The organism is Methylocella tundrae (genome assembly GCF_901905185.1).
Classification (GTDB): Bacteria; Pseudomonadota; Alphaproteobacteria; order Rhizobiales; family Beijerinckiaceae; genus Methylocapsa; species Methylocapsa tundrae.
This window is the reverse complement of the sequence record NZ_CABFMQ020000013.1, coordinates 1-54,632: the sequence shown is the minus strand read 5'-3', so window position 1 is coordinate 54,632 and position 54,632 is coordinate 1. Positions and strand designations below refer to the sequence as shown.

Here is a 54,632-nt window from a genome sequence, read left to right as displayed (position 1 = left end):
CGTAAACTGGGAACGGACCGTCCGGAACAATGTAGGGGCGTCAAGGACAGGCGAAGTCGCGCTCTTCGCGCTCGACATACTGACCAGTGCGCCCAGCCCTGAAAGAAGTGCGCGACGAGAGGGAAAGTTCACCGAAATCGCTTTCAAGGCCCCCGGAGCATTGGACCCGCGGCGCCATCGTCGGCGCCGATGAGGTATTCCCGGACAAGGACGCGGGCGCGATGAAGGCGGCTCTTGACGACGCTGGCCGGCGCGCCAAGCCGCTCGCTGATCTCGGAGATCGACAGTTCCTCGAAATCCCTCAGAAGCACGATCTCGAGATAATGGGGCGGCAGCGACTCAAGCGCCGACGCCAGTTCGAGGCGCAATGCGTCGTCCGAGCGGCTCGCCAGTTGCGCCTCGATCCTCTCGTCGGTCCAATCCTCATGGTGAAACATGCTTCGCGTGAGGCGCCGGCACTCGCGCCGCACAACCGTAAACAGCCACCCCGCGAAGGATGTCGCCGCCTTCAGCGAGCGGATGCGTCGCGCAACGATGAGGAGCGTTTCCTGAACCGCATCGTCGACCTCGCTCATCTCGCAATGCCGCTGGGCGTAGCGCCGGATATCGGCCCGGCATTCCCGCAACAGCCGGTTGAGCGAGCTTTCATCGCCGCTCCGGGCGGCGATGATCAGGCTGGTCCGGTCGGTCAGCGCGGTCATGTTCAGGCTCGTTTGTCCAGCTTCCGCCCAACCAGAGCGCATGCCGGACAGAATCCGACGAGTCCGGTGACTGCCGCCATCATGCCCATCGCGCCGACCCCCCATCCGATCGGCGTCGAGCCGAAGTAGGCGACTGCGGCGGCGAGAGCCGCAACTCCCATGAGAACGCGAAGCACCCGTTCCGTCGCCGGAACATTTTTAACGTAAAACATGTTGTATCTCCAACCGTGAGATGAGGGTCTCTCACAAGAAAGAGAGGCCCGGATTTGGCGAAAGGGTTCGCGAGTCCGATTCTTTTTTGTTATCCATTGCGAATTCCGCTTCGTTTCACGAGTCGTCATCGGGAGTTTTGAGCGCGATGCCGCTTTCCGGTCGTTAGGCGGCGTTTGAACTGACGAGTAACCAGCGGCATTTCCAGCCGTCGGAGTTTCTGACTCGTGATCCACGTGCAAGTCGGTCGTCGTTGAGGCCGTCACCTTCCTGGCGACGGCGGGGATCGCCGCGGAGCCGGCGTCGCGGCCGCGGGACCGGGTCGCGGGCCGCCGTCCGGGGCACTGGCGCGGCGCCCGGCCAGATGGTCCTTGGCGAGTTGCGCGGCCTGCCTCAGGGCCTCGGCGGCGCGCTGAAGCAGAGTCTCGAGGTCCTCGCGGCGGCGGGCGAACGCATCGCGGGCGGCGCCGGCGTCGAACGCCGCGCGGATTTTGCGGCCGATGTCTGTCGTTGATAGCCCGGCCGTGTCGATCTTGTGATGAGAACCGAGGCCCGCGCTGACACCGTCCTCCTGTCGTCCCCGCGCCTTGGCGGCCAGATCGATGCCGAGAGCCTTGTAGGGTTTTTCTGAGGTATCCCTGGCCACCCTGTCCCAGAGGTCCTCGTCGGTGATGGGCGTCGCGTCGCCGAGCGCCATGGTCCTACGGACGGCGCCAAGCACGGCCGCCCTGGCGATCATCGTATGGGTCTGGCCGGTCGCGCGGCTTTCGGCGGTGTACATCTTGAAGGCGTTTGCGTTCCCCGTGCCATGCGGCAGCGCGTTGATGTGCTCGCCCCTCGTGCTCATGCCCTGGGCGGCGTCGACCGTGAAGGCGCGGCCGAAGCCAAGCAGGAGTCGCCCGGTATCCTTGTCAGTAAGCCGCTTCCAGTCGACTTCGGCGGCCTGCCCGCGCTCGTTGCGCAGGATCAGTCCCGTGTCTGTCTTGCCCGTGACTTCGACGATGTCGCCATTGTTGCCGATCGAGCGACGAACGCCGTCGATGTCCGCCATCGTCTTCCGATAGAGGCGGAGCTTGTCGCCCGTCGCGATCGGCAAATTGCAAAACTCGGGCTTGTCGCCGCGATAATAGACCGCCCTATGGACTGTCTGGTCCGAGCCGATCTGGCCGCGTGCGATCAGCCGCTCGCGGATGGCCTGGCTGATGTCGCCCGCCTCTGCGTTGGTGAGCGTCGTTATGGTGACGCCGGCACGCTTGTCGGCGGCGCGGAGAGCGTCGGTGCGATCGATGTAAAGGTCGGCGATTTTCTTGACCACCTGGTCGTAATCGCCCTCGATGAGATGCGCGGTTCCATCCTCGCGCTTCATCTCGAAGGCGGTCTCGGCGTCGCCGTCGCGGAAAAGGGAGGCTATTTTCTGGTCGCGCGCGCTTGTCTGGCGCATGGCGGTCAGAACTTCGGGCAGCGCCGATTTCGGCAGGACCCGGCGCAGCAGCTCGATCGTGTCGCCGGCCTCTATGGACTGGACCTGCTCGCGGTCGCCCAGCATTTTGATCGTCATCCCGGTCTCGGCCTGCAGTTTCAGAAGCCGCAGCATTGGCCGGGGCGCGATCTGGCTGACTTCGTCGATGATGAGGACGGTGCTGGCGTTCGGCTGGAATTCCCCTTTGTCGATTGCGTCCAGGAGGGGTTGCAGGGCCCAGGTGTCCTCGATCTCGGCGTCTTTCAGCGCGTCAGCCTGCCGCCAGGCGGTGGCCATTCCGGTCAACGCATTGCCCGCGTCCTTCCAGGCGCGGGCGAGGGGCCGCAGCAGCGTGGTTTTGCCGGCGCCGGCGACGCCGGTGAGCAGGGAGAGCTTGCCGCCGCGCCCAAGCGCGTAAATCGCCGCCGTCTGCTCTTCGCTGAAGCGGACGCCGGGGTCGGCCACTTCAATGGAGGCGATGCCGCGCCGGATCTCTTGCTCCGAAAGGGTTCTGGACCGGTCGAGGGACGCCCGGCGGGCCGCTTCGGAGAGGCTCTGTTCGATGCGGATCTGTTCGGTATGGGTGACGCGCATCTTGTCGTCGAGGAGGCCCTTGATGAGGGAGACCGGGACGCCGTTATGCCTAATGCCACTCTCCTCGATGATGTCGACGACGCGGTCGACGTCGTCGCGGCCGCCGCTGACGCCTGCGGCGATGAGCCCGCGCGTGGCGTGAACGCGGAGCTTTTCGTAGTCGATGACGGCCGCCGTCTGGAATTCCCGCGAGATAGATGCCGCCGCGTATCGATAGGCGATGTCGTGGCGCTGTTCGTCCGTCCAGACCGGATGCTGGGTTTCGTTCAGGACCGTGTCGTGGGTCCAGCCGAGATCGGCCGCCTGCTGGCGCCAAACCTCGTGCGCGTCCTCCTTGGTCTTGCCGAGGCGGCCGTCGGCGCTGGCCTCGTGCAGCAGCTGCCGTTTCCGCTCGACGCTGAGTTCGTCCCATTCGATGCCGTTCTCGCGGGCGAACTTTCTTGCATCGCCGATGACCTGCCGGTCCCGCTTGCTGAACAGGGAGACCGCCGCGTCGGGTATGGCGGCGACGACGACGGCCTGTTCCTCGGCGTCGTAGCCGGTGCGGATGCCGAGCTCGCGCAACCGGTCGGCGAGCTTCGCCTGGAAGTAAGCGCCATATTCGTGGACCTTGGCCGGCGTCAGGGCGCGCGCGTCGATGGAGCCGATCCGGCCGTCTTTGGTGACGACGAGGTTCGGCACAAAATTATGCAGGTGGTAATGCGGATCGCCGGCGATCGGCGCCTCGATCAGATAGGTGGCCCCATCCGGGCCGTTCTGGACGGCGAGGGTCGGCCGCGCGGCGTCATGGGCGAAGGTGACCCAGCCGATTTCGCCATGCTCGGAGCCTTTTTCGCCGGCGTGGCCTTTGCGCGCCCAGGCGAGGTCGTCGGCGAGATAGCGCAGGGCGTCGTCATTGGCGGACATGACGGCCTGACGGATCGCCGCGGCCTCCGATGGGGTCGATGCGAACTCGGCCGCGAGCGACACGGATTTATGCGGCGAAAACACAAAATCGAAGCCGCTGTTTTTGCGCTGGTGCTCCGACCAGGCCTCGCCATTGTCGGCGCGCCTGGCCTCGAACAGAGGATCGAGCTCGGCGTCTCGCGCGGCCTGTCGATGGTCTTTGATCCCGAGCGCTGCGGCTACGGCGGCCGGCATGTCGGGCCGCCAGCTCGCGCGTTCGTCGCGACCTGTGTAATATTCGGTGAGGCGTTCGCCGGACTCAAGCTGCCGGCCGGCGCGGTCGATCGCCCTGACCGGGTCCTGCTGCGGCGCGCCCTGGGTCAGGTAGCGGCGGATTTCGGCGCCGTCCGAATCGGCCGCGACTTTCCTGAAATTCATCATTGCGCGCTGCCCGGCGTCGCCTCAGGCCGGCGCTGCTCGAGCCGCATGATGGCGTCGAGGGTATGTCTCTGGAGGTCGTACAGCGCGCCCTGCTGCGCGATCATCCGCGCGAGGAGGTCGGACAGGGTGGGTCCTTCCTGTTCGGCCTCCTGCGGCGTGACCAATTCGACGAGGCGGGTCAGGAGCCCCATCAGCGTTTGCTGCTGATCCTGCAGCGAGTGGCCGTTGACGAGCAGGGCGTCCTGGGCGCGATCCATGACTTCGAGTTTTTGGGCAATCCTGTCGAGGGCATCGGCGATTGCCGCGAGGGCGCGGGCGTCGGCTTGCATCTTGTTCTCCATATCCGTGGACGTTTGCATCCATCGGATCGGAGCGTGCGGGCGCGCCGCGCGAACGGGAAATCAGTTTGGCGGGGGGAGGAGCGCCTTGCCGAGTCGGGCTGGCGCTCCCTTGTGCGGCTCGGCGCTCATATCGTGCGGGTTGGCGGATCGAAGCCCAGTTCAGCATATTGCGCGGCGAGAGTCGCCGCGGCTTGCAGCGTCGACTCAAAGTCCCGCAGCAGGGGGCCGGCATCGTCGAGCGCTGGATGCCGGGGTCGAAAATAGGCCCAGTGAAAGTCGAGTTTTGTGGTCAGCACGGACAAAAGGCGAAGGTTCAAACCGTCGATGTGATCGTCGCCGTCGAACGGTCTCTGGATGCCGGCGCCATGGCCGTCGCGGGCGCAATCGATGACGTCAGGACGGTTTCTTGGCGTGAAGGCGAGGTAGTACATCGCGGCTTCTGTGATGGCGGGCAATTGTTCCGGGCCATGCGACGTGTAAATGGTGACGGTTCCCTGTTCTGAGTCGGGGATGCGGTCAAGGGCGGCGGCGGGGTCGCGTAGACCGAGGCCCGCGCAAGCGGGCCCTGCGAGAAAGCGGAATTTCTCGTGGCCCGAGAAAGGAATCCTCGCCCCGAACAGAATCTGAAGCAGAGCGTCGGGGTCTACGAAGTCGCCGGAATAGATGTCCTGGAAACGGCGTTGTGCGTGCTCGATGGCGGCCTGGTGGCCGGTTTCGTATCGCCCGGTCTCGCGGATTGAGGGAAGAACCTCGTTCGTCACCCATTTCCGAAATTTTTTCGACTCAGGCTTGCGACTGGTGAAGATCAAGCTGTAGAGACCCGATTCGTTGACAACGCCGAGTTCCTGTGCGCCACGAAGGGTCTCCACAGTGTGGACCCCCTTCTCATCATTATCGAGGCGCGAGATGACTTGGCTCGTATTCTTGAGTTCGAGCACCTCGCAGACGTCTGCGGCGACGAACCATATTTCGTCGCGCTTTGAAATCATTCTCACGGTGTGATTTTCGAATTTGAATGCGACCGGCAGAGTTTCGACTCTAGAAGCGTCTGGTTGCGTATTCTGGTCATCCATAGTTCTGGTTCCTGACATTAGTAACAGTGAGTTAACCAGCATGCCTCAGACCTTAAATGAATGCGGCGCAATCGCCCAAGCCGGGCGCTTGCCGCTCTTTTCGGATGCTAGCGGGGAAGGCTGGCGCCCGCCGGCGCGAATGCGAAATCAGGCCGGCCTTGTCGCACAGGCCCTTCCGGCGCGCGGCGCCTCGTCCGTGGGACGTTTGAGGCCGCTTGTCGCCCGCCGGGCGGGCGACGGGCAAAAGTTCCCCGGGACGTTCAAGTTGTGTCCCATTTCCTGAGATCAGCCGTGCCAAGAAAGTGGTCTGCGGTTTCCGCGCCGAGCAAGATCGTTGAGTTGAGCGTGTTCAGGGCGAATCCGTTGGAGGGTTCAATTCGCAAGGAATGCAAGTGCTGAAGCTTTTGCCATAAGGCTTCGATGCTTTTCAGCGTGTGGCAGAGAAGAGCGAAGTCAACCTCATTCGATTCCTTCTGCAACGATGCGAATTCATTTCTGTAAATATGCGCCTGCCCGTCCAGTAATACAGTGACGGTATATCTGCCTGGGTACGGCAGGTGTACGTCGACGCCGTCCCGGAACGCGTCTATTTGTGGCGCCGCGTCGGCTTTTTCTGTCTCATATAGGCCGGTCTTGCGGATCGTCGGCAGGACCTCGTTCGTGACCCATTTGCGAAACTTGCGCGCCTCAGGCTTGCGGCTCGTGAAAATGAGGTTGTAGAGACCCGACTCATTGACGGTCAGAAGGTTTTGGGGGCCACCAAGGGTACGAATAGTATTCGTACCCTTTTCATCGTCGTCGAGTCGCTCGACGGTCTTCCCCGTGTCCGTGAGCTCGAGCACCTCGCAGACATCGGCAGCCACAAACCAGGTCTCATCGTCTTTCGAGACCGTCCGCACGACGTGGCCCTCGAACTTGAATTCGACCGGCAGGCCCTCCGTTTGAGAGGGGGTCGCCTGGGTATTCTGGTCGTCCATCTGAATTGTCCCTTTGTTGTAAGTTCAATCGGTTAGTCAGCGATCACGGCGCGATGCACGGGTGTTGGCCGAAGCCTCGCCGGGCCGCTGCCGCGCCCTACCGGCCGCTGATTTGACGAGGCTGGCGCACGCTGGCGCGAACGCAAAACAGCTATGCCGCCCGCCGCGGCCGGCGCCGATGCGCGCTATCCGGGGAGGGGGCAAAGCGCGCGCCGCCGTTGCCGCACCGGACGCCCTGCGAGGCCCATGGAGTGGCGGGAAGCCACGCGTTGGTTTCCCAGCTGCAAAACCCGCGGTTCGCCTCTGGCGCCTTCCTAGGGCCACCTGCACCGCAATCTGGAGAGAAGAACGCGCGCCGGGCGCGGAGGCGCGCCGGTCTTTGCCCCGGCGGCGGCTTTCCTGTTGCGCGTGTTGTTGTTTTTTTCGCGCGAAGCGCGCGCGCCGGAGGCGCAGGGGGCAGCAAGCGCAGCGAGCGGCCCCGCACTAATGGTGCATTGGTCCATGTAGCTTGTTTTCTTCGTTTTTTGCTGTCCGCCGGCCGTCCGGGCGCTGTCAGTGGAGCGTCCGGGGTCTGTCTGGGAGGCGTCCGGGATTTTCCCGCCACGAGGCGGCGGGCGCGCGCCGGAAGGCGGAAAATGCCTGCGAAAATATTCTCGCGTTGGTGCGACATTTTTCGAGGCGTTCGCGCGGCGGGGTGTTGGGATGGCTCTCGTTCGAAGCGGGAGGGATCCTGACATGAATGCTTATACTAGCGATTTAGCTCAAGTCGCGGCGGAGGGCGAGAGCGGCTGGGCGCGGCGCGACGCACGCCCGAAGCTGATTATGACCTTCGGGCGCGGCGCGAGCGGCAAGAGCCTTTGGGCGAGGTGGCTGGTTGATGAGGCGCGTTCGCGCGGTCAGGTGATGATCGTCGCTGATGCGGATCTGATTAATCCGTCGCTGGCCCCGTTTTACCCGGACGCAATATCACTGGCTGGCGGCTATGAAGATGACATCATCGACTGGATCGGAAGAATAGTTGGTTTGCAGAGAGAGAAAAAGGCGAACGCCGTCGTTGATTTTGGCGCGGCGGCCTTTCCGCTGAAGGAACTCACGGACACTTTGCCTCTTACGGATTTTTTGGAGCATCAGGGGATAGAGCCTGTAGCGGTTCATTTGCTCGGCCGGGATCACGGAGACTTCGCCTATTTGCAGCACGTCGAGCGCTTGATTGCGCCGGCGGCGACAATTCTTGTGCGGAACGCGGGGGTCGTTTCACGGGGCCAATCGGTTGAACGGGGCTTGCGGGAAATGATGGAGCATCCTGCGTGGGAGGCGGCGCTGCGGCGTGGGGCCAAACAGGTCGTTATGCCGATGCTTGATGGCGTACAGGCGATAAGCGCCCTCCGAGTCGGGATAATCGACGCTATGCGCGGGCGGCCAGATAGGCGGCCGCCCCTCGGGCCTGTGGCGCGTCAGTTAATCGCGCTGTGGCTTCGGGAAATGAAAGAGTCTTTCGCGCCAGTGATGGAGACGCTGGGGTGCGGGCAGGAGGCGACGGATCCCGTTCGCGTCGGGCGCCATTAGGATTGGATCATGAGTTCTGATCGGAAAGGCAAAGACAGAATTCTGGAGATGGTCGCGCGGCCGAAAGTGCGTTCGTCGTTGTTCTGGTGGCTTCTTGAAAACCATGACGAACTTGTTGAGGCGGAGGGCGAGACCGGGTTGGGTCTTCGGTGGGGCGAGCTTTGCGGCCAATTCGCCGCACTGGGACTGGCGGATGTCAATGGCAAGCCGGCCACGGAGCAAACTGCGCAGAAAACATGGTGGCGCGTTCGCAAGGCGAGAGCGCGCCTTGCGGAGCGGCGCGCGGCGGCGGAGGCGGCGCGGGCCGCGAACAGAGCGTCCAATCCGCGCGGAAACATGCCGTCGCAATGGCGAGGAACCTATGGGCCGGCGCTGGTGGAGAAATCTTCGGCGCGAAGCGCTGTAATGGCGTCGGCGTCGAGGGCGCTAGTTCCGGCGGGGGAGCCAGGCGGCAAGATAGAACCATGGGAAGAGGAAGGTTTAACGGATGAAGAGCGCAACAATCTCAAAACGCAATTGCTGGGCGTGAGGGCGGAGTTCGCGCGAACCGACAAACATAATACCCCGAAACCAAACAAGAGGTTTTAACGCAATGGAACGGAAATATTCGAGTGCTGAACGCCTGCCGATCTTGATGATCGTTGTTGGGCGTCAGCGCGTGGGGAAGACGTCGTTTCTGAATACGACGGCGCAATTTCTGCGCGCACACGGCGCAGAATTTCAAATCTGGGACGCGGATAAGCTGAATACGACATATAACATGTCGATTTTTCACGGAGATGCGCGACAGCCGAAGTCGTTGGATCCGGAAGACATCAAGGCGTGGCTCGAGGAGCGATTTATCGAGCTCGTGACGGAACGGTTTGACGCGATGCTTGACATCGGAGGAGGAGACACGCCTTTGGCGCGTCTCGTTCAGGATGTGCCGGTCGTCGCGACGCTCGAGGGCGAAGGCGTGCGCGTCGTTTTGGTGCATGTGATCGGGCCGGAACTGGCTGATCTCGATTATCTCGAGCGATTCGCCGAGGACGAGTTATTGGCGCCGGAGGCGACGTTGATCGTCATGAATTCCGGGCTGGTTTTGTCGGGCAGGTCCAACGAAGTCGCTTTTTCACAAATCCTGGACCAGCCGGCGATTGCGAGAGCCGTCCGAAAGGGAGCGCGGATCGTGACAATGCCGAGGTTGAATTGCATGTCGCAGGTGACGGATCGCGGAATGATGTTTGAAGACGCGATGAATGGTCTTGCAAAACCGGGGGGAAAGCCGTTGTCGCTTTTCGACAAAGTGAGGGTTCGCCAGTGGTGGGAGGACGAACTGCCAGGGCTGTTTTTCGAGAGGATTCCGCCGCTCTGGTTGCCCGAGATGCATGAGCGGCAGGAGAGCGCAACGATGTTGGCCGGAACGGAGCCGAAGAGACGCGAAAAGGGCAGCAGGTCGTCGGCGGAGCTTTCCGGAGCGCCTGGGCAGGATACGCAAGCCGCGCCGTAGATGATGCGGACCGGCATTCTGGTGGAACGGAGGAGTGGATGGAAAGCGGCGGATCGAAAACATTGGCGCCGACCGCGCCGGCGCTGGATCTGGAGGCGCATGTGCAGGCGGTCGAGAAAGCGGCCAGGGATTGGGGCGTTAGCGTCGACCAGCTGGAGGGCAAGTTTGTTTCGGCGCTGCTGGCGGCGATCAGCGCCGTAGGCCGCTCGAACATTGCGACGATCGCCGATTTGGGAAGGCTTCTGGAGGGAACGCGAGAAGCGGGCGAAGTCGAGTTGCGCAGATTGAAAGCGCTGCTTGACGGTGGTCAGCAGGTGCTCGAACTCGCGCGGGAAGCGGCCAAGACGGCGGCGCGCGCGCAGAAGCAGACGCGGGACGAATACGACCAGGCGATTGTCCGCGTGGCGAAGACGATGGCGGATAAGCTGCTGGACAGCAGCCAGCGATGGCTGGTGTTGAAACAGACGGACTACAACCGCAGGTCGGCGTGGCGGCATGCGGCCGTTGTGAGCGCGGCGGTCATCGCGCTTGTTGCGCTGGGGTACGGATACCGCGGGTGGCAGGACGGCCCGGCGGCCGAGGCGCTGGAGCGCTGCGCGGCGGCGCCGATCATGTTGAAAATCGGGGATCAGGCGCAGCTGGTGCCGGCTTGCCGGCTGGATCATCTCGCGAAGCGAGACGTCAAGGATTTTCCGGAAGCTCTGAGAGAGTGGTTCGCAGAATGGCTCCCGTAGGAGGGTGCCGGTCCCAGCGGGCAAGACCTTCGATGGCGGCGGGTCGACCGGCTCCGGAGGAAAGCGAAGGCGCGGGAGCCTCCGCCTTTCTTGAAGTCAGAGTGTGGCGAAGAGGGCGTCATTAAGGGTCTGTTCCAGGATGGCGACTTTATCGCAAGCGTCTTTGTAGAGGATTTCGAGGGAGGCGAGGGGAGCGCCGTTAAAATCAAGCGGTTGCAGGAGCTGCATGCAGACTGCCCGTCTGGACGCGCGTGCGTTCGAGAGGGCTTCTTCGATCTTTCCGATTCGGGCGGCCGGCGATGTCACTCGGATCTAATCTTCAGGGTGGGACGAGGCCATGCCCGCTGCCGCGATAGCGGCCTCCAATCTCGCGGCAGCCCGGCTCGCTTCAATCAGCGCCTCCGCGATTGAGGGAAGTTCGTTTTGGAGGCGAGAAACAATTTCCGCGTTCAGGCTGCGGCCGTTCGCCTTCGCCGCGGCTTTTAACCGGTCCCTCATGCCGGCCGGCATCCGAACAACAAACTGGTCGAGAAGACGACTCGCACTGTTTTGTATCACGACGGATGCCTTTCGTTTTTGGCGAGATTGTTCAAGGCGGCCTGAATCTGAACGCTGAATGAGGTTGGCGAAGCGTTCAGGCCGCGGCCCGAATAGAAATAAACATGTGTCGGCGCGAACGCGATGCGGGTTGGCCCGGCTAAGGCGCACCAAACCGAGGGGACGCGCGGCCATGCCGCGGACGCACGTCCGCGATCGAAGCGGGCGGCGCTTTATCGTGGATGACATACTCGCCAAGTTCGGGATCGAAGACTCCGCCCAATCGGGTTGGATGCTCGCAGGGAAGCGCGATCGTCTTGCCGGTCTCGAGGATAATTCCGTGCGAGACGATCTGTTCGCGCTTGTGGGTGCGTTCATTCATTTCGGTGATGACGATCAAGAGGATCATGGTGTTTCCTTGCGCGGCCTGGCGCTTTGAGCGACTGGAAAAAAGAAAGGGGAGGCTTGCGCCTCCCCACGCTTGATCAGAAGGGAATGTCGCCTTCGCGATCGGCGTTCGCCGCCGCGCCGGCCGGTCGCTCCTGCGCCGCCGTCTGCTTGCCGTCGGCCCTCGCGAGGCAGGCGAATTGGGTGCAGACGAGGTTCACCGTGTAGACCTGCTCGCCGTCTTTCTCGTAGCTCGCCTGCCGGATGCGGCCGCGGGCGTGAACGAGATCGCCTTTGTCGAGATATTTGTCGATGTAGGTTTTCGTGCCGTCATCGAAGATGGTGATTTCATTCCAGTGCGCATCGTCGACCCACTCGCCGGTCTTGTTCTTCCGCGAATAGTTGGAGGCGATGGTGACGCGCATCGTGGAGCCAACCTGCTTGATCGATCCAATGCGGCCGATGAGTGCGAATTCTGCGATGTTTCTCATGGGACTTAACCTCTGTCTCTAGCGCCGCGGGCTTCCGGCTCATCCGGTGTGTTCCCTCGGTGCGGCCAAAAAAGCCGGGCCGATAAACCGGGACCGCACCCTCGACTGCCGCCGTTTGGCGGCAGCGTGGGCCGGAGCGCAGCGGAGGACGGCGAGAGGGCGGCCATTTTGGTTCGCGAGGAATTCGGCCGCAGGCCGAAGGGGAAAATGGTTGCCCGCAGCCGTTGCGGGTCCGGTTGGCCCGGCTAGGCCGCGCAGAAACGAGGGGACGCGCCGGCATGGGCCGGAAGCTGCCGGTGTTTAATGCGAGACAGAAAAAGAGGCCCATGAAACGAAGGAAATGCGCCTCACGGCGCGCCGGCGTCGCATGGAGCGTCCGCGCCAGGCGCGACTTGACCATCCCGCCTTACCTGTTCGCGGAACGTCCGGGCGCGTGAAGCGCGCCGGGGGTGATCCATCGTCTCGACGATTCCGGGGCGCGAAACCGTCGAGAATCGAGGCAGACGATCGCCGGCGCGCCTCCGCCCGCGGGCTGGCGCTGAGATCGCGGCGCAGGGCATTCACGCGAACAGCGCTCGCCTTCGCCTTCTGCAGGCAAGGGGCATCGGCTTAGCGGCGAGACGCGGGGATTTGCGACCGCTCGCGGGGGGAGAACGATGCAAGGGACAATTTCCCCCAGAGCCTGAGGGGAGGCGCAGGCGCGCACCTTGCCTGTTGAAAAAGAGAGAGAGGGCGGAGAGGACGGTCAACCACCGCCTTTGCGTTCGCGCCGCGGTCGATTGCAATGATCGCGGGCGCCGAATGCGGCGCTGGGGAACAAGAGGATCGAAGCACATGCGACGAGTCATTATGGGCGTATTGGCGCTCGAAATCGCCGCCGGAACCTGGCTGGTGGCGAAGGCGCAAGATGCGAACTTGCCGGATCCCACGCTGACGCCGGGGGTGGTTGTCGCAGTGGATCAGGCGACGCTGTGTCAAGTGGATTATGCAGCCAGCGTCCGTCATTACGATCGCGACGTGCGCAACCGGGTGTTTGAATCCTATGGCCTGGTTGACGTCGATCGGCGCGATTACGAGCTCGACCACCTGGTGCCGATCTCCCTTGGCGGCGCCCCGGATGATCCGAGGAATCTGTGGCCCGAGAGCCGCAGGACGGAACCGTATAATGCCGAGGTCAAAGATACGCTCGAGGATGTTCTGCATCGCGAGGTCTGCGCTGGGGATTTGCCGCTGAAGGAGGCGCAGGACGCGATTCGAAAGGATTGGATCGCGGCGTACAGAAAATATGTCGGGCCGGAGCCGCGGCGCTTTGTGGCGCGCAGCCAGGAGAGGGAATAGGCCCGTCGCCACGGAGGCGTGGTCTGGATCTGTCGGGTCGGCGGGAGCGGGATCAAATCGAGTGTGGAAAATTGCGGCGAGGCTGCTGCATCGAAAGAGCGGCGCGAAGCGAAGGACGGAGAGTTGAGGTGAGCGGCAATACGCAGTTTACGCGCCTGTCACGCGGGGTGGAGGTAGTCCGTGACAGGGCCGTTGCGAGCGTTGTCTGGAAGGCTGAAAAGCTGGATCGGATCGTGATGGTCCGTCGCAGCGACGGCTTTATGTCGACGGTCGAGATTCCGGTGGAGATTCGGGCAGACCTGCGATCATTTGATCGGGAGGCTGTGGCGCGCCATGCGCGGGCTTTGAGCCTCGCGGTTCTTTGGGCGTTGCCTGACATGGAGTTTGCGTGCGTCGAGAGGTTGGGCCGGGCGCCGTTGCGGGACGGAGCGTCGCCAGCCGAGTTTGGCGCGATCCGGCATTTTGCGCCGAGGATGATTGGCATCGACATCGGCGAGTTTGAATTGGTGGATCGACGGCGGTTCAACTGACAGTTTCGCCCGGTGGGCGATCGTCGGCGTCGTCGCGCGGTTCGAAGACGAGACCCTCGTAGAGTTCGGCGAGAGCAAACTCGACGCCGATTTCCGGCATGGCCAGAATGGCGCCGTCGGGGAGAATATCGAAGGTCCAGCGATCGCCGGCTCTGGCGTAGACGGTGGCGCCGACGCGGTCCTGCTCAAGCATGACATAGCGCTGGACGGAATCTTTCGCCTGATATTCACGGGCCTTAACGATCCGGTCCGTGCTTGCGGTGCTCGGGCTCAGGACTTCGAAGATGACGACTGGATCATGAACGATCGTGGCCGTCCTCTCGACGGGCGTGCAGACGACGATCCCGTCAGGATAGCGGATATGATCGCCCGCCACCTGGATCTTGAGATCGCTGCCGTAAAACCTGCACGGCTTGCCGCGCAGTCGAGTGCGGAGCGCGGCTGCGAGGTTCGCCTGGATGTCGGCGTGGCCGGCCGTTCCGCCGGTCATCGCCTGGGGCGCGACGCCGTCGAACTCATAGCGGATCGGCTGCCGCTTTTCCCATTCGAGGAATTCGGCGAGCGACATGGGTTTGCGCAGGGCGACGTTCATAGCTGGTATTCTAGCACGAATCTTCATGGGTTTCTCGGCTTAAGTGGGGCATGGCGCGGAAGAACGGGGCGGCGCGCGCCTCTCGGCCGCCGGGAAGCGGGCGATCAGGGCGTTCTGGGGCCGCCCTCGACTGTGATGAACTGGGCGGCGAATTCGCGCGCGCCTCAATATCCGTCGAGGCGCACCGTTGCGCCTTGGACGAGCTGGTCGAGCAGGGCGTTGACGGCGCCCGCCTCGAAATGATCCGGCGAATACCAGCGCGCCGAGGTCGGCCGGCCGCGGTCGTCGTCGCCTCGCAGACGGAGGATGCGGTCGCCGGACATCGTGTGCCGGATCTCGGCGTCGGACGTTAGCGTGAGGATGGCCTTCCTGCGGCTCCATTCGCTGCGCCGTTTCAGATCCTCTTCGATCTGGCGTGCGATGCGTTCCTGTTCGTCGCGCGCGCGTTCGGCGGCGCTCGTTGGGCGGGAGAGTTTGCTGAAATCGATCATTGCGGGTGTCCTCCGGTCTCGCGGCCATTCAGCCGGCGAATGTCATTCGAATGGCGGGGACCCGAAGGTCCCCGCCGGACGCGTCAACCCTCGAAAGCGCTCAATTCGGCGGCGGCGGAGCGCCGTTCGACCGTCGCGGGTCCTTGCGCCTGAGACTCGTAGGCCTTCCAGTCCTCTCCGGTGATTTCCTTGTAGGCGTTGATCGCGCCCTCGGCGGCGGCGAGCAGCGCGTAGGCCTGCATCGCCATATCCGCGGCGAACTCGCGAATGCGTTGGGCCTTGCTGTCGAAACCGACCGGCGCGTCGCGGTCCTCGTCGCGGAAGTCGTTGGCGAGTTTGGCCGTAGCGTCCTTGGCCTCCGTTACTTTGTCGGTGTAGAAGCGGCCGGCGCCGAGGGCGGAAGAGACCAGGGAGCCGGTGATGCGCTGAAAGTGCATCTGGGCCGCCTTTTCGTTGAGGGCCTCGTCGAATGTGAGCCACATCTGGCGGAGCGCTTTTTCATGGTCCTCGCGGATGCTTTCGAAATCGGGCATATCGCGAGCGAACGTTCTTGCGACCGATTCGGCGACAGCAGAGTTCGGGCAGAGCAGGCGCGCGGCCTCGATCGTGATGGCGGGACGGGACTTTTTGGCGTCCTTGGCGGAAGCGGTCTTGGAGGTGCGTTTGAAAGCCATGATCTTGATCCTTTTTCGGAGCGCCGGGGGCCGCCGGCTCGATGCCGGCGCGTTCCCCTCGGTGCGGCCAAAAAAGCCGGGTCGATAAACCGGGGCCGCACCCTCGACTGCCGCCATTGGGCGGCAGCGTGGGCCGGAGCGCAGCGGAGGACGGCGGAGGGCGGCCATTTTGTTGCGCGAGGAATTCGGCCGCAGGCCGAAGGGGAAAATGGTTGCCCGTAGCCGTTGCGGGGCCCGGTTGGCCCGGCTAAGCCGCACCAAACCGAGGGGAACGCGCGGACATCGAGCTCAACACGCGGTCCCATCCCGCTCCGACGACAAAGGATCGGGAAGATCATGGACGCGCGCCGCCAGGCCGCCCGCCGGCGCCAATGAGCAACCGTTCCTTGCATCCGAGGGCTGGGCGCTCTCTCTCTGGACCGAAGCCAAAACCGCCAGGGGCGCATCCGTTCCTGCTCGTGCATGATTTCGGGCGGCCACGGGGTTCCTGAATTGGTTTTGCCCGCAGCTCTCTTCGATGGCTCGACGGAGAGGCGGCGGCACGCCCGCGCGCAAGGCGATTGATCGCGACGCCCGGCCGCCGGCTGCCGACCGGGAAAGCGGAGACCGGGATGCGCGCCGGCCGCCGCCAGCGACGATTACGACGGGGAGCGCAAGGGCGCGCCTTTGACGGCAAGGGAGAACGCGCGCCTCTCGCCGTGATGGCCCGCGGGCTCGCCTGCCTGCCACAGACCGAGGCGCCTGCCGGGAAACTAATCGCCGAGGACGGCGGAGGCCGGCTCTGGCGGCGAGGCGCGCGGTCGAAGGCTCCGGCCTCCTGCCGATTTCGAGCTTCGCAGGCGCGCCGGCGGGACCAGACGTCGCCGCTGCAACGAGGCGCATTCGCCTCCATGCTGCGACAGGCGAAAGACGCCGATCGGCGATAGCAACGATTCGCCTTGCCCGACTGGCCTCAAAGGGTGTGAACGGGAAAAAGCGCCGCGATTTTTTAGCGAATGCCGGGTCGGACTGGAAGGGTGTTTATAATCAATGCGTTATGCTTGCATTGCGCCGCCGCTTCTGTTATCTGTTCATTGTTTGTTCGAAGGAGGCTCGCATGCGTATCGCACTAATGCCCGGGACGACGAATGTCGTGAGGTTTCCGGTCGAGCAGAGGGCGAAGCCGTCGCTTGATCTGCTTTACGACATTGCGCCGGATTCACGCGAGGTGAGCCTGGTTGCCGAGGCCTTTGGCCTTGAGGAGGCGCCGCTCGACATTCGCCATGACGCCGATTGTGAAATGGCGGAACGCATCCGCATTTGTCAGTGGCCGGAGACGGTCGCGGAACGGAACGCGGCGCTGGGCGAACTCCTGAAGCCGCTGGTCGAACGGGCCGTGGCGGCGTGCCGTGAAGCGGCGAGCGCCGCCGTTCGCTCCGATGATGCGGCGGAGCGTTTCGTCAACGCGCAGTCGCGGGGCGGGTACTGGCTGCTGCCGCTTGAAGATGAGTCGACGCTGCGGGCGAACGAGGCGGCGCGGCTTCTGATCGAGGCCCATGCCGCATCTGACGCAGCCTTCGGCGCTGCGCGCGCGATCCGGCTGGCGAAGGCGGGGGAGGCATGGCGTCCATTCAATCTTGAAGAAGAGGCCAATTCTCTTTTCTTCGGCAGTGGGGATCGGCGGCTTGGGTCCGTCGGCGAAAAGTAAGAGCTGCAGCCGGCAATAAACGCCTTGGCTATTTTTTGGGCCAAGGCGTTTTGCGTTTGCGCGGGAGCTCGCAACGATGGAGACCTTCGAGCGAAGGAGGTCAACATTGCGAGAGCCTCATGCGGCCCTGCGCGCACTTGTCAGGGCCTGCCCGGTCTCGCCTGGAGAGGCGAATCGGCTGCCGCGACCCAAGGGCATATTCAGGCGGGGCGGTGCGACGAGCGGCCGCACCTTCCGCTCGCCGCGTCCCGCGCGCCCAAATGGCGCCGAAGGCCCTGGCGCCCATCTGTCGGCATCTCCCGAGCCCTGCCCGGAGAGGTGCATTGCCGACAGGCCCTCGCAGCTGAGACGAACTCTGAGACCGGGCGCTAAGGGGCGCGCGGGTCGGGCGGTGCGCGCGCCAAAGCGTGAGTTGAAAGGGCCGATCCGGTGGAAATTGGATTTCGCATTCGCGCCGCGGCTCGCGACGCTGAGGACCTCTCTTATTGGAGGAGGTCTTATGTCGCGAGAATTGATAGGGGTCTTTCTGGCCGGGAGCGGTGGGAGGACGAAGAACGGGGATCAAGTGGGGGCCTTGTTAAGGCCTTCTGGCGAGCGTTTCCGTTTGGGTGCGATCGCATTGGCGCTGACGGGGTTGTGCTGTTCGGCTCACGCGCAAACGCAGGTTGTTATTCCGTCAGGTTTGCCCGTGCAGGTGGTTCCGAAATATCCCGAGGTCGGGGCTCCGAATTTTTCCTTTCCGTCGGGGTCTTCGACGGATGTTGGGGGGACGGGGACGACGGGAGATACGGGTGGGAGCGGTTCCACCGGTAGCGGCGGAACGACATTGCCAGCAAATGCGACCCTGACGCAGGTCGCGCAGCAGGATTTTATTCAGGCTGCGGCGGCTGCGACGGGAATAACGCCGGAAGCACTAGCGGCGACCTGCATGGCGGAAAGCAATTGTCAGAACGTCGGGGCGGCATCAGGGAGTTCGGCGTCGGGCGAATTTCAGATGATCAATTCGACCTATCAGGCGATGATCGATCAGTTCGCTGCGAACAATCCGGGCATATCGGTGGATACAAGTCTTGCCGGAAAGATGGATCCGACCAACGAGGCTTATGCCGCCGCGCAATATCTCGCGGACGGCGTGCAGGCGTTGCAAGCCGCGGGCGACGCCAGCCCAACGAATGTAGACCTTCGCGGGTATTATCAGTTTGGCGCGGGGCTAGGGGCGCAAATAGCAAACGCGCAGCCTAATCAGAGCCTTGAAAGCATCGTACAATTAACGCCATCGCAAATGGCGGCAAACGGCATCACCGCATCAACTACGGTGAGCCAATGGCGTCAAACATACGCAAATAAGATCGGAGCGGCAGCCTATCAGACGGCTGGGGCGTGACCTGTAATAACGGAGAAAGAAAATGAATTGGAATAAACGATTCTTGGGCGTTGTTGGATGCTTTCTGTGTATTTGGTCTGGGGGAGCGTCCGCAGGTGCATCGGGAAAGCCGCTGGACGGTTATGTTTGCATGAGTCTGAAGCATGAGCAAACGTATAGCGAGTGGGTCGCTTCTGGAAGGTTGCCGAAGTCGCCTGGGGGGCCGGATGAGCCTCCTGTTTATCGTGCGCCAACGGAAGGGTCGGAGCGGATAGGGTATCAGATGAATCTTGTGATTGCAGAATGGCCATTAAATAAGGTCAATGGATTTGTTCGGGTTTTGTGGGGGCAAAAAGGTGTTCCTGGATGGATCGCGCAGGATTTGATTGTCCCTTACCACAATTCGGCAAAGCCAAACGCCAAATGTACGCCGCTTCAACTGGAGAGTGGCAACATCAGTTTTTGGATAGAATAATCGCACATGGTACGATAGCAATGTTGTTGGACGGCGGCCAGTGGGCCGCCGTTTTCGTTTTGGCTAGAGAAATGCTTGCTGGAATGTCTTTGGATAAGGTCGGAAGCGCGCGTTCGTAAAGGGACTTTCAGTTCGCCGAAAGTTGGAGAATGGGAATAACTATTGGCAAAGTCGTGTGTCTGGGGTCGATCGAGATCAGTTCCTTTTGGGGGCGCAGCTGGTGGCCTAAGAGGCAATCCGTTGAGCGACTTTCGTGAACGGGGAGGAAAGGAGATTTCGCATTCGCGTGACGGTCTATCAGGCTCTGGGTGAGCGAGGATGTCCTCGTATCATCTGGAGGTTTCGATGCTGAAAAGAGGTGCGTGGTCGAGGACTGCGCGTGGGTTCGTCTGGGCCATCCGCATTGGCGCGAGATTAACGGGCTCTGTCGCAAGGATGTGCTTGAGTGCGGCAGCGTTGGGCGGTGCGATCGCAGCCGTTAGTATTGCGGGTGCGGGCGTAACCGAACAAGGAGGCGGAAGGTTGCCTGTGCTGAAGGCTGCGATGGCGCCCGAGCCGGCGCCGGGAGGTGCGCTTTATGAAGCGCGGTCGGCATGGGTCGGGAGCCTGAAGGGGAAGGGAAGCGTGAGGCTTCGCTGCGTGGAATCGCAGGAGGCTGATGAAGGGTCTGAAAAGGCCGAGTGAAGTTTATAAGGTCGCGGTCAGCGGTAGTGCGGGCTGAGGACTACGTGTTCGAGTCGGCGGTTCTGACGTGATGGCCTTTGGGCGGCACCGGGGTGTTGGCAAGCTGGGGTAGGTCGTTGGCTCGCTGTACAGATCATGATCATCGTGAAGAATCAGGATGCGGACCGCAATAGTCTTCCGGCGGCCTTCGCGGAGCGAACGGACGATCGCCATGTCGGAACGACCGCTGATGAAGCGGCTTTCCCATTTTCCGGTCGTCGAGTTTCTACGGGCGGCCCCCATTATGCCGTTCAAGAATGCTTCGACGATCCAGGGATTTCGAAGCAGGGGGCGGCCTCGGAAACGGTCGCGCCAATAATGGTCTTCCTGGAGGTAATAGGTCGAGCCGACTGAAATCACGCCGACGCCATAAGGGTTGTCTCCACCTTGGCGGCGGGAGGGTGCGCGATATTGGCGATTCATCGATGTCTCCTTTAACGAGAGGAAGGAATGTTCACCTCAGATTTACCGATAGATTAATTCATTTGTCGGTGAATATTTCGGCGTGGGGTTTGATGGATTTGTCGCGAATGAGCTTTTCTATCGCGAAGGCGTGTCTTGGGGCGGTTGGGCTTCGGCATGGAACCCCGCCTTGGGCGGCGGGGCAGATGCGCAAGCATCGTGTCCCAGTCGGCATAAGCGGTCTCTTCGGTCCAGCCGAAAGCCGCCAGAATGCGCATTGCGACGGGGTTGTCTGTTACTCTTGCCTCGCTTGTTGGTCTTGAACAAAGCGCACAAAGATATCTGGATACCAATGGCGGGCGCATTCGAGCGCGAATTCATAGGCGGTTTTTGAGGGCTGGCGCGGGTCGACGCCGGTCTGGGCCTGGAACGGCGCTGGATATTTCAGCGCGACAAGCGACCATTTGCAGTCTTCTTCGTACCAGCCGTTCGCCGAGCGCATGTCGTCCGGCATATCGGCGTTGAGCGTTGGCGAAAGATGAATGCCGCCATGACTTGGCGTTGAGACGGTGTAGATGCCCGGCGCGATGAAGCGCAGCGTCTCGATCGGTCCCCAAGGCGAAAACGCCGGGACGGCGTATTCGGGATTGGGAGATTTTCCCCAGGCGAGAGCGAGGGCCGTCTGGGCTTCGCTTCTGGAGCGAAACCAATCGACCTGAGTTTCGTCAGGAAGGCCGTCCTCGTCGAAGGCGATGGGGAGGCGCGCGGCGTAGATGGGCGGGCCGTCGACGAGGCTCGCGAATTCGCGAAGTTCGCCGAGGGATAAGTCGGCCGCTTGGGTCAGCAGCCACCTGTCGCGCCACGAATAGGCGCCTCCCCAATCTGTTGGATCGTAGAGCCATCGTGGATGCTCGTCGTTTTTAGTGGAGACGAGGGCGGAAGATGGTTGCGGCGCCCTCTTGGCGCGAAGCGCTGGATCGTCCGGTTCTATCGTTCCGATTTGATCGCCGTTTTCGTCGAGGTGAACGCAGAAGAGGCGGGTTGCGACGATGTTTTGCGGCGTAATCTGCGCGCGCTGGCCATCGGGAAGATGGACGGTGTCGGTGTCCTCGTCGAGGCCCGCCTGGCGGGCCTTGATCAGGGCAGTGGCGGCGCCGCCCGGCGTGTCGGAATCGATGAAGAATTCGGCGCTGTCGCTGAGGACGTGTTCTTCGACGAGGAGGATGCGAAATCTTGGCATGGGAGATCCTTTGCTATCGCGTGTGAATTGTGGGGAGGCGTTCGGCGTTGCCTGGCGAGCCGTTCGAGGGCGTCGATGTCCGCGTAGATTCGACTGAGGGAGCCGTCGAACCGGCTTGAGGCCTGCGCGGCGAGGAGGTAGCGCCGCCAGGCGGCGTCATTCCAGTCTGAGGGCCGGTTGCGTTTGTGGCGGCTGCCGCAGGCGGCGCGCTCGCAGGCGATGATGATTTCGGTCTCGATGCGCTGGGCGTTGGCCCGGCGCGCGGCGATGAGGCGTCTCAGTGCGTCGTCGTCCATGGCTCGGCATCCTTCGGCTCCCGCAACTGTTTCGAAGAGGAGCGAAAAGCGTTGCGGGGGCGGACTGAAAGGCCGAGATGAAGCCCTCGGCGAAACGCGTCCTCGATGAGGCTTTTGGCGTCGGTTGGGCTTTCGGAGGCGTGGAGAAGATTGTCGGCGAGTCCGGAAGCCAATCGTTCGATGTCGATCATGTTGATTCCTTTCTGTCGCTGGAGATGCGGCGCGCCCGGGCTGGAGCGGACGCGCCGTTGGTTCGGATGACGGCGGGTCAGGCGTCGCTGAGCTGGCGATCAGCGCCGGCGCGCGTCTTGCGGGGACGCCTGGAGGGGGCGCGGGCGGCCGACGTCTCGAGATGCGCGTTTTCGTCGGGGTCTTCTTCCGTGGCGTCGAAGCCGGCGGCGTCTTCCTCGAAGGCATGCGGCGACGAGGGGTTGTCGATTGCATCCTGATCGTCCTCGTCATCGTCGCGAACGTTGCAGGCGTCGTCTTCGTCTTCGGAAGCGTCCGGGCCGAGGTCGCCGTCGTCGCCCTGGGCGCTTTCAGGCGCGTCTTCGTCGCCGTCGTGCGTCGGCGCCACGCCGTCCGTTTCATCGGTTTCGTCGTCGGCCCATTGGTGCGAGCGCAGCGAGTCCTGATGGCTCGCGAGCTCCGCCTCGGTCGGCTTGAAGAGGGCGGCCGGGTGGATGAAGTCCCCTTCGCCGACCTGCGCGATGAGCGCCGCGCGCGTCTCCTTGGCGCGGGGGCGCGGCAGGACGCCGATGCTCGCGGCGGCCTTTTCGATTGCGGATTTGGAGAGGCAACTGAGGAATTCCTCGGTGGCCATATTGGGAAGATGCTGGTCGGCGCCGATCGCGTCGCCGGCGAAGCGCGCGACGATGCCGCTGTCGGACATTCCGCCAGGGTTCAAGGCGAGGAAGCTGGCGAGCGTTTCGCGCGCGGCGCGGCGAAGGACGTCGAGATCCTGAGTGAGACGGCCGCCTTCGGTGAGGCGCTGCACGATTTTCTTGCGGTCGTCGGATGAATAGCCGTCGCCGGTTCTGAGGCTGACATTCGTTGCGCTGAAGCCGAGGACGAGAAGGCCGATGAGCGTGACGTCGTCGATCGGGTTGTCGAGAAGCGCCTTTCCGAGCGCGGCGGTGCGCAGTTCGCCGACGATCGCGCTGCCTTTCTGGGTGAGGTCGGGCCGCGTTTTGGGGGCGGGGGCGATGTCGTCGTTTTCGGCGTCGGCCGCGGCGGATGACCCTTTCTTTGGCTCGGGTTTCGGCTGGCGGAATGCGATCTCGACAATCGATCCGTCGCGCAAGTTGACGCTGCAGCCGACAAGGTCGCTCTTCCGTGGTTTGGTCCAGATGCGTTCCGCCTTGGGCGGAAGCTTCGGTTGGCCGTAGTCATCGGAGGGCAGCAGGACTCCGTTTTTCGGAAGATGGGCCTCCAGCCAGGCCTGCTGGGCGGCGAGGAAGGCGTCGACCTGCGTCGTGTAGCGGGAATCCTCGTTGCCCTGGGTAAAGAGGTCCTCTTCCCAGACGACGCCGAAGGCCTGCTCTTCGTCGGGGCCGAATTTCGCCACGCGGGCGTAGATGCGGCGCTTTTCGAGCGCGCGCGCGATCTCCCACCAACTTGCTGTCTGGCCTTTTTTGGGCTTGAGCTTTTTCCAGACGGATGTCTGCTCTTCGCCGGTCGCGGCGGCGATCGTGCGCAGATGATCTTCTTTCGGCATGTCGCCGGCGGCAATCTGATCGAGGATGGCGGGGTGGATATTGGCGAGAAGCCGGAGTTTTCTGATCTGTTTGATCGGCGTGGCGAGCGCGAGAGCGATGGCGTCCTCGGTCCAGTGCTGCGCGGTCAGCGCTTCGATGGCGCGCCAGAGGTCGACGGTGTTCATTGGGGCGCGAACGATGTTTTCGGACAAGGACCGGAGCCGGTCCGCGGCGTCTTCGCCGGGCGCGGAGTCGTCCAGGCGGTCGTTTTCACCAAGGACGAGAACATTGATCTCCGCGATGTCGAGCCGGATGACGGCGCGGGTTCTGCGGTCGCCATAGATGATTTCGAGATCGGCGCCCTTTTGGCGGACGACGGGGGGCTGAAGGAGTCCGACAGCCCTGATGCTCGCCATCAGGGCGTCGTCGGCGCCGTCAGGGGCGGCCACCTTGCGGGGATTGTTCGGGTTGGGCTTGAGGCTCCGTGGATCGACCGTTCGCAATTCCATTGGGTTTGGTCCTTGTGCTGATTTCTTCGTCTTCTTCCTGAAGACCGGATCGCGGGAGCGCGGGCGTCCGATCGGGGCAAAGGCGGCGCTTGCGCCGGGATCCGGCCGGTCCAGCGCAGCGGCCGGGCGGACCCGCCCTTTGCGGCGGGCGGACGCCTGTGCTGCGTGCCTTTTGTTTGGCAGCCCCATGCCGGCGCTGGCGGCGCAAGGCTCTCGCGAACGGGGACGCGCTTAAGGGTTTCGTCGGAGCCAGCCGACCTCCGCAACTCCGTGGTAGCCTGGCTCAAAAATGAACCAGTCGAAGTCCTGTTTTCCGCCTTCGGCTTTATGGCCCGCCTCGATGACCCGCCCGGGCGGCATCGACGGACGAGGCGTCATCACGAGAACCTGGCGCAGGGGCTTGTATTCAAGCCATCTCGAATGTTCGTCGCCGGTCAGCCAGGCATGCGGCAGAAGCATCGCGACCTTGTGGCGGCAGCGCTCGAGCGCGAGATCGACGAAAAGTTCGGCGATCGTGAAAGGCGGGTTGCAAACGATGTTTTGTGGCCTGGGGCGGCCGCGGGGCCATGGGTCGCGAAAGTCGAAGATCTCGTGGCAGAGGGGGGATCGCCTTATGATGTCCGAACCATAGGCCTTGTAGCCGGCGACGCGTGCGCTGTGCACGATCCGTCCCGACCCGCAGGCGGGATCGTAGATCGAGCCCTCGAACAGTACGTCTTCGAAGAGACGCGATGAACACCAGCGCTCTTCGGTGTAGTAGTCGTGCGGGTCGCGTTCCCAGATCCGCGCGTTGAGCGGTCGCGTCGCGGCGACCGGGGAGGGACGGCGGACGATTTGCAGCATGGCGGTTCCTTTTGCCTGAGGATTGACGAAGCGCTCCCGGGAAGCGTGCGCGGCGCCCGCGCGAATGCGATGCGTTAAATCGGCCGCGGCGGGGCGGGCTGGCGATCGGCGCGCCTATCGCGCGCAGGGATCGAAGAGATCGGCCTGTCTCAGAGGCCGGGCTGGCGCGCCGGCCTCCGTCGGCGCCGACGAGGGTTCGTATTTGGCTTTCAGGCGATCGAGCGTGGCGCATTCGGTTCGCCGGATCGGCGAAGGCGGGTCTGGACGACGCGCTCGACATCGCAATAGGTGTACTCAGGGTCGCCCCAGCAGGGCCATTGCAAGGTCTGTTGAAGAAAATCGATCTTGCCGGCTGTATCCTCGAAGAAGGTCGAGAAGAATCCTGTCAGGTCGTAATTGGCTATGTGGCCGAATGTATTCGAGAGGCGCTGATAGAGGCGTTTTGTAAAAGCGTTTCTCGGGAAGTCGTTGGCGAGGAACTTCAGCAATGAGTTTCCGAACATGGCCTTGTCTTCGGCTGAGTTCCATTTGGTCGGCGTGAAGGCGCCGGCTTCGAGCCTCGGACTTGTGAGCGAACGGACGATCGCGGCGGGAATCATCGTTGTGATCCTTTCGGTCGAGCGGGATAGGGCTGGGGGAGAGACGCGGGAGATCTTCGACTTGCGTGCAGGTCGATCCGGGCGTGATCAGTCGAGGGTGAGGTCGAGATCGAGGAGATCTTCTTCGTCGCCTGAATCGGCGGCGGTCGCGGCGAGCGAGGCCTCGAGAGCGTCGATTTCCGCGCGCTTGTCGGTCAACTCGTCCTCGAAAGCGAACTTCTCGCCGAGGCGTTCGCGGTAGGCGGGAATCCAGTTCGCGTTGTCGGCGGCGGCGCGCTTATATTGCGCCAGCTCGGCCTCGAAGCGGGTGAGCATGTATTCAAGCCGGGCGATGAGGCCGAGGGCGGTGAGTTCGTCGTCGAATTCGATCTCCGCGGCTGGGCCGTTGCGCCGCATCGTCATCTCCAGGCGCGTTTGCCGATTATGAGAGGCGGAGAGGGCGAGGTCGATTTCGAAACCGCCGATAGCAGCGAGGGTCCACGCGCCGGCGATGCCCTGGAACTGATGTTGGCGGACCGCTGCGAGGAGTGCGGCGCCGGTCTGTTTGCGTTCGGAGAATGTCTTGCCTTCGACCTGCATCGCGAAGGCGTCGCCGGCGGTCGGTTTGCGTTGCGCGAGGTCGAGTTGGATTTGCGCGATGCGGCGTTCGGCGTGAGCGAGCGCGCCCTCGGCGGAGCTGAGCTTGCGGCGCAAGGCGTGCTGATCGTCGAAATGCGCGGCGCGCAGACGTTCGAGCCGCGCGATCTCCGCTTCGAGACCGGCTTTCTGCATCAGGCGCGGATCGCCCGAAGCGATGGCCTTCGCCATCGCGAACTGGTTGACCTGATTGCCGGCGTCCTCGAGCCGGCGGACGCTTCGATCGCCCGACATCGCCATGTCGATGAAGCGGGCCTTTCTTTCGAGCATCTGCCAGCCGGTGGCGTCGACGCTGCCCCTCGTCGCGTAGGCGCAAAGTTCGATCTCGTCATTCTCATTGCCCTGGCGCTCGATCCGGCCTTCGCGTTGGGCGATCTGCGATGGCAGCCAGGGCACGTCGAGGTGGTGCAAGGCGATCAGGCGGCGCTGGGCGTTGACGCCCGTGCCCATGGTTTCCGACGAGCCGATAAGGATGCGGACCGCTCCGCCATTGACGTCGTTGAAGAGCTTTTGCTTCGCGCTGGATTTTTTGCAATCCTGCATGAAGGCGATCTGGCTGGCGGGAACGCCGCGTTCGATCAGCCGCGTCTTGATCCAGCGGTAGGCGGAAAAGCCGCGCGTCGCCTCGACGTTGAGCGTGCCGAGATCGGAGAAAATCATCTGCGCCGCGCCGGGCAGGGCGTAAGGGATGCCGTCGGGTCGCGTATAGCGCCGGTGGGAGGTTTCGCGCCAGATGCGGTGGACGTTGTCGATCAGGGCGTTGAGCTTGTTCTCCGGCTCGTCGTCATAGTCGGGGAGGACGAAACGCAGGTCGATCGCGGCGTGGCGGCCGTCGCCGATGACGCTGAGCAGAATATCGTCGCCCTTTTTCGGCCGGCCGGAGCGGTTCTGGATCCTGTCGATCCGTTTCGCCAGATGCCGCTGATAGGCCTTGAAGGCGCGGCTCGGCGCGGCCGTGACGATCTGGCGTTTGCCGGTTTTGATGGCGGGCAGGCGGAGATATTGGCGAAGGTCTGACTGCAGGACGACGTCGGCGACCATGCGATAGATCGCCATGAGATCGGGGACATTGACGAATTCGCAAAATCGCGTGACCGGCTTGTAGAGGCCGGAGGGCTGTAGCTCCAGTTCCGTGCGCGCATCGCCGAAGGTCGCGGCCCAGGCGTCGAATTCCTGAATGCCGCGTTCCTCCAGCGCGTCCGACTGCATGAAGCGCTGCAGGGTGAAGAGTTCGCCCAGCGTATTGGTGATCGGCGTGCCCGAGGCGGGGATGAGGGCGCGTCCGGGGTTCTTCTCGGCGTCGATGAAGCGGGCTTTGACGAAGAGGTCCCAGGCGCGTTGCGAGCCTTCGGGATCGATGCCTTTCAGCGTCGACATATTGGTGGCGAAGGACAATTTCCTGAATTCCTGCATCTCGTCGACGATCAGCTGGTCGACGCCCATTTCGCTGATGGTCAGAAGATCGTCCTTGCGGCTCTGCAGCGCGTCGAGCGAGGCTTCGAGGCCTTCCTTCATGCGCTCGATGCGCTTTCTGGAAATGCGATCGTCGCTGTCAACTTTTTCGAGGAGGTCCCTGTAGGAATTGATCTGCTTCTGAATCAGGCTGCGCTCGAACGCGGTCGGCGTCGGAATGAATTTGAAGGCGGCATGGGTGACGATGATGCAATCCCAGGTCGCCGTCGCCGCGCGCGCGAGAAAACGCTGGCGTTTTTCCTTGACGAAATTGGTCTCGTCGGCGACCAGGATCCTTGCGTTCGGATAGAGAAGCAGGAATTCCCGGCTTGCCTGGGCGAGGCAATGTCCGGGCACGACCATCATAGCTTTGGTGACGAGGCCGAGCCGCTTCTGCTCCATGATCGCCGCGGCGATGCTAAACGTCTTGCCGGCGCCGACGGCGTGCGCGATATAGGTTCCGCCGGCGCTGACGATGCGCCAGATGACCCGCTTCTGGTGGGGGTAGAGCTTGATGACACTGCTGGCGCCGGGAAGCTGCAGATGGCCGCCGTCAAAGTGACGCGGGACGAGATTGTTGAAGCGATCATTGTAGATGCGGGCGAGGCGGTCGGTCCGGTCGGCGTCGGTCCAGATCCAGGCCTCGAAAGCCGCCTTGATTTTCGCGAGCTTATCCTTCGCGGCCTCGGTATCGGCGGCGTTGAGGACGCGTTTTTCGACGCCGTCTTCGACGAAAACATCATAGATCTGCGGTAGCGTCGAATTGAGCGCGTCGCTGAGGAGAAGGCCGGCGTGGCGGCGTTCCGTGCCCCACGCCGAGGTCGACGCCGGCGCGCGGGCGAATGCGTTGACGTCGATGCTCCAGGACGCGATTTCGACCGTGTGACGGATATAGGTCGCAACGCCGAGGACTTCCGCGCAAAAGGCCGCGATGGCGTCGGCGGGGATCCAGGGCGCGCCGAGGCGCGCGCTGATGTCCGAGGGCTTCAGATCCTCGGGCAGAACCTTTTGCAAGGTCTCGACATTGCGACGATAGCGCGGGTCAAGGGCGGCCGCGCCGATGGCGGCGGCGAGTTTGGTGCGGATCGGCCCTGAGAGATAGGCGTCGGCGGTTTGCCAGGTCTCGATGCCTTCGACTGTCAGCTGGGGATCGAGGAAGATGCGCTCGCCGAGCTCCGCGATCGTTTCGTCCCGCGAGCGGCCGAGCAGCTCGGCGACGCGGTCGAGATCGACGAATCCGACGTCATGCAGCGTGACGGCGAGTGCGTCGGCCGCGCTTTCGATCAGCGGCGTGACGGGCGGGTGCAGCACGCGTTCGGTGAAGATCGGGCCTTGCTTCGCTTTTCCGGTTTCGATGTCGTAATCTTCGATCGATGCGATGAGGCAGTGGTCCGGATCGTCGAGGAAGGGTTGCAGGTTCGGGCGGCGGATCGTCTCCTTGGCGATGCCCGTCTCGGGGTTGGTCATCTCGACGATGGTGGTCAGATTGATCGGCCCGAAGTCGCGCACGAAGGAGGCGTAGGCGACGCGCAGACGGGTCTGGGCCGGCCCCCAGGGCTCGTCGGCCTCCTGGGCGCGCAGGATCGCGCGGGTGGCGTCGCGGACGGCGATAAGGCCGCGGATGAGCCGTGCATGTTTGGCCGGGATGCCCTGGGTTCCCTTGCCATGCCGGACCGCGACGGGCCGCGGCGCGCCGTCGATGATCTGAACGAGATGGTTGTCGATGACGAGATAGCTGCCTTCCTTGATCGTCGCGCCGTCGGCGGCGGCGCCGACGCGGATCGCGGCGCGATCGAGGAAAAGCGCCTCGCCTTTGGCGGCCGGCTTGTGAATGTCGCGCGGCAGGCGCGCGATCGCCGCGCGCAGCTTCTCGTCGAGGCTCGTCCCGGCAATCGGCCGGCAGCTGTAGGCGGGGCCGAAAGGGCTGGAAACGCGGGCATGGTCGCCGAGGACCATCTCCGGGTGGTCGAGAAAATAGCGGTTGATCGCGAGCGCCTCTTCGCCGTCCTCAGTGGGGACGGCCTCGGCCAGAGACGTCCAGGCGGGGCCGGCGGCGGGTTGATCGGCGTCGCGTTTCTGCAGGAACAGAATGTCGACGACGACATCGGTTCCGGCGCTCGCGTTCATGCTTCCCTGCGGCAGGCGGATCGCGCCGACGAGGTCTGCCATGGCGGCGATGTGGGCGCGCGCCCTCGGGTCGCTCTTGTCCATGGTCCAGCGGCTGGTGACGAAGGCGGTGAGGCCGCCGGGCCTCAGACGCTCGATCGCGCGCGCGATGAAATAATCATGCAGCGAGAGGCGGAGCTGGCCGGCCGGATCGTCGCCGCGAACGGTGCGGTCGCTGAAGGGCGGATTGCCGAGGACGAGATCGTATAGGTCCGGCAGGCGGGCCTTGGTGAAATCCTCGTGGCGAATGAGGGCGTTTGGATAGAGGAGCCGCGCGATGCGCGCGGTCGTCGCGTCCATCTCGATGCCGGTCAGCGCGACCTTGCCGGCGAGGGCTCGCGGCATGAGCGCGAAGAAGAGGCCGGTTCCGCAGCCGGGCTCGAGGACGCGCCCGCCGGCGATCCCCATGCGCAGCAATCCCTTCCAGATGGCGCGCACCACGAATTCCGGCGTGAAATGCGCGTATTGGGTGGCGCGGGCGAGGCTGGCGAGGTCTTCGCGCGAAACCAGCTGCTCGAGCTGGTTGCCGAGTTCGTCCCAGCCGACTGGGAAGTTTTCGCCGGCGCGCCGGAAGAGATTGTTGGCGAGTTCGGTGGCGCCGAAGGCGGTGAAGCGGGCGAGGACATCCTGTTCCTCCGGCGTCGCGTTGCGGTTCTCGTCTTCGATGGTTTGCGCCAGACGGATCGCGGCGAGATTGTCGGCTGCGCGCGCTTTCCATCCGGCGGCGAGCTTGCGGTCGCCGGCGAGACGGAAGTCCTGCGCGGGCGATCGGGTGGCCTCATTGCTCGCCGCGGATTTGTCGCGGTCGATTTCCTCGTCGCCTGAGACGGCGGGCGTGGGGGCCGGCGCGCCAAAGCCGGAATAAAGATCAAACCCGCCGCCACTGATGCTCGTCGTGTCGAGAAAGGGGAGGGTGAATTGCGCGCTCTTGGGTTTCATGTCGTGGCCTTTTGAACAAGCGGAATCGCTGGCGCGTTGGAGGCGGCCAGTGTTCGGCGTGAGATCGGAAGGAGGGGTCGGGCGAGCGTTACGGCCGGCTAGACCCGGCCTGGTCGCGTGAGACGCCCGCGATTAGGTCGAACGCGAGGAGGGGATCAGCGTGGCGTAGAAGCCGCGCAGAACGGCTTGCCGGGCATTGGCCCAGGTAATCGAAGTGTTCTGGGCGAGCTGACGGAGGCAGGCGTTCAGAAGTTTGGATTGCGTCTGGTCGAGACAGACAGGCTCGCTTTTTTCGCCATCGGGGGAGAGGCGATAAATATGCATGAGCTGGTGGTGGCCGTTAGGGGTCGTGCATGTGCGTGATCCCGTGTCGAGGAAATGGGGGGGCTGGCTGTTCGGGGCGTCCTTCAGGCCTTGACGGCGCCCATGAGAAACAGCTCCTCGGCGCCGAACATCTGACGGGCGCCGCAGGCCTCGCATTTGTAGTTGCGGGCGTCGGGCTCGCAGCACGCGGCCTCTTCGCCGCAGGCGCGGCAAAAGCCGGTCATGTTTTCGGAGGCCTGTTCGATTTCCTCGAGCGTGAAGCGCTTTGCGACGATCTTGCCGGATTTGCCATATTCGATCGCCATGGCGGCGTTCTCCTTTGCGAGCGTCTTGAAGAAGAGATTTCTTCAATGCTCTTCCGCCGCGTCAGCCGGCGTCGCGGCGGGCAAGGGCGCCCTTGCGCCCGGCCCGACCCTTGCGCGGCGCGGCGACGGCTGACAAAGCCTTGTCTTTTTCCTTTTTCGGTTTGGTTCCTCAGGCGGGCGGGTTGTCGCGCATGGCGGCTTTCGGCTCCGTCGCGGGGGCGCGGCTTAAACGACGGGGAGGCCGGACAGCCTCGACAATTCGGTGGCGACAGCGTCGACCTCGGCGCGGGTCGGGCAGTCGGTGATCGCCTCGCAGCCGCCCTCCTTGAGACGGCCGTAGACGGTCCAGAATTGCGCCTCGGCATCCTCGATTCCGCCGTTCGTCCAGATTGCGCCGGTCGTCTCGTCCGTCTCGCTGGCGCAGCCGCCCGTTTCCAGCCATTCGAACAGGCTCCAGTCCGGCGCGACGCCGCCGGCGCAACAGTTGAACAGTCGTTGGTCGCTCACTGGCCTGCTCCTTTGAAGATTAGATTTTCTCGATCTCTACAGGCCGCTTCGCTCGCCGGCCCGGCGATAGAAGGCCCGGAGGACCTGCTGGCGCAGGAGGATGTATTCAAGCGCTCCATTATCGGCGGAGGGACTGAGAATCGCGGTAACCAACGCGGACTCGCGCTGGTCGAGATGCGCGACGTCGTCGGGGTTTGTCGACGGCGCCGGTCGAATTGAGATGCCTGGTAGTCCATTGGGATGAGCGTGGGTGCGGAACCAGATGAGATAATCGTTCATGTCGCCCGCCGTTCGATGACGGCGGTCGCCAGCGTGGCCCGCGATAGGCGACACAGGAAATGCGGGTGCGACAGAGGCGCGAAGACCGGCGTTCGCTTGCGATATTCAATGAATGTGAAGGCGTCGGCGGAGATGCCGGTTTTGCCGAATTGAGCTGGATGCCGGAGACGTATCGTGTCGCCCTGCCTGAAGCTCGCGGCTTGCTTGCGGGCCGCCAGCCGGCGGCTCTTCGCGGCGGTGACATTCGCGCGCCATTCCGCCGCATAGCCGGGGTCGGGAATGTCCTCGACGGGCGAAAGCAGGCGCATGATGCGGTCGGGACAATCGACCTCGCAGGGACCCATGGCCTCGTCGCTGCTCTTGTAGCCGAAGCCGTCCCTCTTGTTGTTCTTGAACAGGAAAACGCCACAAAAGACATACGCGGCGGTGGCGCCTTTGAATTCGTTGCGGATCGCGGCATAGATGGTTCCGCCGACGGTCGCGGTCGCGAGGACGTTGGCCTTATAGACGTCGGTTTCCCGTGAGTATTGTTCTGCGATGTATTCGGCCGGAGTCTGGCTTTGAAGCATGTCGTTGTGGAACAGCCATCCCATCGTGGTTTCCCCTGGGTTCATGGAATGATGATGCCGGCGGCTCGGCAGGCGATCTTTTGGATCGCCGCCTGCATGAGGGAACGGCGCGTCCCTCCACGAGGGTCGCCGTCAGCGGCCTTGTGCGCATGTCGGGAAGAGGGACGCCCGCGCCGGCGGGCTAGGTCACGGTGGGCGCGCCGCGTGTCGTCAGTCTATTGCGGCGAACCGCACGGCTGCGATCTTGGGCAAGATGTCGGTGCGGACATGGACGTAATCATCGTCGGGCGAGTTGGTGAATTTCGTGCTGGTCAGGTAGTGCTCAATGTCGCGAAGCATGTGGCGAACCTGCCTGAGTTGTTGATGAGCCTCGTCGCGTTCTCTTATGACGCGGTGAATAAAGTTTTCGCTCATGGGCGTATTTCCTGTGAAATGAAGCTCCCTGCAGTCGGGATTTGACGGATTTCGTGCGGCCGGATCTCAATCGAGGGGCGCAAGACACTCGAGGCCGAGCATCCGCACTTTGGTCTCCGGCTCGCCTTCCTCAGCTTCGAAGCAGACGTAGACGTAGACGTAATCGGAGAAGCATTTTCTGCAGCGTTTGTGGATGATGCCGACGCGATGCGTGAGGCTCTGGCCGATCGGAAACGGATCGTGGACGATGCGAACTTTTTGGCCCTTGTGGAGCCACGCGGCGGCGCGGTTTCTGACCTCGGTTTCTTGCCATTCGACGCGCCGCGCCCAGGCCTGCGCGGTCTCGCCGCGGGCGCGGCTGCGCCAACTCCAGGTTCCAAGGTAATCCGGAGCCTGCGGCGACAGGTCCGGGATCGCGGGTTGTGGAGCGGCCTGCGTCAATCCGATTTGGTGGACGTGTCTTCCCATATGGTCACCAGGTTCCGCAGTGCGCTTCGATGGCGAGCCTTTCGCGGCGGTCTATGAGCTGCAGCGCATGGTTGTGGAAGACAGAGCCGGTCCGGGCCTGTTGCACGACATGAAGCCAGGCGTCGCGATCTTCAGTGAAAGCGGGGGATCCAGGCGGCGGATCGTCAAGCTTCTGCAGCTCGACGCGGCGCGATCCGTCGCTGTAAACGCCGCAATCGGAGATTGTCCAGCCATCCCTTTGAGCTGCTTCGTGATCCAAGGCGTCGAGGGGGTCGAGGGGGTTTGTCTTCGCACCGATCGGCGGATTGCCGAGCGTATGATGATGGATCGTCATTTGGGCCTCCATTTGTCTTCTTCGTGAAGATGTTCAGGCCCATCCACAGGCCGTCCGGTCGGCGCAAAGGCGGCGCTGACGGGCCCCTTCGCGACAACGCGAAGGGCGTCAGGCGCCGGGATCCGCGCGGCCCAGCGAAGCGGCCGTGCGGACCCGCCCTTTGCCGGCGAGCGGTCGTCTGTGGGACTGATTTTGTCTGCCTCCTTCTCTTAATTTTTCGAAGAGAAACCGGGACGCACGGCTTGGCGTCGCGCTGTGGAAGCTATCGTTGCGGCGCCCTGAATAATCCTGTCAGGGGGGCTTTGAGCGCAGGGCGGGCTTGATGTCGGTGGCCAGAATTATTTTTCGATGCGCCAGAGCGCCGCGCCGGTTCGCGTCAGGCAGTAAATCAGCGCCGGAATGGCGAGGCCAAGGCAGATCGCGGGATAGATCATGAGTCCCTGCGAATGTTTGCTGAAGGAAAGCGCATTCATCGCGGCGCTCAGGATCAGCGTGCCGATAATGGCCGGGACCGCGAAGCGCGCGACGTCCTGTCGTGTGCGATTGGCCGCATTGAGAATGCTGATCTCGATCACGATAAAACTCAAATCGATGCCAACCGCCATGGCGAACGCCGATGGCGCGTCGCAGCCCGTGACAAGGCGCGTGCCTTCGGCGAGATGCGTGAGCGACAGGCAGGTCAGGACAAGCGCGACGGCGAGGACGGCGGCCGCGCAAAGCCGTTGCGTCCGTGGGGGCGCCGGCGAGCGGGTTGTTGCGGGTCTGCGCGATCGTGGCTTGGGCGGGGCTTTTGTCGCGACTTTTGCCGCGCGCGACGAAATGGCGGTTACATTCGTCATGGTCGTAATCCTTTCCTGGGAGGAAATTGAATCGCGGCCAGCCTCAAGAAGGCCCGACCCGGTGGAAGTTCGCAGCGGTCGCGGCGCCCGTGTTCTAGCCCAGGCGATCGCGCCGTTGCCGGAAAGCGCGCGCGGCGCGCGGCGGCGCCCGTCACAAAGGCGAACGGCGCGAGAGGCGCGAAATCGGCTGGGAAAGAGCGGCAGGGTCCGTTGGATCGGTTCGCCCGGCCGTTCTCGAACGTGGTTCAAGTTAGAATTTGACGGCGACCCCGCTTCGGATCGTCGTCGTATTGAAGCGCCCGTTGACGCCCTGGCCGTGCAGATATTCAAACCGGAGGGACAGATCGGGCGCGACAAAGACTTCGACGCCGCCGCCGGTGGTCCAGCCCGCCTCGACCGCGTGGTAGCCTTGGTTGAGTTTGGCGAAGCTCCCGATCATGGGGCCGCTCGTTGCGTAGATCATCAGGCCCTCCGGGGTGGCGACGCCGAGGCGGGCGCGGAGTGAACCGTTGACGTCGGCGAGGCTTCCGTAGGGGTTGGAGACCCCCGCGTCGCCTTCGAAGCCGGCGACGGCGATGCCGACGGGAAAGTTGAACCCGGCGAAGCCCCAGAAGCCCGGCCCGAACGATGTCGCGCGCCGGGAAATTGACCTGAATGGAGGGATGACGCCAAAGGGGCGCGTGTCATTCGATCCCGGCGCTCTTTGGGCGCCCGCCGCGAAGCCAGCGTAGGGGCCCTCAAAGGGGTGTCTGGGAAACCAGCTGTCCGATCGTGAGAATTGTGCAAGCGGCTCGGCTGCGCGGGCCAGCGTCGAAGCCTTGCGCTTTATCAGGCGGTTGGCGTGAAGATGCCGCACGTGCTTCTTCAGCTTGCGTTTATGAAGCCGGGCCGTCTTCGGCCGAAGGCGCGGCGTGTAGGCGGGCTCGTCCCGTTCGTTGTAAGCGAGGACGCGCTTCATATCCTCGGTGAGAGGCATCAGTGGCGATTTGAGCGGGGCGGCCGCGCTTGTCTCGAAAAGCGCCGCGCCGACGCAGAGTCCGAGCGCGACAGTTGCCAGGGACGTTTTCAGTGAGGTCTCCTTTTGTCTTCTTGCTGAAGACCTTTGTCGAAGGCCGGCGGCGGTTCGCCGGGCGCAAAGGCGGCGTTTGCGCCGGGATCGGGGCGGCCCAGCGGAGCGGCCGTTCCGACCCACCCTTTGCGGCTGGCGGGGCGCCGTGGCACGGCTTCTCTTTTCTCAGCTGTGTTCCGGCTGGTTTTCTTGAATCCGGTTTTCGATGGCGGGATCGGAAGTCGCGTCCTGTTCGCGGCGATCGCCTCTTTCGTCGCTGGATAATTGCAGGATCAATTGTTCGATCTCGGCCGCGAGAGCCGGGTCCCTCGCGCGGCGGGCGTCTATCTTTCGAATGGAATGAAGCACGGTCGTATGGTCACGGCCGCCGATGAGCCGGCCGATTTCCGGCAACGACTTGCGCATCAGGGTTTTGGCGAGGAAATGCGCAATTTGCCGAGGCGTGACGGCTCTTCTGAGCCGGCTTCGCGAAACGAGTTCTTGCGTCGAGATGCCGTGGAAGGCGGCGACTGCTCTGACGATGTCGCGGGCGCTGGGCGCGTCGCGGGTCGGCGGGTCAGCGATAGACGCCGCGGGAGGAGCCTCCGCGGAAGACTCGGTGACGTCGACGGCCTGCGCGCTCGCTGAGGTCGCGATCGATGTCCGATGTGCCGCAAGCGCAGGCGAACGGAAATTGATCATCGGAAGCGCCGCTGACTGCGGCTGCATCAGGCGGCCCCGAATTTGCTTTCGGCGCGCGTAGAGGCCGGCGAGCGTGATGTTTGTCATGGGTTCGATTTCGATCATCATGGTGGTTGCTCCATGTTTTCCTTCGATGGTTGCGAATGGGATGAGTGTGGCGCCGCGCCGCGCGAATGCCGGCGCTGGTTTCGATAGGCGCATCGAAAAGAGATGCGCGCCGCGGACCGCCGGCGGGTTGGCCGGCGTGATCACTCGATCCAGGCGTTGGGGTTCGCGTGAGCGGATGCGGGAGATCGGCGTCTCCGAGCCGTCCTATGTATTGATTTTGTGCGGAATCGCCTTGCGTGCGGGGGTGGCTTCGTGATGCTCGCGCGGCAAGCCCGGCTCACCACGGACCGTGAAAGGTTGCGATTGCGAGCCTTTCGCGGGCGTCGACGAAATCCAGCGCCTGACGGTGCAGAAGGGAGCCTTCTCTGGCCCGCGCAACGACATGCGCCCACGCGTCTTTGTCCTGCCGAAAGCCAGGAAAGCTGACGGGGGCTTATCGAGCTTGCGCAGTTCGACGCGCGACGAGCTGTCCCTGGCCGCGCCTAAATCGGAAAGGGTTTATCCCTCGCGATGGGCGCGGTTGAAGTCGAAGCTGGAGATTGACGGCGTCGCGGCGCCGCAGGTCGCCGGCGGGACGATCGACTGGATAGTGATCATTGGGGTTTGCTTTCGTGTTGTTTTTGAACGCACCCTGTCAAGATTCTGGGTAAGCGCCGCATTCCCCCGCCGTGTTTTGACGGATCTCCTGCATCGTCTGCGCCACATGCGGCTGCAGCGGTTGGCGCATCGAGTTCGGCGGGGGCAGCGTTGGAGCGATCGAAGCTCGGCGCCTTCTCAAAGCCCCGGCTTAGATGCTCTCATTCATGGGCTGCGGACTACGCCAGGCGCCTTCAGACGGTAGAGACCGTATGGGCCGACCGCGTTGCGAAGCTGGCGGAGCAGCGGTCCTTCGGGTTCGCAAGCGTCGCGTCCGCTCTGCCAAAGGTCGCACAAGCGCGATTTCCAGCGGCGTCCGTTTCGTTTCGCGAAGTCCCGCAGAGCTGACATTTGCTCGGGTGTTAAGCGGCGATCTGGGGTTTTGGTGGGACTGCCATTCGCCATGGACGCCTCACGCGGCGATGCTTGTGGCATGATCGTCCTCGTCATCGTTTTCGCCGGTCTCTTCGGGCGCATCGGCCCGGAATGCTGGATGAAAGCCAAGGAGATAATCGGCGATTTTCTGCGCATCTGCGGCGGCGCGAAAGATCGCGCGTCTATCGTCTTTCAAGAGTCCGATCCACGAGCTAATATAGCTCGCATGATTTGGAATATCCGAAGGCAAGCCGATCTCATTGCCGATGAAGACGCTGGCGAGCTCGGCTTTTAATTCTTCGATACTGTAGAGAGCGGAGCCATATTTACCGGTGAGATCTCTTGCTAATCTGTGGGCCGCGCCGCTCGCGTGAGCCAATTCGTGCAAGGCGCTCGAGGCGCGCTCTTCTGGCGAAGCAAAGGCGTGATCCGGCGGCAATTGAATATGGTCTGTCGCGGGGCAGAAGAAGGCCCTGTCGCCGCCGAGGCGAATTATAACGCCGCTATTCTTCAAGATGATCTCGGCGTCTTCGATCCGCTCGGGAAGGGTCTTCGGCGCGCCGGGTGGCGTGAATTCGGGGATGCCTTCGATCTGAGAGGCGTGAAAGACGCTGAAGGAGCGCATCAAAGGGATGCGCTTGACCGAGGCGTCGTCGCCCTCGGGCGAAGTCGGGTCTTTGACCTCGTGTTGCTTGTAGAAGAATATTTTTGTCGAGGTCTCACCGCGGCGGACTTGCCACCCGCGTTCAGCCGCCTGCTTGTAGCTGCACCATCTGGGATCCTGGCTCGCGAAGGCGAGCGGAGAAATGCCGAGAACGAATGTGTTGATGCCTCGGTAGCGGCGGCCGGTAGCGGCGTTCATCGGCGCCGAGGGTCCGCCGGCCTTGTTGGGATCCCAGGGACGCCGCCAGGGCTTCACGCCGGCTTCGAGCGCGGCGACGATCTTGTCGGTCAATTCCTGATAGCTGTCGTGTCGGCCGGCGTTGGTTCTCCGCTTGAGTTTTGTCATGGGGACTGTCCTTTTTTCTGTGAATGGCTGGAACAGTTCCCAACGCCCCGCATCCCGGTTCGCGGGGGCAAGGGCGCGAAGCGGGAAAGGCGAGACCAGCGCAGCGGCTCGCCGACCGGCCCCTTGCCCCGGCGGGCGGGAATGCGGTAGCGGCGCCTATACGTTTTTCATCTTGTTTTTCTCTCCTGTTTCCGCGTCCAGATCTGGGCTTGGCGGGGCTGGCGCCGGGTCGGGCGCGCCGGCGCGAATAGCGTCCGCCTTGGCGAGCGCCGCTTGGGCGCGCGGCAGCCAGAGGGCGAAATCTACGCGGGAAAGACCCATGGCCTGCGCCGCCTCGGTCAGGAGAGTCGCGAGAGCGTCGAAGTGCTCGGCTTTCCGTTGGACGCGTTCATAGAATTCGGATGAAACCGGCAACGCGGCGCCTTTGTAAGCCGCGTCTTCGCCGATCCAGATGCCGGTGACGTAGGTATCGCCGGTCGTCTCATAGTCGGGCAGTTCGCCCTCATTGTCGTCGTCGTCGACGGCGCGCCGGCAGGCTTCCTCGGCTGTTGGCGCGTCATAAGTGCGATGGCGATAGTAGGGCGTGCGATAGGTTGTCTCGATGGTGAATTTCGGCATTGGGAAACAATCCATGCGTTCGCGTGAAAAATGGTTGGTCAGCCAGTCCATCCCCAGAGTTGAGGCAAGCTTCCTGGCTCCGGCGAGAGCCATTTCGTCCGTGATTTCGATGGTTGAAGGGATGAGCTGGGACGCTTCGGTCAGAATCGTCCTGTAGAGCGCCGCCAGGCGATTGCTGCCGGTGTCCATGATGGCGTTGACGAGTAAGCTCGAGAGAGCCTCGCGCTGTTCGCGTGCGAGCGTAATAGTGGTCGCAGCGGCGAGATCTTGTTCGGTCCGAAGAGGGCGGCTTGCGTCGGGCACTTTCTGCTTCCTTTCGATTCAGATCTTCTTTCTGAATATCTGGACCGAAAGCGCCTCCGCCGTCGACGGGGCAAGGCCGGCCCAGGCCGGGGTCCCCGCGCTTGTGCGCGGGGCGGCGGCCCGGGAGCGGAGCGACAAAGCCTTGCGGCGGCGACCGCGGGGGCGCATTCATGCGCCCCTTACTCGGTTCTTCGTCGGCTGTGCTTCCATAGCTTTCAGCGAAGCGCCTGAGGCGATGAGGCGTGGCGGCGCCTTGAGCATGGAGTTCCCTTCATCATGAAAGGAACTTCCGATGTCCGTTTCATCTGTCGAACGCCCCGTCAACGCGCTGCGGCAGCGCATGCTCGAAGATATGGCGATGCGCAGCCTGCGATCGGATACGCAGCGCGACTATATTCGCTTTATGCGCAGCTTCGCCGCCTTCCTCGGACAGGCGCCGGATACCGCGACGGCCGAGGATATTCGCCGGTTTCAGGTTCACCAGCGTGAAAGCGGCGTGCAGCCGCCAACCATCAACTGCTCCGTTTCGGCGCTGCGCTTCTTCTTCACCGTGACGCTCGATCGGCCAGATCTGTCGCGGCGTCTGGTCCTCGCGCGCTATCCGCGCAAGTTGCCAGCGGTGCTGAGCGTCGAGGAAGTCGGCCAACTACTCGGGTCGGCGCCGGGGAGGATCCAGGTCGAACAGGGCAACGGACGCAAGGACCGGCAAGCTCGTCTTCTTCGGCGCCCTGGCCGATCTCACCGACAAGCGCCGCTTCCTGCGCCACCTCGCGCCGGTCAGGAAGAAGCGATGGGTGGTCTATGCCAAGGCGCCGTTCACCGGCCCCGAGGCTGTGCTCGCCTATCTCTCGCGCTACACCCACCTGGTCGCCATCTCCAATCAGCGTCTGATCGCCTACGATGAGACCGGCGTCACCTTCCGCTACAAGGACTACCGCCGCGATGGTCCGGAGCGGCAGCGCGTGATGACGCTCGCGCCACACGAGTTCATCCGCCGTTTCCTGCTCCATGTCCGGCCACATGGCTTCCACCGCATCCGCCATTACGGCTTGCTCGCCAGCTCCGCACGGAAGGCCAATATAGCGCGCGCCCGCGGTCTCCTTGCCGTGGCGCCGGCGCCACCAGAGCCTGTCGAAGCGCCAGAACCGCTCGATTGGCTCCCACCTTGTCCCTGCTGCGGCGGGCGCATGCGCATCATCAAGACCTTTGAACGCTGGATGCAGCCGCGCGCGCCGCCCCACGCTCCTGCAGCAACCGAGACGCCGTCGTGACCCGGCACGGCCTACGCTTACCTCGCGCCGCAACGTTCCTTGTTCCGGCGACCGCCATCTGCACGCCCTTCGCCAACTCCATGACAAAAGACTTGAACCTCGCAGGCGGCCAACTCCCAATCAAACGACCGCCTGGCGCAGAGTCTCGCTCGCCGCGTCCTCGTCCGCGCCGTCACCGCCCCGGCGGCTCCATCATCGCCCGCAGGCAAAGCCCGAAATCCCCATAGACCGTTGCCGCAGGCCCGCGGGTTCGTGCTTGGGCGGTTTTCGAACGCCTGAAGGCATCCGAAAACCTTCACCATCCCTGTCGTTCGGTCCAACCGCACCGCTGCTCCGAAGCGGACATCCGGCTCGGAGGCATAGACGGCTAGGATGGTAGTTTGGGACCTTCGCCATGGGCATGAGGCGCCCGAGACGGGAAGCCGCTTGAGGCCGACTGATCCAAAGGCGGGATAATCGTCGCGATCGAGCGCGCAAATCCGCACTTTTCTCGCGCGCCGCGGCGCCGAAGATGATTACCTTTGGACGATAGAATCCCTAGAAGCTTCAGATCAGGTCGGCCGTCTGGCGAATCTTGCGGCCTTCCTTGATTGCCATGCGGAGGATGACTCGATGCGTCTGCTTATCAGCCTGCTCGTGATCGCTTATTTTGTCGGCGTTGGCGTTGTGCTAGCGCCGACGATCAAAGCAAACTGGAGCACCGGCCCCGCGTCGCAATTCGCCGAAAGCGTTGCAACGGAACTGCCGAGAGCGTTGGCTTGGCCGGCGGCGGTATATCGCAGTATCGCAGAGAAGCCCAGCGCTCCCGAGAAGCGGTAGTGTCTCAGTTTGAAATTTCAGCGCCAGCCTTTTTGTAAGGGCCGCGCTTCGGGGCAGGCGCATCTGCGTCCATCGCCTCGGCAATATCGGCCCAATCCATCCTCCCGCCGCGACCGCCGCAAAGCCATCCTGATCGTCGCTGCTCTCCCATCCAGATTGACGCGCTACAGCTTGTCGCCACAAAAAAGCGGGAAACGCGTCCCGGCGTTCCCCGCCAAGATCGCTAGCGTGACCTGAACCATGATAGAACCGCCGAGCTAGCGGCGGGAACCATTGGGGTCCCTCCCCGTTGCCTATAACGATGATGTATGGGGGGATTTACAACGCGCACGTATGCACTCGCCATAGCTGCCGCCGCCCTTTTTGCCTTTTCCACTTCAGGGTTCTCACAGGGTATTCAGATTGGACCGGGCGGCGTCCACATAGACACCGACCCTGGCCGGGAAAGAGTCTCGGAGCACGAATGTGAAGAATTGCGGAGGGCGTGCACTCACAAGGATGAGTTAGGCGAACAAGGCGAAGGCAATTGCCGCCGATATCGCGAATCTTGCGAATAGCAGCTCCGATGACGCTATCCAGAGTCACCCGCCGTCCATAGGCGCCAGCGGCTCAAGAGCCGGAGGGAATTCCCGGGTGGGATCAAGGGCCTCGATTTGCAGCCAACCTTAACGACTAATCCGTGATCACCTGGAGGTGCGGCCCGAAGGGAGAAAAGATGTTAAAGAAAATTCTCGCAGTGATGTTTCTGACTTCTGCGGTAAGTTTTGCGGCGCCGGCGACTGCGTGGGCGCATGCTTACCATCGCCATCATCATGGAGGCTGGGGTCACCATTATGGCTGGCGCCACGGTGGCGGGGCCTATCAGGGCGGCGGCGCCCAACACGGCGGTGGCCACGGTTATGGCGGCAGGTAGCCGCAGGGTGGACACTCGAAGCACACGGACGAGCCCTGCATACTGCCGGGCTTTTTCACTCGGCTCGCGGCGTCCGTGGCGTCGATCTTTCGCAATTTGAGCTTACCAAGCCAAGCCCTCGCTTGTGAGCTTTTCATCTTTGATCGTCTCCGAAGGGCTTGGGATTGTCCCTGTAACGTCTGCAATTGGCGGCATTCCTTCCGTTCACGAGATCCGCTTGAAAGACAGCAAAGGGTCGACCGCCGCCGAACGAACGGCGGACGCCGTCTCCGAGGCGAACGAGGATGATGCCGCACGCGCGGAGCGAGGCCGCCATCAGACAGGGCGGCAGGCGCAGGCGTTGGAGACGTTGAGGCTCTTGATGGGGCCGCTCATATCGAGGTCGGGATAGGCAAGCGTCCCATGGATCGCGTGTCGCGCTACCAGCCGAAGATGATAAGATGGTTTCAAGTCTCGGGAGCGGAAGTAAATTAGTCCTATGGCTGTCAGCTCGCCCGATCTGAAAGCATTCTTGGTCTCCACACCTTTCTTCGGTGGCCTCTCAGACGCAAGTCTCGATCTCCTGATCTCAATGCTGGTCGAGCGCCAGTTCGACGTCGGCGCCACTGACTCGACGGCGCCGATCAGATGATCGATCGTATTGCTCATAATTGTTCCTTTGATTGGGAATGAATTTGGCGGCTTCGCGGGCCGGTGGCCGCGGCTGGCGGCGACCTAAAAGCGGCGGAATCGATTTGGCTGATCGGCGCGGGCGGCCGGGGCACGGGCGGCGACGCGCGGGCGGTTCTGATCGCGAAGCCAGCCCAAGACCCGATTGTCATCCGGGATGTCGTCGATGAAGGACGAGGGGCTGGCGGGGCCGCGACGAAACCCGCAATGGGAGATCGTCACCCGACGCATGCCGCGCGTCAGCGCGACATAGGCGAGCCTTCGCTCCTCGTCGCGATCGCCATAGTCGCTCGGCAGCATGCCCGCCTCCCAGGCCGGCAGAAACACATGCGGGAACTCGAGGCCTTTGGCCTTGTGCAGGGTCATCAGGCGGACCCGCGCCGTCTCGTCCTCGCCCGGACCGTTAGTCGCGAGGGCGGCGTGGTCGAGCAGCTCACGGGCTGTGTGGAATCCGCCTGCGAGCTCGATCAGCTCCTGCAGATTTTCGAGCCGGTCCTCGGTCGTCTCCGCCTTGCTCTCGCGCAGCATGGCGCGATAGCCGGTCGCATCGAGCAAGAGCGAGATCTGTTCGGCGAGGGTGTGCGCATGATCGGCGCCGACGCGCCGGATCGCGTCGGCGAATTGCAGCCCGGCCGCGCGGCATTTCGGGGGCAGAGCAGCGGTGTCGAGAGCGTGCAGCATGGAGACGTTGCGGAACGCCGCCTCGGCCTCGACGATATCCATGGCCTTGTCGCCGTAGCCGCGGCGCGGTTCGTTGATGACGCGACGGAAGGCCTCGTCGGACTGGCGATCGTCCGGCGCCGCGGCGAGGCGGAGGAAGGCGAGCGCGTCCTTGATCTCGGCCCGCTGCCAGAAGCCGACGTCGCCGACGATGACGTAAGGAACGCGCGCCCGCATCAGGGCTTCCTCGAACCCGCGCGAAATGAAGTTGTTGCGATAGAGGCAGGCGAAATCGTCCCAGTCCACGCCTTCAGCGTGCAGCCGCAGCATTTCGGCGACGATCCCGGAGGCCTCGGCCTGCGCGTCGCGGTATTCGACGATTTCGATGCGCTCGCCCGCGCCCTTCCTTGTGAACAGCGTCTTGCCGAGACGCTTCCTGTCCTGCGCGATCACGGCATTGGCCGCGTCGAGAATGTGGCCGGTCGACCGGAAATTCTCTTCGAGGCGAATCTGGACCGCGCTCGGAAACTCCTTCGAAAACCGGCGAATGAACGAGATGTCGGATCCGCGCCAGCTGTAGATCGACTGATCGTCGTCGCCGACGACGAAGATGCGCTGGTGGTCCAGCGCGAAGGCCTTGAGCCAGCTGTATTGGGCGAAGTTGACGTCCTGATATTCGTCGGAGTGGACCCAATCGAATTTCGAGGCCCACCGGTCGCGATATTCTTCGTCGCCGAGCATGGCGAGGGTCGGCCAGAGCAGGAGATCGCCGAAATCGGCGGCGTTCGCCTCGCGGAGTCTTTGTTGATAGTCGGCGTAGACCCGCACGGCGGCGCGAAAGCCGGCGGCGTCGATCTGCTCGCGGTCGCGCTCGGCGTTGGCGATTTTCGTATCGACCCATGCCGCCGCGCCTTTCGGCGTCATGAGATTGTCTTTGAATTTCGAGATCCGGTTGCACATGATCTTGAGCGGATCGCGGCCGGTTTCTGTCTCTTCGTCGCCGCCGGCGAGATTGAGCGCCTTCATGGTGCGCTTGACGACGCGCCGGCTGTCGTCGGCGTCGAGAATGTCGAAATTGGGCTTGAGGCCGGCGATTTCGGGGGCCTCGCGCAACTGCCGCGCGGCGAGGCCGTGGTAGGTGCCGAGCCAGCGCGGCGCGGCCTGCCCGCTGAGGGCGGCGCGGATGCGCGAGGCCATCTCGCTCGCCGCCTTGTTCGTGAAGGTCACGGCAAGGATGCGCGAGGCGGGAATGCGGTCGACCGCGATGCGATGGACGACGGCCGCCGTGAGGCACGATGTTTTGCCGGTTCCGGCGCCGGCGAGCACGAGGATCGCGCCCTGATGCGCCGCCGCCTCGACCTGGGTTTGCGTCAGGTTTGCGGCGATCGCCTTGAAGGCCGCGTCGGAGATTGGATCTTCGTGCTGCATCGCTGCGGCGTAATCCGCCCAGTCGTCCTGATCCAGAAAGGGATCGATGTCAGGATCAGAGAATCGCGACATGGCAATTTGCTCCGTTGCAGCGGATCAATTCTCCGTCCGCCTTGTCGATGGTGGTGAAAACTGTGAAGAAATCGTCGAGGTCGAACTCGCCGTTTTCGTCGCACTGACCGTCGACGATGACGCCTTCGAGCCACTGGGAGCCGTCATCTGCTTCGACACGGACGTAGGTGTCGGTCCGGCTGTCGCCACGGGGCTGGCGCCTGCAGCGGAGGCGTGTTTTCTCGGGCAAGCGCGCGAAGGCCGTCGCCAGGCCGGCGAGATTTTCATCCATCGACGCTCGACCGAGAAGCTGTTCGATCCGCCCCAGCAGCGCCGACTGAGCGCGGCTTGGCGACCATGGCTCCCAGGCCTTCATGCCGGACCGCGGAAGCAAAGGATCCTTGTCGAGAGGCTCAAGCGTAATCCAGAGGTTCGAGCGCATCTCCTCGCGGCTCCAGCCGACGACGTGGAAAGCCTCGCTCGCCGCGGCGAGGCGATCGGCGTGCTTGTGCCGCGCATAGGATTCTTCGGTCCAGGCCGGCAGAGGTAGCGCTGGTCGACGGCGGCTTGCAGACGACGATCCAGGCGCGCGAAGTCCGGGCCGAGGTGCGGGCGCAGCGGCGCGATCGGATCGATGCCGCCGAAGAGCGCTTCGGTCGCGTCATGCAGGAGTTCGCGCAGGGCTTCCCGGGCGGTGAGCGGTCCTTCGGCCTCGCGCAAGGCGAGCACGGTGAGGCTGTGCTGGGCCACGCTGAGCGGCAGGTCCCATTTGGAATAGCCGCCCCATCGGTAGGTGCGCGAGAGTCCGATCGCGAGGTCTTCGTCGGTCCAGGCGTCGGGTTGCGGGTTAAGGAGATCGAGCCGGCCTCCGGACTTGAGGAGGATGAATGCGCGAGGTTGTGGCGCCTGAACGACGGGCGTGGTTTCATGGCTGATCCATGGCGACGATCCGTAGAGGTCACGGGGAATCCCCATTTGCTCTTTGAGTTTATTGAGCGGCTCGTAGTTGCGGAAGTCGGGAAGGTTCACGGCGTATTCCTTTGCTTGGCCTGTTGTTGGAGGATGTCGTTCCAGTCGCCGTGTTCGATCGGCGGCCTCAGCCGCGCGAAGGCGACGCCGGCTTTGGCGGCGAGTTTTTCGTGCCTGGCGGCGTAGCGTTCGCCTGCGGGATTGGCGTCCGCGGCGCTGCAGAAAACCACGTCCCGGACCCCGGCCATTCGAGCGAGGATGCGCTCGATCGCCTCGATGGTCGCCGGGCCCATGCCGCCGCCGGTCGCGGCGTAAAGCGTGTGCGGCCGGGGTTGTTCGATCGCGGCGATGCTGAGCGCGTCGATCGGCGCCTCAGCGACGACGAGACGGCTGAAGGGTGGGTCGCCACCGGGAAAGCGGAAGAGCGTTTTGACGCCGCCCGCGAGCGAGCCTCTAAAATTCGGGGCGCGGATTTCGACGTGGGTGACGCGCCCGGTCTCATCGCGGTGGGCGAACCAGGGGCTGCCATAGGCGCCTTCGCGCAGCGCGTCGGCCGCGGCGGCGGCCTCGAGGATGTATTCCGGCAGCCGGCGCTCCTGCGTCAGATAGCGCCATCCCGGCGAGGCCGGCCGCAGCCGAGGCCGAAGCGCCCATCTCTCCGCGGGCGGTAGCTCGCGAGGGTCGTGCTCTCGCCGCCGCGGGGCCTCCGGGAAGGTCGGGCTGAGACCGGCGAAGGGACGCAGGAGTTTGCGGACCTGACCGAAATTAAGGCCCGGATCGAAGTGCTGGACAAGGTCGAAAACGTCGCCCCTGGCGTCGCTCTGTGGGTCCCACCATCCCCGGCCCGCATGGTTGACGATGAGAACTTCGCTAGCGCCGCGGCGGTATTTGAGGCAGTTCTTCGTGCTCTCCGCCCGGTCGAGCAGCCATGGCGGCGGCAGGCGCTCCAGCAGCGTGGCGCAGCTCACCTCCGCGCGCAGTCTTTCGATTTCTAAATCATAGGTTGTCATGGCGCGGGCTCCCATCTCCTGTTGTCAGGAGCGGGAGCGGCGTCCTTCGCCTGCTTCCATTTCGCTGATCTGATACCCCCTGGCCGACCGCGATGCGGTCGCGCTGCAAGGGCGCGCCAGCGGGGCCGCCGAGACCAGCGTAGCGGCTCGCCGGCCCGACCCCTTGTCGGCGCGACCGTCATTGCGGTAGCCAAATCGCCTCTCCTTTGCTCTCTCCCCCTCCTTTCGTGATTCACTGCCGCGCGAACGCGAAACCCTTTGTTGCGAGCGAGCGGATGCCGACGACGGACGCGATCAAAGTCGTGCTGAGGGCGTGCGATCCGGCGCTCAATCGCCGCCCGTCCTGGGTTGTCGAAGTGGGGCTTGATCTTTTTGGAAATTGGACGGCGCGTGTCCTTCGGCCGCATCGGCAACCGGGGCCGTGCGATCTCGCGCGAATTCGCGTCGAAAGAAGAGATCTGGGCCTTCGTGCGGAAGGGGCTCAGGCGCCGCCACTCAACCGTGCGGCGTTGCAGCGTTCTCTATCGCGTTCTCGAGGCTTCACCGGTCGGTCGGCCAATCGTTGCGGGCGTGGGATTGGACTTGGGAGAGCCGCGCAGCAGAACACGGAACCTCAATTTCCGGCGGAGGCGCGCCGGACCATGATAAGCTGTGTCGAGGTGCGGGCGTTTCTTACAGACTTATACCTGGATGGATGCGCCTGTATGGCGCGCCTCGGGCGCTCGTTACCTCATCACCCCGGCGCCAGCGGTCGACGCCGACGACTCAGGGGAGGGCGTCGGATGATCGGAAATCTCGGTATCTACGCCGCACGTCGCCATTGGCGGCAAGTCACGCCATTACCCTGGAGGAAGCAGCCGTGGCGACAGTCTTGATTATCGGCGCAAGCAAAGGAATTGGTCTGGAAACGCTGAAATGCGCCCTGAACGCAGGCCACACGGTGCGTGCGCTATCGCGCTCGGCGAACAAAATTCCCATCAGTCATGCCAATCTGGAAAAGATTACGGGCGATGCATTGGATCGAGCCGCAGTGAACCGAGCGATCGTTGGTGTCGACGCCGTCATTCAGACGCTTGGCGTCGCTCCCAGTCTGGAGATGATCTTCAAGCGGGCGTATTTCTTTTCGACGGCGACGCGTATTCTTGTCACCGCGATGGAAGAGATGGGCGTCAAGCGACTGATCAGCGTGACGGGATACGGCGCCGGCGACAGCCGCGATAAAATGAGGTTTCCTGTCAAGACGGCATTTAGCCTCCTCCTCGGGCGCGTCTACGACGATAAGGATGTGCAGGAACGGATCATCCGCAACAGCACGCTCGACTGGCTGATTGCTCGCCCGGTCGGTCTGACAAATGGACCTGGGACCGGCGCCTACCGGGTCCTGATCGATCCGAAAGATTGGCGATCTGGTTCCATATCGCGCGCCGACGTCGCAGATTTCCTCGTCAAGCAATTGGATCAGGACACTTTTCTCGGGAAAACACCTGTTCTGGTCAGCTGAGACGATATGCCGGCTCCAAGGGTCGACGTCGATGCATCAGCCCTGATGGATGCACGCTTCGCGCTCGATCGAGCCGCCGACAGCAATGACCGTGCATATCCAGCGGCATTAATCGCCTTTGTGCATCTCCTTGCCCACAATTCAGGCCAATCCGCCGTCTTCCCAATGGGCGCCGTCGCGCCGCTCCGTCTTACGCGGATGCTGCGTCTCACGCGCTCATGCCATTTTCAGTTCAAGGCCGCGATCGCCCAACGCGAACTCATTGAGCAGGTTTACAAAGCGAACCATGGCGATGCGCAAGCACGTGTCCACCGTCCGAAAATCAACGGTGGATTGGCTCGCTTCGCGGCCTCGATTCGAGCACACCTGCGCCTTCCGTCGAAGGGTGGGGGTGACACCAGTGAGCTCTACCTATTCTCATTTAACGCCTACAACGGCTCAGCTTCTGCAGGAACCGAATGACCTGCGTATCCGTCACCTATTGGGCAAACGCTGGGTTCTTTAACCCCGGGCCGAGCAGGCGCTGGATGCCCTTGACCGGCTTTTGCTGTTATCCCCGCTCGGCGACGTCGCAATTGAAACGCAGAGGGAGCGATAAATGGCCGGGAGAGTCGGACAGGGGCTGAATGCCGACGGTCTCGCCTATGGCTATGCGCCGGCGGCTGGCGACAAGGGAACGCTGCAGATCGTGGAAAGCGAGGCCGCCATCGTCCGCCGGATTTTCGCGGCAATCGATCAAGCTAATTGCTCCGTTTTGCCGGGAACGGCTCCACAGCGCCACCATGCCCGCAACGACGCCTACGGGTTAAAATCCGCCGCCCGTCACCGCAATGATCTGGCCTGTAATTCCCGCGCCGGGTTGGGAGGCAAGGAAGACGACAGTCTCGGCGATGTCTTCGCGCTTGGTCCAGCGTTTCAGATCTTTGGGTTTCATCGTTGCGATGTTCGACGCCGTATCCACAAGCCCGGGCGCCACGGCATTGACCCGGATTGCGAAATCTCGTCCCTCCAGCGCCAGCGTTCGCGTCAAAGCCTCAATTCCCGCCTTGGCGCAGTTATAGGCCACCATGTTCGCCTGGGAAAGTCCGGCACGGGCGAAGTTGATGATCACTCCGCCACCGGATTCCTGCATGTGCGGGAATACTGATCGCGAAGTCAAAAAAGCGCTTAGAAGATTATTGTCCAACTCCTGGCTCCAATCGTCGAGGCTGTGCTCGACGGCTGGCTTGTAGCGGGTAAGGCCACCCGCCAGATTGATCAGTATGTCGATCCTTTTGAATTCGCTCAAGGCGCGCTCTATCAACTGGCGCACCTGAGACTCATCGGTCAGAGATACGGCGAGGGCTAGCACGCGCGCGCCAGCCCCGCGCAACTCCTCCGCGCGTGCTTCCACGTTGCTCCGCGTGCGTGCGCAAATCACAAGCGCGGCGCCACTCTCCGCCAGCTTTCTCGCAACGGCTTGCCCGATCTGTCCATCATGACTCACTCCTGTAACCAGAGCAACTTTTCCTTCGAGAACGCCCGGCATGTTCGTATCCTCCATCATTTGCCGTCGGCAGGCCTTTCGATCCCATTCATAACCCCCGATAGTGTTCCGTCTCGTGGCTGCCCCACTGCCCGATCACGCTTACCATCATCCTAAGGGCAGCGCCGCTTCCATCGCCGTAAGACACGCCAAACAGCCTAATACTACCTTTAAACGCCTAGACTCCCCCTTGGAAACGGACCCGGATGGGAAACGGACCCGGGTGCTGAGGCACAGGGGATTGGAAGTCGGAGGGTTTGATAATACGCCTCGAAGTCAGCTCGTCGGGCAACTGGCCGGTCCCGGGGGCGACTCAACCGGTTGGAGGGTAGGTCAACGCGCCGTTTTCGCCAAGTTGGGCTGCCGGCGTTATCGTCGCCGCTTCGACATCGTCCATCTGCAGGATATGAAATACGGCTTCGCCTGCGGCTAGGAGATGGTCGGCAATAATGCGGCGGTGGCATCGCCACCACACGGCCTCAGCGCACATGATTGCACTTCTTTGCTCTCGCCCCAGCTCCCGCAGCGTCGCGATGCCCTGCTGGAAGGGCTCGGTCATGGCGTAATCTGCGTAATTATGAAAGCCTTCATTGATCCAGAACGCGTTCGTTACTGGGGGAACGTCTCGGCTTTTCCCCCGCAGCCCGCCAAGTGCGGCTATGTGCATATATCCGATTTGACAATTGGCCAAGGCCTGCGCGAGCGCGTCAGCGTCGAACTGAGGGTTCCTCCTCGATCGCGGAACACTTCGAACATCGATTACAAGCCGAACACCCACATGCTGCAAAAGATCGACGAATTCGCCGATCGAGCGAGTCGAATGACCAATGGTGTAGAATGGTTGAGGCATAGTGAATGGCCGCGCCGCATGCCATATTAGCCTGGCCAAAATCCCATGCGGCGAATTTCGTTCAATCACGAATCAATCGCAGCGCCGAGCCCACACAACAACGCCGACTGTTAATTGGGTTAAAACTTTTGCATTTCCAGGCCCTCGGCGAGTCAATCCTGATTGGCAATGGCCGAAAAAGGTGGACGGAATAGCACCATGAGCCATCGCGCCGTTGATCTTGACTGTAGGAATATCCCAACGCCGGCGTCGCGTGTGAACGAGACCGGCGCTGGACGGCGCGCCGCCACCGAGATGAACCCTTCCCGGTTGGTTCATTATTTTCTCCGGAATGGAGGCATGCGCTATGGGCCAAGTTCTTCAGGGCGGCGCCACGACGACTGCGGCGACGCATTCTTCTTCAAACATGGGCTGCAAGGGGATGAGGCATCACATCTTCTTGCGCAATGACTTCGGCTATTTTCGGTTCGCCCTTAACAGCGCGAGCGATTGCGATTTTAGTCGCTTCATAGTTCCAATCCTGGATCTTCGTATTGTCTTTAGCCTCCCAATGGATGAAGACTCCGACGCAAATGAACACATTCTCGGCCTCGGCCTCGGGAATGATTCCAGCCTTGACGGAATCCACCACTGCTTTCGCAACTCCGCGTTGCGCAGGGCCAAACATCTGGGTTGCTTGAGTCGCATTCTTGATCTCGACCTTGTTGAACATTAAGGTCATTGGCTTGGCCATCAAGTTGGGCGCCACAAGCGCGAGAAGCGCGTTATCGCCCCGCTTTTGATTGGTAAGCGTGTTGCAGAAAGCAATTTCCGCGGCACTTCCCCTTGGCCCCATAATAAGGTCGATATGCGCCAATTCGTTACCCTCGCCTACAAGGGCTTCCGCGACAAGAACCCGATCGATCGTTAATCCGGCCATTTTGCTTCTCCTCCATGGACCGACGGCCCTATCTTTAGATGTGGTCTGTCGGCGGACTAGTCGAAGTCAATTACGCATGCGCGCCAGGATCCATCCATCTTCCTTTCAGGTTGCAGCCGGAACGGTCTCGCCGCAACGGCCTCTAATCGAGAGATATATGTGGTTGAGGGCTCTGACCACAGTCCTGTTGCGACGAAATAAATACAGTGGAGGTGAAGATGTTCATATGAATCGTTTAGATTTGATCGGACATTGGCGTCATAGGGCCAAAGCGTGAGCCGGGGCAGGGCGCGGAGCTGGGCGGGTTACGAAGAGCCAAGCCTCGGCGTTCAGTGAGGACACCGCCGATGACGCAAGAACAGAAACTCATCAAAGGAACTTGAGGACGAGAACGCGAAGCTGAAGAAGCTTCTGGCCGAGCAGATGCTTGCCGGGGCGGCGCTGCGCGAGCTCCTTTCAAAAAACAGTTAGGCCCGTCGCCAAGCGCGAAGCTGTCGCGCATCTGCGGGCTGAGCTGGCGCCGGATCGCGACAGGCTTTGTCATCTCGTATGCGGGTTTACTTGTCAGGAGGGCGATCCGCTCTCAACCCGAATGTCTAAATATCATTGCTTGAGGGCCCTCGCCGCCGAGTGAAATTGGCTAAAATCCCCTTTACTTCGCGAATGGGACAATGCCCTGCAAGCGCAAAGGCCCTGGCTGATGCGCTTATGTCCCACGGCACCAAATAGACGCCCTCAGCCTCCCGTTGCCGTGGTATGCCTGGCGCAAAGCAGAGAGCAGTCTCGTGATGAATTTCACCCTTGAGTTCTTTCGCCTTCGGCTGCGCGACGAGGCGCACGCGACATTGGATCAGACTTCGATAGTCGCCGACAATCTCGACGCGGCAAAGGTGAAAGCGAAGTCGCTCTTCGCCACGCTGGAGTCGCCACAAAAACCGGACCGGTTGCGCATCTTGGATAAGGCGGATCGGGAATTTGTTCGTCTGGAGGCTGGATGACCATGATGCGTAAATGATCAAGGAGCGAGCGGCGAGCCGCATGACCGTTGCTGCGGACAATGCCGAACCTTCGGTGAGTCGATGTCCGGCAGCAGTTATCCGAAGTTCAGGAATGTAAATCGGAACGAGGGTTCCTTCCTGGCGGGATCGCGCTTGAGCGCAATTTCACATTCCGTTCGCGCCGACGCCTTATCCCATGCTAGGCTTAGCGCAAAGCAGCATAGGGAGCGATCAATAATGCACCTAAAGTCCATGCTGACCTGTCCAAAGTGTGGGTATCAGGCGGTCGAAACGATGCCAACCGACTCTTGCCAATTCTTTTACGAGTGCAAGGGGTGCGGCGCATTGCTCAAGCCGCTTACCGGCGATTGCTGCGTTTTTTTTGCTCCTATGGAACTGTTCCATGTCCGCCAATGCAGGCTAACAGCGACTGTTGCAATTCGGAGGGATTACCCACGCTTAAAGGCTTGTCGAGGCGGTAGGCGCCGACGCGCGGCCCCCAATAAACAAAACTTTCAAACTGAGACACTACCCGATCTCGCCTGTCGCTGTGCGAGCTTTCGTGAACCGGCTGGCGGGCCGAGGTGAGTCTTTCCAATGGGTTGTCGGTGGCGTGTTGGTTCCAGCTTGCATACTGGCTTCCGAATGCGCCGAGTTTGCGAACTGACCGGGGCTGAAAATTGAGGCGCGCGCGCCGGAGCAAGCCTGACCGAAAGGCTTGTGAAGATGCGCTTTTGCCGCGTGCTCCAGTTCCGTGTTTTTGAATCCAATTCGCGATACCTGGCAGCGCTTCGCGAAACGCCGCCGCCCGACATCGCCATCCTTTCAGACGCAGCCGGTCGGCTTTGTTGCGACATTATGGAATTCGTATATGCTAATAGCCTGAGTTCTCAGCAATTTCTTAGATTCGCATAAGATGTCTTATGGAACTTAATGATGCCTCGCGCGGGTTTTTCCGGCGCGATCAGCGCCATACGCCAGTGCGCGCGCCGCCCGACTTGCGGTATTGCACAAAGACTTTGCCGGCGAGGAAGAGCGCGTCCCGCGGCGTGCGCGCCCTCGATCTTGACCAGGACAACGGCGCCATCCGGTCGCCTTTTGGCGAAATCCGGCGCGCGGATATATCCTTCGTCGGCGACGGGTCTCAGGAAATCAGTTGGCGCACTTTGGATGCCTGCCATGCTGCTGCGAACGGCTGGTTCGGTCGAACCGGCGCGCGGCGCGAATCCGAAATCACGCCCGCATTTTTTCGCCGCGTTTTTTCAGGTTCGCGCGGATCAGGGCCATCAGCACGGGTCCGAGCGAGAAGGCCCCTGCCCTCGCCTTTTGGGTCAGGCTGCACAGATAGCCGCCGGCGCTGGCGATGGCCTCCCCGCGCTGCAGGATGGCGGCGAGGATGATCGCGGCGTCATTCGGCCCGAGAATATCGTTCGCCTCCTCCCAGGGGCTCTGATGGTGTGGACGCCCCCCCCCCCGACGGCATCGATATGCCAAAGTGGAGGTGTTGAACACCACTTGAGGGAAGCGTCCGTGGGAAAAGTTAGCGTCGGAACGTGTCAACGACTTTGAGACAGCCGGCGTTTGAATTTAAGCTTGGATTTGTAGCCTTTTGGTTGGCGGGTTGATCCAGGCTGCGGTTGGTTTGAGAGGCGGTTCCGGCGGCTTTTTGACGAA

General features: G+C 62.7%; 56 protein-coding genes and 6 pseudogenes (1 of these 62 running past the window's edge). 17 read left to right on the top strand and 45 right to left on the bottom strand.

The window, feature by feature from the left end; translation table 11 throughout:
- From MPC4_RS03265 to MPC4_RS03235, 7 genes are all read right to left on the bottom strand, one after another.
- On the bottom strand, positions 1-78 hold the start of the coding sequence (locus tag MPC4_RS03265; protein WP_174511259.1) for a TlpA disulfide reductase family protein. Its footprint begins 462 nt before the window's first position; only the first 78 of its 540 coding nucleotides appear in the window; it begins with the start codon at positions 76-78; its stop codon lies off the left edge, out of view.
- Positions 79-143: 65 nt separating this feature from the next.
- The gene (locus MPC4_RS03260; protein ID WP_174511258.1) at positions 144-701 is read right to left on the bottom strand and encodes an RNA polymerase sigma factor; all 558 of its coding nucleotides are present in this window, start codon (positions 699-701) and stop codon (positions 144-146) included.
- Between the two features lie 2 nt (positions 702-703).
- The gene (locus MPC4_RS03255; protein ID WP_174511257.1) at positions 704-913 is read right to left on the bottom strand and encodes a YgaP family membrane protein; all 210 of its coding nucleotides are present in this window, start codon (positions 911-913) and stop codon (positions 704-706) included.
- Between the two features lie 260 nt (positions 914-1,173).
- Positions 1,174-4,290 carry a MobF family relaxase gene (gene mobF / locus MPC4_RS03250; protein WP_174511256.1) on the bottom strand — a complete coding sequence of 1,039 codons (3,117 nt, stop codon included), beginning with the start codon at positions 4,288-4,290 and terminating at the stop codon, positions 1,174-1,176.
- Positions 4,287-4,619 (bottom strand): hypothetical protein, encoded by a 333-nt coding sequence (locus MPC4_RS03245; protein WP_174511255.1) that lies wholly within the window; start codon positions 4,617-4,619, stop codon positions 4,287-4,289. The genes mobF and MPC4_RS03245 overlap by 4 nt, the downstream gene beginning before the upstream one ends.
- Positions 4,620-4,756: 137 nt before the next feature.
- Entirely contained in the window at positions 4,757-5,704 is a 948-nt protein-coding gene (locus MPC4_RS03240; protein WP_210253585.1) for a BRO-N domain-containing protein, read from the bottom strand.
- A gap of 260 nt (positions 5,705-5,964) precedes the next feature.
- Complete coding sequence (locus MPC4_RS03235; RefSeq protein WP_174511254.1) at positions 5,965-6,681, bottom strand: BRO-N domain-containing protein; 717 nt, start codon at positions 6,679-6,681, stop codon at positions 5,965-5,967.
- A gap of 735 nt (positions 6,682-7,416) precedes the next feature.
- Here MPC4_RS03235 and MPC4_RS03230 point away from each other — a divergent pair.
- Genes MPC4_RS03230 through MPC4_RS03215 form a run of 4 tightly spaced genes read left to right on the top strand, consistent with a single transcriptional unit; the run spans position 7,417 to position 10,470 of the window.
- Positions 7,417-8,247, top strand: coding sequence for a hypothetical protein (locus MPC4_RS03230; protein ID WP_174511253.1), 831 nt, complete (start codon positions 7,417-7,419; stop codon positions 8,245-8,247).
- 9 nt (positions 8,248-8,256) lie between these two features.
- Positions 8,257-8,835 (top strand): hypothetical protein, encoded by a 579-nt coding sequence (locus MPC4_RS03225; protein ID WP_174511252.1) that lies wholly within the window; start codon positions 8,257-8,259, stop codon positions 8,833-8,835.
- 4 nt (positions 8,836-8,839) lie between these two features.
- Positions 8,840-9,736, top strand: coding sequence for a P-loop NTPase family protein (locus tag MPC4_RS03220; RefSeq protein ID WP_174511251.1), 897 nt, complete (start codon positions 8,840-8,842; stop codon positions 9,734-9,736).
- Between the two features lie 38 nt (positions 9,737-9,774).
- Positions 9,775-10,470, top strand: a complete 696-nt coding sequence (locus MPC4_RS03215) for a hypothetical protein (protein WP_174511250.1) — start codon at positions 9,775-9,777, stop codon at positions 10,468-10,470.
- A 96-nt stretch (positions 10,471-10,566) separates the two neighbouring features.
- Here MPC4_RS03215 and MPC4_RS21450 read toward each other — a convergent pair whose 3' ends face one another.
- The 4 genes from MPC4_RS21450 to MPC4_RS03200 all read right to left on the bottom strand — a co-directional run bounded on the left by MPC4_RS21450 (position 10,567) and on the right by MPC4_RS03200 (position 11,885).
- Positions 10,567-10,698, bottom strand: a complete 132-nt coding sequence (locus MPC4_RS21450; protein ID WP_280514715.1) for a hypothetical protein — start codon at positions 10,696-10,698, stop codon at positions 10,567-10,569.
- An 84-nt stretch (positions 10,699-10,782) separates the two neighbouring features.
- Positions 10,783-11,202 (bottom strand): Arc family DNA-binding protein, encoded by a 420-nt coding sequence (locus MPC4_RS03210; RefSeq protein ID WP_174511249.1) that lies wholly within the window; start codon positions 11,200-11,202, stop codon positions 10,783-10,785.
- The gene (locus MPC4_RS03205; protein WP_174511248.1) at positions 11,168-11,416 is read right to left on the bottom strand and encodes a hypothetical protein; all 249 of its coding nucleotides are present in this window, start codon (positions 11,414-11,416) and stop codon (positions 11,168-11,170) included. The genes MPC4_RS03210 and MPC4_RS03205 overlap by 35 nt, the downstream gene beginning before the upstream one ends.
- A 76-nt stretch (positions 11,417-11,492) precedes the next feature.
- The gene (locus MPC4_RS03200) at positions 11,493-11,885 is read right to left on the bottom strand and encodes a single-stranded DNA-binding protein (RefSeq protein ID WP_174511247.1); all 393 of its coding nucleotides are present in this window, start codon (positions 11,883-11,885) and stop codon (positions 11,493-11,495) included.
- 858 nt (positions 11,886-12,743) lie between these two features.
- Between MPC4_RS03200 and MPC4_RS03195 the strand changes: the two genes are divergently transcribed.
- Together MPC4_RS03195 and MPC4_RS03190 are read left to right on the top strand one after the other, a co-directional pair.
- Positions 12,744-13,223 carry an HNH endonuclease gene (locus MPC4_RS03195; RefSeq protein ID WP_174511246.1) on the top strand — a complete coding sequence of 160 codons (480 nt, stop codon included), beginning with the start codon at positions 12,744-12,746 and terminating at the stop codon, positions 13,221-13,223.
- 128 nt (positions 13,224-13,351) lie between these two features.
- Complete coding sequence (locus tag MPC4_RS03190) at positions 13,352-13,753, top strand: hypothetical protein (RefSeq protein ID WP_174511245.1); 402 nt, start codon at positions 13,352-13,354, stop codon at positions 13,751-13,753.
- On the opposite strand, the gene MPC4_RS03185 is transcribed toward MPC4_RS03190, so the two are convergent.
- The 3 genes from MPC4_RS03185 to MPC4_RS03175 form a co-directional block, all read right to left on the bottom strand.
- Positions 13,746-14,345, bottom strand: a complete 600-nt coding sequence (locus tag MPC4_RS03185) for a Uma2 family endonuclease (RefSeq protein ID WP_174511244.1) — start codon at positions 14,343-14,345, stop codon at positions 13,746-13,748. The two genes, MPC4_RS03190 and MPC4_RS03185, sit on opposite strands and share 8 nt — an antisense overlap.
- 164 nt (positions 14,346-14,509) lie before the next feature.
- Complete coding sequence (locus MPC4_RS03180; protein WP_174511243.1) at positions 14,510-14,836, bottom strand: hypothetical protein; 327 nt, start codon at positions 14,834-14,836, stop codon at positions 14,510-14,512.
- Between the two features lie 83 nt (positions 14,837-14,919).
- Positions 14,920-15,510: a hypothetical protein gene (locus tag MPC4_RS03175; RefSeq protein ID WP_244628819.1), complete on the bottom strand. Its 591-nt coding sequence runs from the start codon at positions 15,508-15,510 to the stop codon at positions 14,920-14,922.
- A gap of 1,096 nt (positions 15,511-16,606) precedes the next feature.
- Here MPC4_RS03175 and MPC4_RS03170 point away from each other — a divergent pair.
- The 3 genes from MPC4_RS03170 to MPC4_RS03160 all read left to right on the top strand — a co-directional run bounded on the left by MPC4_RS03170 (position 16,607) and on the right by MPC4_RS03160 (position 19,035).
- Complete coding sequence (locus MPC4_RS03170) at positions 16,607-17,197, top strand: hypothetical protein (RefSeq protein WP_174511242.1); 591 nt, start codon at positions 16,607-16,609, stop codon at positions 17,195-17,197.
- Positions 17,198-17,633: 436 nt separating this feature from the next.
- Positions 17,634-18,581, top strand: coding sequence for a hypothetical protein (locus MPC4_RS20865; RefSeq protein WP_210253584.1), 948 nt, complete (start codon positions 17,634-17,636; stop codon positions 18,579-18,581).
- A gap of 22 nt (positions 18,582-18,603) precedes the next feature.
- The gene (locus tag MPC4_RS03160; protein ID WP_174511240.1) at positions 18,604-19,035 is read left to right on the top strand and encodes a hypothetical protein; all 432 of its coding nucleotides are present in this window, start codon (positions 18,604-18,606) and stop codon (positions 19,033-19,035) included.
- A 687-nt stretch (positions 19,036-19,722) separates the two neighbouring features.
- Here MPC4_RS03160 and MPC4_RS03155 read toward each other — a convergent pair.
- From MPC4_RS03155 to MPC4_RS21565, 21 genes are all read right to left on the bottom strand, one after another.
- On the bottom strand, positions 19,723-20,181 hold the full coding sequence (locus MPC4_RS03155; RefSeq protein WP_174511239.1) for a hypothetical protein: 459 nt from the start codon (positions 20,179-20,181) through the stop codon (positions 19,723-19,725).
- Positions 20,182-20,455: 274 nt separating this feature from the next.
- Entirely contained in the window at positions 20,456-21,400 is a 945-nt protein-coding gene (locus MPC4_RS03150) for a DUF7007 domain-containing protein (protein WP_174511238.1), read from the bottom strand.
- On the bottom strand, positions 21,298-21,696 hold the full coding sequence (locus MPC4_RS03145) for a hypothetical protein (protein WP_174511237.1): 399 nt from the start codon (positions 21,694-21,696) through the stop codon (positions 21,298-21,300). Before MPC4_RS03145 ends, MPC4_RS03150 begins: the two co-directional genes overlap by 103 nt.
- The gene (locus tag MPC4_RS03140; protein WP_174511236.1) at positions 21,678-21,887 is read right to left on the bottom strand and encodes a hypothetical protein; all 210 of its coding nucleotides are present in this window, start codon (positions 21,885-21,887) and stop codon (positions 21,678-21,680) included. Before MPC4_RS03140 ends, MPC4_RS03145 begins: the two co-directional genes overlap by 19 nt.
- A gap of 77 nt (positions 21,888-21,964) precedes the next feature.
- Positions 21,965-23,902: a ParB N-terminal domain-containing protein gene (locus tag MPC4_RS03135; RefSeq protein ID WP_174511235.1), complete on the bottom strand. Its 1,938-nt coding sequence runs from the start codon at positions 23,900-23,902 to the stop codon at positions 21,965-21,967.
- Positions 23,903-24,133: 231 nt separating this feature from the next.
- Positions 24,134-24,745: a hypothetical protein gene (locus tag MPC4_RS03130; protein ID WP_174511234.1), complete on the bottom strand. Its 612-nt coding sequence runs from the start codon at positions 24,743-24,745 to the stop codon at positions 24,134-24,136.
- A gap of 209 nt (positions 24,746-24,954) precedes the next feature.
- The gene (locus MPC4_RS03125) at positions 24,955-25,344 is read right to left on the bottom strand and encodes a hypothetical protein (protein WP_174511233.1); all 390 of its coding nucleotides are present in this window, start codon (positions 25,342-25,344) and stop codon (positions 24,955-24,957) included.
- 87 nt (positions 25,345-25,431) lie between these two features.
- Positions 25,432-30,537: a methyltransferase gene (locus MPC4_RS03120; RefSeq protein ID WP_174511232.1), complete on the bottom strand. Its 5,106-nt coding sequence runs from the start codon at positions 30,535-30,537 to the stop codon at positions 25,432-25,434.
- A 132-nt stretch (positions 30,538-30,669) separates the two neighbouring features.
- A complete protein-coding gene (locus tag MPC4_RS03115) occupies positions 30,670-30,861 on the bottom strand; it encodes a hypothetical protein (protein WP_174511231.1) in 192 nt (63 codons plus the stop codon).
- Positions 30,862-30,944: 83 nt separating this feature from the next.
- A complete protein-coding gene (locus tag MPC4_RS03110) occupies positions 30,945-31,166 on the bottom strand; it encodes a hypothetical protein (RefSeq protein ID WP_174511230.1) in 222 nt (73 codons plus the stop codon).
- A 225-nt stretch (positions 31,167-31,391) separates the two neighbouring features.
- The gene (locus MPC4_RS03105) at positions 31,392-31,673 is read right to left on the bottom strand and encodes a hypothetical protein (protein WP_174511229.1); all 282 of its coding nucleotides are present in this window, start codon (positions 31,671-31,673) and stop codon (positions 31,392-31,394) included.
- Positions 31,674-31,709: 36 nt separating this feature from the next.
- On the bottom strand, positions 31,710-31,952 hold the full coding sequence (locus MPC4_RS03100; RefSeq protein ID WP_174511228.1) for a hypothetical protein: 243 nt from the start codon (positions 31,950-31,952) through the stop codon (positions 31,710-31,712).
- Positions 31,949-32,566, bottom strand: coding sequence for a DUF6927 domain-containing protein (locus MPC4_RS03095; RefSeq protein WP_174511227.1), 618 nt, complete (start codon positions 32,564-32,566; stop codon positions 31,949-31,951). The genes MPC4_RS03100 and MPC4_RS03095 overlap by 4 nt, the downstream gene beginning before the upstream one ends.
- 165 nt (positions 32,567-32,731) lie before the next feature.
- Positions 32,732-32,935 (bottom strand): hypothetical protein, encoded by a 204-nt coding sequence (locus MPC4_RS03090; protein WP_174511226.1) that lies wholly within the window; start codon positions 32,933-32,935, stop codon positions 32,732-32,734.
- Between the two features lie 66 nt (positions 32,936-33,001).
- Complete coding sequence (locus MPC4_RS03085; protein WP_174511225.1) at positions 33,002-33,403, bottom strand: hypothetical protein; 402 nt, start codon at positions 33,401-33,403, stop codon at positions 33,002-33,004.
- 4 nt (positions 33,404-33,407) lie between these two features.
- Positions 33,408-33,737, bottom strand: a complete 330-nt coding sequence (locus MPC4_RS03080; protein ID WP_174511224.1) for a hypothetical protein — start codon at positions 33,735-33,737, stop codon at positions 33,408-33,410.
- 338 nt (positions 33,738-34,075) lie between these two features.
- Positions 34,076-34,576, bottom strand: coding sequence for a hypothetical protein (locus MPC4_RS03075; RefSeq protein WP_174511223.1), 501 nt, complete (start codon positions 34,574-34,576; stop codon positions 34,076-34,078).
- Positions 34,577-34,826: 250 nt separating this feature from the next.
- Positions 34,827-35,552, bottom strand: a complete 726-nt coding sequence (locus MPC4_RS03070) for an outer membrane protein (protein WP_174511222.1) — start codon at positions 35,550-35,552, stop codon at positions 34,827-34,829.
- Positions 35,553-35,810: 258 nt separating this feature from the next.
- Positions 35,811-36,434: a helix-turn-helix domain-containing protein gene (locus MPC4_RS03065; protein ID WP_244628818.1), complete on the bottom strand. Its 624-nt coding sequence runs from the start codon at positions 36,432-36,434 to the stop codon at positions 35,811-35,813.
- A gap of 1,048 nt (positions 36,435-37,482) precedes the next feature.
- Positions 37,483-38,454 carry an ArdC family protein gene (locus MPC4_RS03060; RefSeq protein WP_174511221.1) on the bottom strand — a complete coding sequence of 324 codons (972 nt, stop codon included), beginning with the start codon at positions 38,452-38,454 and terminating at the stop codon, positions 37,483-37,485.
- A gap of 156 nt (positions 38,455-38,610) precedes the next feature.
- Complete coding sequence (locus MPC4_RS21565) at positions 38,611-39,375, bottom strand: hypothetical protein (protein ID WP_342343602.1); 765 nt, start codon at positions 39,373-39,375, stop codon at positions 38,611-38,613.
- A 292-nt stretch (positions 39,376-39,667) separates the two neighbouring features.
- Between MPC4_RS21565 and MPC4_RS21085 the strand changes: the two are divergent.
- The 3 pseudogenes from MPC4_RS21085 to MPC4_RS21080 all read left to right on the top strand — a co-directional run.
- Positions 39,668-39,883, top strand: a pseudogene (locus MPC4_RS21085) (phage integrase N-terminal SAM-like domain-containing protein); the annotation flags it as partial.
- A 190-nt stretch (positions 39,884-40,073) separates the two neighbouring features.
- A pseudogene (locus tag MPC4_RS03045) lies at positions 40,074-40,646 on the top strand (IS91 family transposase); the annotation flags it as partial.
- 2,210 nt (positions 40,647-42,856) lie between these two features.
- Positions 42,857-42,985, top strand: a pseudogene (locus MPC4_RS21080) (cyclic nucleotide-binding protein); the annotation flags it as partial.
- Positions 42,986-43,092: 107 nt separating this feature from the next.
- Here the strand turns inward: MPC4_RS21080 and MPC4_RS03035 are convergent.
- Genes MPC4_RS03035 through MPC4_RS03025 form a run of 4 tightly spaced genes read right to left on the bottom strand, consistent with a single transcriptional unit; the run spans position 43,093 to position 47,165 of the window.
- Positions 43,093-45,207, bottom strand: coding sequence for an ATP-dependent helicase (locus MPC4_RS03035; RefSeq protein WP_244628817.1), 2,115 nt, complete (start codon positions 45,205-45,207; stop codon positions 43,093-43,095).
- Positions 45,191-45,562 (bottom strand): hypothetical protein, encoded by a 372-nt coding sequence (locus tag MPC4_RS20860; protein WP_210253581.1) that lies wholly within the window; start codon positions 45,560-45,562, stop codon positions 45,191-45,193. Before MPC4_RS20860 ends, MPC4_RS03035 begins: the two co-directional genes overlap by 17 nt.
- Positions 45,559-46,215 (bottom strand): hypothetical protein, encoded by a 657-nt coding sequence (locus MPC4_RS03030; RefSeq protein ID WP_210253580.1) that lies wholly within the window; start codon positions 46,213-46,215, stop codon positions 45,559-45,561. The genes MPC4_RS20860 and MPC4_RS03030 overlap by 4 nt, the downstream gene beginning before the upstream one ends.
- Positions 46,212-47,165 carry a DUF3991 and TOPRIM domain-containing protein gene (locus tag MPC4_RS03025; RefSeq protein ID WP_244628816.1) on the bottom strand — a complete coding sequence of 318 codons (954 nt, stop codon included), beginning with the start codon at positions 47,163-47,165 and terminating at the stop codon, positions 46,212-46,214. Before MPC4_RS03025 ends, MPC4_RS03030 begins: the two co-directional genes overlap by 4 nt.
- Before the next feature lie 859 nt (positions 47,166-48,024).
- On the opposite strand from MPC4_RS03025, the gene MPC4_RS03020 reads away from it, so the two are divergent.
- Positions 48,025-48,666: an NAD(P)-dependent oxidoreductase gene (locus MPC4_RS03020; protein WP_174511218.1), complete on the top strand. Its 642-nt coding sequence runs from the start codon at positions 48,025-48,027 to the stop codon at positions 48,664-48,666.
- A 45-nt stretch (positions 48,667-48,711) separates the two neighbouring features.
- Positions 48,712-49,128 carry a hypothetical protein gene (locus MPC4_RS03015; RefSeq protein ID WP_174511217.1) on the top strand — a complete coding sequence of 139 codons (417 nt, stop codon included), beginning with the start codon at positions 48,712-48,714 and terminating at the stop codon, positions 49,126-49,128.
- A gap of 88 nt (positions 49,129-49,216) precedes the next feature.
- Here the strand turns inward: MPC4_RS03015 and MPC4_RS03010 are convergent, their stop codons facing one another.
- The 4 genes from MPC4_RS03010 to fae all read right to left on the bottom strand — a co-directional run bounded on the left by MPC4_RS03010 (position 49,217) and on the right by fae (position 51,960).
- Complete coding sequence (locus MPC4_RS03010) at positions 49,217-49,405, bottom strand: hypothetical protein (protein WP_174511216.1); 189 nt, start codon at positions 49,403-49,405, stop codon at positions 49,217-49,219.
- A gap of 66 nt (positions 49,406-49,471) precedes the next feature.
- Complete coding sequence (locus MPC4_RS03005) at positions 49,472-50,254, bottom strand: SDR family NAD(P)-dependent oxidoreductase (protein WP_342343604.1); 783 nt, start codon at positions 50,252-50,254, stop codon at positions 49,472-49,474.
- A gap of 250 nt (positions 50,255-50,504) precedes the next feature.
- Positions 50,505-51,041 (bottom strand): DUF488 domain-containing protein, encoded by a 537-nt coding sequence (locus MPC4_RS03000; protein ID WP_174511214.1) that lies wholly within the window; start codon positions 51,039-51,041, stop codon positions 50,505-50,507.
- A gap of 400 nt (positions 51,042-51,441) precedes the next feature.
- Positions 51,442-51,960, bottom strand: coding sequence for a formaldehyde-activating enzyme (fae, locus tag MPC4_RS02995; protein ID WP_174511213.1), 519 nt, complete (start codon positions 51,958-51,960; stop codon positions 51,442-51,444).
- A 372-nt stretch (positions 51,961-52,332) separates the two neighbouring features.
- Between fae and MPC4_RS20855 the strand changes: the two are divergent.
- From MPC4_RS20855 to MPC4_RS21075, 3 genes and pseudogenes are all read left to right on the top strand, one after another.
- Positions 52,333-52,510: pseudogene (locus tag MPC4_RS20855) on the top strand (IS3 family transposase); the annotation flags it as partial.
- A 238-nt stretch (positions 52,511-52,748) separates the two neighbouring features.
- Positions 52,749-52,958: a hypothetical protein gene (locus MPC4_RS02990; RefSeq protein ID WP_174511212.1), complete on the top strand. Its 210-nt coding sequence runs from the start codon at positions 52,749-52,751 to the stop codon at positions 52,956-52,958.
- 237 nt (positions 52,959-53,195) lie between these two features.
- Positions 53,196-53,440: pseudogene (locus MPC4_RS21075) on the top strand (GDCCVxC domain-containing (seleno)protein).
- Positions 53,441-53,931: 491 nt separating this feature from the next.
- Here the strand turns inward: MPC4_RS21075 and MPC4_RS21655 are convergent.
- Positions 53,932-54,015 (bottom strand): annotated as a pseudogene (locus tag MPC4_RS21655) (DNA-binding protein); the annotation flags it as partial.
- Positions 54,016-54,191: 176 nt separating this feature from the next.
- The gene (gene repC, locus MPC4_RS21070; RefSeq protein WP_425312416.1) at positions 54,192-54,473 is read right to left on the bottom strand and encodes a replication initiation protein RepC; all 282 of its coding nucleotides are present in this window, start codon (positions 54,471-54,473) and stop codon (positions 54,192-54,194) included.
- Positions 54,474-54,632 lie beyond the last annotated feature (159 nt).

Excerpts from the sequence above, each read along its gene's own strand:
- MPC4_RS03260 (WP_174511258.1), bottom strand. The coding sequence starts at position 701 with ATGACCGCGCTGACCGACCGGACCAGCCTGATCATCGCCGCCCGGAGC.
- MPC4_RS03255 (WP_174511257.1), bottom strand. The coding sequence starts at position 913 with ATGTTTTACGTTAAAAATGTTCCGGCGACGGAACGGGTGCTTCGCGTT.
- mobF (WP_174511256.1), bottom strand. The coding sequence starts at position 4,290 with ATGATGAATTTCAGGAAAGTCGCGGCCGATTCGGACGGCGCCGAAATC.
- MPC4_RS03245 (WP_174511255.1), bottom strand. The coding sequence starts at position 4,619 with ATGCAAGCCGACGCCCGCGCCCTCGCGGCAATCGCCGATGCCCTCGAC.
- MPC4_RS03240 (WP_210253585.1), bottom strand. The coding sequence starts at position 5,704 with ATGGATGACCAGAATACGCAACCAGACGCTTCTAGAGTCGAAACTCTG.
- MPC4_RS03235 (WP_174511254.1), bottom strand. The coding sequence starts at position 6,681 with ATGGACGACCAGAATACCCAGGCGACCCCCTCTCAAACGGAGGGCCTG.
- MPC4_RS03230 (WP_174511253.1), top strand. The coding sequence starts at position 7,417 with ATGAATGCTTATACTAGCGATTTAGCTCAAGTCGCGGCGGAGGGCGAG.
- MPC4_RS03225 (WP_174511252.1), top strand. The coding sequence starts at position 8,257 with ATGAGTTCTGATCGGAAAGGCAAAGACAGAATTCTGGAGATGGTCGCG.
- MPC4_RS03220 (WP_174511251.1), top strand. The coding sequence starts at position 8,840 with ATGGAACGGAAATATTCGAGTGCTGAACGCCTGCCGATCTTGATGATC.
- MPC4_RS03215 (WP_174511250.1), top strand. The coding sequence starts at position 9,775 with ATGGAAAGCGGCGGATCGAAAACATTGGCGCCGACCGCGCCGGCGCTG.
- MPC4_RS21450 (WP_280514715.1), bottom strand. The coding sequence starts at position 10,698 with ATGCAGCTCCTGCAACCGCTTGATTTTAACGGCGCTCCCCTCGCCTCC.
- MPC4_RS03210 (WP_174511249.1), bottom strand. The coding sequence starts at position 11,202 with ATGGCCGCGCGTCCCCTCGGTTTGGTGCGCCTTAGCCGGGCCAACCCG.
- MPC4_RS03205 (WP_174511248.1), bottom strand. The coding sequence starts at position 11,416 with ATGATCCTCTTGATCGTCATCACCGAAATGAATGAACGCACCCACAAG.
- MPC4_RS03200 (WP_174511247.1), bottom strand. The coding sequence starts at position 11,885 with ATGAGAAACATCGCAGAATTCGCACTCATCGGCCGCATTGGATCGATC.
- MPC4_RS03185 (WP_174511244.1), bottom strand. The coding sequence starts at position 14,345 with ATGAACGTCGCCCTGCGCAAACCCATGTCGCTCGCCGAATTCCTCGAA.
- MPC4_RS03180 (WP_174511243.1), bottom strand. The coding sequence starts at position 14,836 with ATGATCGATTTCAGCAAACTCTCCCGCCCAACGAGCGCCGCCGAACGC.
- MPC4_RS03175 (WP_244628819.1), bottom strand. The coding sequence starts at position 15,510 with ATGGCTTTCAAACGCACCTCCAAGACCGCTTCCGCCAAGGACGCCAAA.
- MPC4_RS03170 (WP_174511242.1), top strand. The coding sequence starts at position 16,607 with ATGCGTATCGCACTAATGCCCGGGACGACGAATGTCGTGAGGTTTCCG.
- MPC4_RS03160 (WP_174511240.1), top strand. The coding sequence starts at position 18,604 with ATGAATTGGAATAAACGATTCTTGGGCGTTGTTGGATGCTTTCTGTGT.
- MPC4_RS03155 (WP_174511239.1), bottom strand. The coding sequence starts at position 20,181 with ATGAATCGCCAATATCGCGCACCCTCCCGCCGCCAAGGTGGAGACAAC.
- MPC4_RS03150 (WP_174511238.1), bottom strand. The coding sequence starts at position 21,400 with ATGCCAAGATTTCGCATCCTCCTCGTCGAAGAACACGTCCTCAGCGAC.
- MPC4_RS03145 (WP_174511237.1), bottom strand. The coding sequence starts at position 21,696 with ATGGACGACGACGCACTGAGACGCCTCATCGCCGCGCGCCGGGCCAAC.
- MPC4_RS03140 (WP_174511236.1), bottom strand. The coding sequence starts at position 21,887 with ATGATCGACATCGAACGATTGGCTTCCGGACTCGCCGACAATCTTCTC.
- MPC4_RS03135 (WP_174511235.1), bottom strand. The coding sequence starts at position 23,902 with ATGGAATTGCGAACGGTCGATCCACGGAGCCTCAAGCCCAACCCGAAC.
- MPC4_RS03130 (WP_174511234.1), bottom strand. The coding sequence starts at position 24,745 with ATGCTGCAAATCGTCCGCCGTCCCTCCCCGGTCGCCGCGACGCGACCG.
- MPC4_RS03125 (WP_174511233.1), bottom strand. The coding sequence starts at position 25,344 with ATGATTCCCGCCGCGATCGTCCGTTCGCTCACAAGTCCGAGGCTCGAA.
- MPC4_RS03120 (WP_174511232.1), bottom strand. The coding sequence starts at position 30,537 with ATGAAACCCAAGAGCGCGCAATTCACCCTCCCCTTTCTCGACACGACG.
- MPC4_RS03115 (WP_174511231.1), bottom strand. The coding sequence starts at position 30,861 with ATGCATATTTATCGCCTCTCCCCCGATGGCGAAAAAAGCGAGCCTGTC.
- MPC4_RS03110 (WP_174511230.1), bottom strand. The coding sequence starts at position 31,166 with ATGGCGATCGAATATGGCAAATCCGGCAAGATCGTCGCAAAGCGCTTC.
- MPC4_RS03100 (WP_174511228.1), bottom strand. The coding sequence starts at position 31,952 with ATGAACGATTATCTCATCTGGTTCCGCACCCACGCTCATCCCAATGGA.
- MPC4_RS03095 (WP_174511227.1), bottom strand. The coding sequence starts at position 32,566 with ATGAACCCAGGGGAAACCACGATGGGATGGCTGTTCCACAACGACATG.
- MPC4_RS03090 (WP_174511226.1), bottom strand. The coding sequence starts at position 32,935 with ATGAGCGAAAACTTTATTCACCGCGTCATAAGAGAACGCGACGAGGCT.
- MPC4_RS03085 (WP_174511225.1), bottom strand. The coding sequence starts at position 33,403 with ATGGGAAGACACGTCCACCAAATCGGATTGACGCAGGCCGCTCCACAA.
- MPC4_RS03080 (WP_174511224.1), bottom strand. The coding sequence starts at position 33,737 with ATGACGATCCATCATCATACGCTCGGCAATCCGCCGATCGGTGCGAAG.
- MPC4_RS03075 (WP_174511223.1), bottom strand. The coding sequence starts at position 34,576 with ATGACGAATGTAACCGCCATTTCGTCGCGCGCGGCAAAAGTCGCGACA.
- MPC4_RS03070 (WP_174511222.1), bottom strand. The coding sequence starts at position 35,552 with ATGCCTCTCACCGAGGATATGAAGCGCGTCCTCGCTTACAACGAACGG.
- MPC4_RS03065 (WP_244628818.1), bottom strand. The coding sequence starts at position 36,434 with ATGATGATCGAAATCGAACCCATGACAAACATCACGCTCGCCGGCCTC.
- MPC4_RS03060 (WP_174511221.1), bottom strand. The coding sequence starts at position 38,454 with ATGACAAAACTCAAGCGGAGAACCAACGCCGGCCGACACGACAGCTAT.
- MPC4_RS03035 (WP_244628817.1), bottom strand. The coding sequence starts at position 45,207 with ATGTCGCGATTCTCTGATCCTGACATCGATCCCTTTCTGGATCAGGAC.
- MPC4_RS20860 (WP_210253581.1), bottom strand. The coding sequence starts at position 45,562 with ATGAAGGCCTGGGAGCCATGGTCGCCAAGCCGCGCTCAGTCGGCGCTG.
- MPC4_RS03025 (WP_244628816.1), bottom strand. The coding sequence starts at position 47,165 with ATGACAACCTATGATTTAGAAATCGAAAGACTGCGCGCGGAGGTGAGC.
- MPC4_RS03015 (WP_174511217.1), top strand. The coding sequence starts at position 48,712 with ATGGATGCACGCTTCGCGCTCGATCGAGCCGCCGACAGCAATGACCGT.
- MPC4_RS03000 (WP_174511214.1), bottom strand. The coding sequence starts at position 51,041 with ATGCCTCAACCATTCTACACCATTGGTCATTCGACTCGCTCGATCGGC.
- fae (WP_174511213.1), bottom strand. The coding sequence starts at position 51,960 with ATGGCCGGATTAACGATCGATCGGGTTCTTGTCGCGGAAGCCCTTGTA.
- MPC4_RS02990 (WP_174511212.1), top strand. The coding sequence starts at position 52,749 with ATGAATTTCACCCTTGAGTTCTTTCGCCTTCGGCTGCGCGACGAGGCG.